Source organism: Pseudoalteromonas sp. MSK9-3 (assembly GCF_003590335.1).
Taxonomy (GTDB): domain Bacteria; phylum Pseudomonadota; class Gammaproteobacteria; order Enterobacterales; family Alteromonadaceae; genus Pseudoalteromonas.
Genome location: NZ_MIET01000009.1, coordinates 230,687 through 277,790, shown reverse-complemented (window position 1 = coordinate 277,790; position 47,104 = coordinate 230,687). Strand labels below are relative to the sequence as shown.

Here is a 47,104-nt window from a genome sequence, read left to right as displayed (position 1 = left end):
TGAGACTCTAATTTTTTTGCGTCACTTCAATCTAAGAAAGAAGGTTCGCTGTTAGAACTCAATCTGTACGAGTGCCCACACAGATGATTGCTTCATATTTTTAAAGAACGTTGCGATGATTAAGCGCTTTGCTTTATCTCGCTAGGGCTGCGCATGTTACGCTTTCCTATTTTTTTGTCAACACTTAATTTTTTAAAGTTAAGTTTTACTTGACGCTGACTTCGTTTTGCTTTGCTAAGTTAGCGTAGCGCTCCGTGTCAGTGGGGTCGCATTATAGGGAGATGGAGAAAAAGCGCAAGCGTTTATTTGAAGAAAAGTGATAAAAACAACGTGTTCGAGCAGTTTTCACTCGAAACGCCTATTATTAGGACAAAACACAGATAATATGTACATTAAAAGTACGAACCTAACTACATACAAAGGTACTTCGCTTAGTGCTACCTTTAGTCATCTATCTGAAATATACGTTTACTACGAATAGAAGTATAAGAGCCACTATTAATAGCGTCATAACCAGTACCCTAAAACGTAACCTAGTCAGGATATTTCAATCCCCCTAATACGCTTTAACTACTTTATTTAATCGCTGGGGGATAAGGGGTTCGCCGATGACATATTCTGCGCTCAAATAAAGGATGAACAATTTGCTTGAACTGACGACGCTCTTTGAATTTCCGCTCTTCAAGTAATGCTTCTAGTTGCTCTATAAAAATAATCGGTTTCATAAGCGCACCCTACAAAGTTCTGTAAAGATAAAAATAGCTCAGCCAAGCACTTTTGCAATATACGCAACTAATTTTTCATCCATATAACAGCAAGGCATTGTAATATCTAAACTTTTAAACCTGTGTAATCCTCATAATCACATTTATAAACTCTGTTCGTAAATCATACAATACAGTTGACTGAGTGTTTTTTAACCAATTATTTTACATTTTGTTTTCAAGTTTATATACATATAAGGAATACGTCAGAGAAAATAAGATAAGGATACAACATGAAATCAATACTATACCTGTCATTACTCACATTGCCCGTGACCAGTTTGGTCCAAGCTCAAGGACAACATCACTTAACTAAAGAGCTTAGTGCAGAACAGACCGCGTTAGTTAAAGCTAGCATTAACGCAGTCATAGCAATTGATGAGAATGAATTTGTGTTTAACAACACATTACAAACCCAAGATTGGGATGCTTTTTTCTATCGTAATGCACCCCACCTACTAGAATTTAAAGAAATCATCCTCCACTGGGCTGGGCACTCTAGCATTAACCCCAAACTTTTACTGGCATTAATGGAGTTACAAAGCAACGTATTAAGTGAACCGACGAAGTTAAATATAGTGTCGCCTTTTGGCACTTTAAGTGACAAGCTAGGGTTTGCTGAGCAAGTCCAAGATTTAGCAATCACACTGAATCAACGCTTTTATCAGTTTGCACAAAAAATTGAGGAAAAAACGCTACAAGGCCCAATTAATTCAGCCACGTCCAGTTTGGTAAGTGTACTCAGCAACACACAAGTCCACCCCTCTGACGCTTTACATCAGTTAATTGATATATATGACACTCTTAGCAATACCTCGCTTTTACTCTCACAAAACCACACGGTGACAATTACAGAGCAGCCAAGTAATAACTTTTATATGAGCTTTCCATGGCCATCGGGCTACGCATGGTATAGCGGCGGCGCGCATTCGAATACAGGCTCTGGATACCCTTACTCGTCATTAGATTTTAACAATGGTTCTGGTGGCTGGGGAAGCAATACCCCCTGGGTACAAGCGGCACATGGTGGCACCGTTACCCGATACTCTTCATGTAATATTCGCGTCACCCACTCCAGTGGTTACGCGACACAATATTATCATATGAGTAATTTGCGCTATCAAACAGGAGATGTAATTAATTCTGGTGCGTGGCTCGGTCGTTACGCCAATAATAAAAGCCAAGCCCTCTGCCAAGGCGGTCAATCCAGTGGACCCCATGTGCACTTTTCTTTGCTCAATAATGGCCGTTTTACGTCTCTACATAATTGGTATATCAGCAATTATAGAATAGATGTTGGTAATAGTAATTACGATGATAACTGTCGGAATTTTTATTTTGAAAAAAATGGCTACAGAACGTGTGCCTGGAGAGCGTTATATAAGTAACCTCAGCTCTGGATAAGCGAATTTGCCCAATAAAGCTATTTTTTCACTCTCGGCATTGCTTTCATTTGTAATAGCCCGCTATTACTGCATAAAAGCGCCTTGATATTGAACAAAATATCATCATTGGATGATACGTAAGTTTGCTTTCAAAACATTTTCTATTCCAAAATCTTTATCCAAACCTGAGGTTAAGTAGTATGTTATGTCAGTAAATTAGGGCTGAATTCACTCAGCCCTTATCGTATCGCACTGCTTAATTTAAAGCTCGCTCAACTTGATCAAAATGCGCGATCACTTCAACAATTTCTAGTTCAGCATCTTGGTATGCGCTTTCAGATTTAAAGCCTTGCTTCGCAATTGCTTGCACTGTCGCTGGGTGCACTAATAAATCTTTGGCATGGTAGCACACTGGATCATCAAATTTTGGTAACTTACCATCAGCATGATAGCCCGTTTCAATTTCTTCAAGAGGTAAAGTAGGGATGAGATCGGCTGCGGCATCAAGCGCCCCTAAATACGTTTGGCATTGAGGGTACTTAACAGTGAATTCTGATAAAAGCTTGCGCGATGTTTTAACTAAGTTTGCAGAGCTTTTCTCTAGCTCTTGCGCCGTATTTTGAGTACGAATATCGGCTAGTAATGATTTAGCCTGACTCTTATATGCCTGAAGCGTAGTTTCCGCTTTTTCAACAGGTGCTGTTTGCACTTGCGCTACTTCTTCCTTTTCTGAACATGCAGTCAAACTGGCTGCAGCTAGCAAAATTACCAACTGTTTATACATAAGAACCTCAAAGTATGATTGAAAACGATTCTCATTATACTCAAGTGTCATTTTATTGAAACAAAAAAAGCCACACTGAGTGTGGCTTTTTAAATACACTAATACACTTTACGGCATAGCGTCTAAATCAGCGCCTTCTTTTTCTACTTCAACAGGAATAAGATCTTCTTTACTTACCCCCATTGCAACTGCAACAGAACTGGCCACATATACTGAAGAATATGTACCAATGAACACACCGAACAGTAAGGCAGTCGCAAAACCATGAATTGTCTGACCGCCCCAAACAAATAGGGCAACAAGTACAAGAATCGTTGTAATAGACGTTACTAATGTACGGTTAAGTGTTTGCGTGAGTGAAATATTAATGATTTCGATGGTGTCATCAATACGCACTTTACGGAAGTTCTCTCGAATACGATCAGATACAACAATCGTGTCATTCAAGGAGTACCCTATCACCGCAAGTATTGCCGCTAAAATGGTAAGGTCAAATTCTAAATCTAGAATCGAAAACAATCCCATCGTGAGTATTACATCATGAAAGAGTGCCGCTACTGCACCAATTGCAAAGCGCCATTCAAAACGAAAAGCAACATACAATAGAATACAGATCAACGCAGTCAGCATAGCTAAACCACCTTGCTCTTTAAGGTCTTCACCTACACTAGGACCCACAAACTCAATACGGCGCATTTCTACGCTGCTGTCAGCTTGTTGTAAAGCTGCAACTAGCTGATTACCAATCTCCTCAGCTTTCACATCATCACCGCGCGGGGCTAAGCGAACGAGTACTTCTTGGCTAGTACCAAAGAGTTGCACTGATGCATCTGCGAAGCCATTTTCAGCCAACACTGAACGGATTTTTTTCAGGTCAGCCGGTTGTGAAAAACCAACTTCAACGGCTGTACCGCCTGTAAAATCCAAACCAAAATTTAGTCCGCGTATTGTCATAGACGCAATTGATGCAATGATCAGCAACGCTGAAAATGCCATCGTTAGTTTGCGAGCCGACATAAAACGAATCGTATCTTTCAATTTTAATAACTGCATAGTGTTCTCCTAAATTGAAAGCTTATCGATACGTTTACCACCGATGAAGAAGTTAATCACCGCACGTGTGCCAACAATGGCTGTAAACATAGATGTAATAATACCAATCGCTAATGTCACCGCGAAACCAGCTATAGGACCTGTGCCCACAGAGAACAAAATAACTGCTGCGATTAAGGTCGTAATGTTTGCATCAAAAATGGTACTGAATGCACTGTCATAGCCTTGATGTACTGCTTGTTGAGGACTACGCCCATCAGCCAACTCTTCACGTATACGTTCAAATATTAATACGTTCGCATCTACCGCCATACCAACAGTTAGTACAATACCCGCGATACCCGGTAAAGTCAGTGTGGCACCAGGAATCATCGACATAACACCAATGATTAACACTAAGTTTGCTGCCAACGCCAAGTTTGCAACTAAACCAAAGCCTTTGTAGTAAGCCAGCATGAACGCTAATACAAATGCAAAACCAAGCACAACCGCAGTCATACCCGCTTCGATGTTTTCTTGTCCGAGGCTTGGTCCTACTGTACGCTCTTCAACGATTTGAATTGGCGCAACCAAAGCTCCTGCACGTAGCAGTAAACTTAGGTTATGTGCTTCAGCAGGGCTATCGATCCCCGTAATACGGAATGAGTTATTTAAACGAGATTGAATCGTTGCTACGTTAATAACCTCTTCTACTTTTATAGGCGGTAACGCTTTACCATTTTCATCTTTCTTGCCAGATGGCTTATATTCAATGAAAACCGTTGCCATACGTTTACCAACAGCACGTTTGGTAAATGCACTCATTTTTGCACCGCCTTTACTATCAAGGCTAATACTTACTTGAGGACGCTGATATTCATCAACACCAGACTGCGCACCCGTAATATGTGTACCACCCAAGATCACACGCTTTTTCATCACGACTGGGTAACCATCTTTGTGGTTTATCACTTCAGTGCCTGGCGGTACTCTGCCTTGAGCAGCTGAACGCACATCAGCATTTTCGTCTACTTCACGAAACTCGAGTGTTGCGGTTGCACCTAGTATCTCTTTAGCACGCGCCGTATCTTGGACACCTGGTAGCTGCACAATAATACGCTCTGCGCCTTGACGCTGTACATTGGGTTCTGCTACACCTAATTGGTTAATACGGTTACGAATAATAGTTTCGTTTTGTTTGATAGCATATTCACGAATTTCTTTAAATTTTTGTGGTGACAAGCTGGCAAAGAACGCTAAACCATTACTGCTATCATTTATAAAGTTGTAAAGTGGGTAACGGGTTTTTAAAAAGCGCTCAGCTGCATCTCGATCCGCATCATTGCGCATCACAACTTGAATTCGTTCACTACCTGCAACTCGGCGAATACTGCGATAACGTAATTTTTCGCCTCGCAAATCACTCTTAAAATCTTGCTCCATGGTTTCTAATGCATTATCTAATGCCGTTACCATGTCAACTTCCATTGTAAAATGAACACCACCGCTTAAATCCAATCCTAGCTTCATTGGATTACCACCTAAGTTTTTTAACCACTCAGGTTGTGCAGGGCTCATATTAATCGCAGAGATATAGTCTTCACTTAACGTATCTCGCAAAATATCTTGTGCTTTTAACTGCTCTTCAACATTTTTAAAACGTACTAATACTTGATCATTTTCTAATACTGTTGATTTAACAGTAATATTATTACTTTTTAGTGTTCTATTTACCTGATCAAGTACGCTTAAGTCAGCACTGGCACCTTTGGTACCAGAGATCTGTATAGCCGGATCACGGCCATACAGATTCGGTGAGGCATATAAAATCCCTACCGCTAACACAGCGAGCACAAGTAAGTATTTCCACATTGGATACTTGTTTAACACTGGATTATCCCTTTTTTATTGTTATGTGTTATAGCGACTTCATCGTACCTTTTGGTAATACGGCTGAAATGGCTGATTTTTGAACTGTTACTTCGGCTTGATCATTTAAAGCAACAACAACAAAGTCTTTATCATCAGAGACTTTAGAAATTTTGCCCACTAAACCACCTTGCGTTAACACTTCATCCCCTTTACCTAAAGCACCCATCAAACTTTTATGCTCTTTAACACGCTTAGCTTGAGGGCGATAAATTAAGAAATAAAACACGAGGCCAAATACAGCCAACATGATCAACATTTCCATACCACCGCCTGCAGGCGCAGCACCTGCAGTGCTTGCATGCGCGCTTGACATAAATAAACTCATAATACTTCCTCTTTAATTTTAAAACTTTCTATTTAATTTGTTGCGGTATTAGCTTGTTGTATCAGCCAATGGCGGTACGGGTAAATCACGGCGCGCATAAAAATCAGCGACAAACTCATCTAATTTACCTTCGCCGATTGCGTTACGTAGCCCTTCCATCACACGCTGATAATAACGCAAGTTATGGATCGTATTTAAACGCGCACCTAAAATCTCATTACATTTATCTAAATGATGCAAATACGCGCGAGAGTAACCTGTACACGTATGGCAATCACATTCTGGGTCCAGTGGACCTGTATCAGTTTTATGTACTGCATTTCGAATTTTAATAACACCGCCAGTAATAAACAAATGCCCATTTCGTGCATTTCGTGTTGGCATTACACAATCAAACATGTCAATACCACGGCGAACCGCTTCAACTAAATCTTCTGGTTTACCAACACCCATTAAATATCTGGGCTTGTCTTCAGGCATTTTATACGCACAATGGTCTAAAATGCGGATCATATCTTCTTTAGGCTCACCAACTGACAAACCACCAAGCGCATAGCCATCAAAACCGATTTCTTCTAGGCCTTTTTGCGACACAGCACGTAATTCTGGATACATGCCACCTTGGATAATACCAAATAATGCCGACGGGTTATCACCGTGTCCTTCTTTAGAGCGCTTCGCCCAACGAAGAGATAGCTCCATAGAATCACGCGCCTCTTTTTCAGTCGCAGGGTATGGCGTACACTCATCAAAAATCATAACAATGTCAGAACCTAAATCACACTGCACTTGCATGGCTTTTTCAGGAGACAGCATGATTTTTTCACCGTTTACGGGTGATTGAAACAACACGCCTTCTTCAGAAATCTTGCGCATAGCACCTAAACTAAATACTTGGAAACCACCTGAATCAGTTAGAATAGGCTTATCCCAATTCATAAAGTCATGTAAATCACCATGCTGTTTGATGATCTCAGTACCAGGGCGAAGCATTAAGTGAAAGGTATTACCTAAACAAATTTCTGCCCCAGTGCCCTTCAACTCATCCGGGGTCATACCTTTTACAGTACCGTACGTGCCAACAGGCATAAATGCAGGTGTCTCAACAACACCACGGTCAAAAATCAAGCGTCCACGACGCGCTTTGCCGTCTGTACGATCTAATTCAAATTTCATCATTACCTCAAAGTCGGAAAAACAGTCCAACATAAACTGTTATCAACATGACATAGTTAATAATCAGGTTAAAAAATCTGCTCAATTCTACCTTGTTTGCCAGTGCAATTCTAATTATTGGGCCGAAAATTGGCTTTTAAAGCGAGTAGAAGAAGAAAACTGAAGGGTTTATGAATGAGCCCAGCGTGTTCTGGGCTCAAAAGTGGGTTACTTTTAGCTTTGTTTCGTTAAAAACATCGCGTCACCATAGCTAAAGAAACGGTATTGTTCTTCCACCGCGGTATGATAAGCCCCCATAATATGATCTTGTCCAGAAAACGCACTGACAAGCATGATCAATGTCGACTCAGGTAAATGAAAGTTTGTAACCATGGCGTCAACTACTTGAAACTCGTAACCTGGATAGATAAATATATCCGTGTCACCGTAAAATGCTTGTAAGTCCCCCGCACTCGCTTTGGCAGCTGATTCTAACGATCGAACTGACGTTGTGCCAACAGCTACGATTCGACCACCCTTTGCTTTAGTGCGGGCTATGGCATCAACAACTTCTGCGGGGACTTCAATGTACTCTGAGTGCATCACGTGATCATCAATTTCATCAACACGCACTGGTTGAAAAGTACCGGCTCCGACATGCAAGGTAATAAAAGCGGTCTCGACACCTTTACTCTGAATTTGTGCCAATAACGCTTCATCAAAATGTAATCCCGCAGTTGGCGCTGCAACCGCTCCCGGCTTTTCATTATAAACCGTTTGATAACGCTCTTTATCTTCTTCTTCGTCAGGTCTATCTATATAAGGCGGTAATGGCATATGACCAATGTCATCAAGTATCGTCAGTACCGTTTGCTCACCCGCAAACTTTAATTCAAATAACTCACCATGGCGCGCAACCATTGTTGCCTTGGCTTTGCCTTCCAAAATAAGCTCAGCCCCCGGCTTTGGGGATTTGCTGGCACGCACATGTGCCAATACGCTGTGCTCATCCAACACACGCTCAACCAAGACTTCGACTTTACCGCCCGACGCTTTTTGGCCAAACATTCGAGCTGGGATCACTTTAGTATTATTAAACACCATCAAGTCATTTGGCTCTAACATATCTATGATATCTGTAAAAGTTTTATGGCCCAGCTGACCACTATTCCCGTCTAAGGTCAGCAAGCGACTACTTGTACGCTCTTTTTTTGGATGACGAGCAATTAATTCATCGGGTAATTCAAAGCTAAAATCAGCAACGCGCATAACAACTTCTCTAAATATCTAAATTGGCGCCAAGTCTAGAGATCATAAAAGCCTAAATCAAGTGCTTGTAACCTTGCAAAAATAGCATTAACCTAGCCTGATTGCTGGCTGCTGATAAAAAAGCGCAATGCACCAAGGGAATTGGGTCTGCGAGTTACACTAGATAGCCAATTAGAAACAATTACTTGTGACATTATTATTACTCGGGGTACAAATTGTTACTAAAGACCGACATGGGATTAAAGCTGTAACCATGGCAAGACAACTTAAATTGTTAATCGTCAATGCGAGCAATGAAGAACGCAGTGCTATAAAGCAAACCTTGGCCAATTTAGACGTATTCAACTTTATTGAACGTTCAGATAGTCAAGAAGCTTTGCATGTTCTAAAACAGCACGCAGTCGACTTAATCATAACCGGCCTAGATGTCGGTAAAATAGATGGCTGGCGCTTTGCAAGAATGGTACGTTCAGGGTTACTGAATACGCCTAAGAATACCCCGATTGTTCTGATCCCCCCTATTTATTGTGAACGTATAGCAGAGACTACAGCACGCAGTTACAGCATAGATGCAGTGCTACCTTTTGAACGCCAAGAAATGCTGCCACAAGTACTCGCTAATGTCCTGTCCACGCACCTAGAAAAAAGTAGTCGCTTAGATTTATTATTACTTGAAACCGATACTCAGCGCGCAAATGAGATTTGCCAGCATTTAGCACTAAACTTTGCGTGTACACATGTCACCACAGCCAACGCAGCACTCTCGCAGTTTTTACAGCATCAATATGCCATTGTGTTACTAGATGCCACAGCCACACGTGCAGAAGCAGCAAAAGAACTCGTTGACAGTATTTTAGATCATAATCCCAACCAAGCCATAGTCACAATAATTGATAACAAAGACGCTGATTACGCTGAACAATTGCTGTTATTAGGGGTTACTGACTTTGTTCGTGCACCCTACGATATATCAATGCTCGGAAAAGTATGCGACCACGCAGCTCGGCGCGAAGACTTTATGGTCAGTTATGCTGAGTTTGCTGATAAAGTGTCCTTACTAAGCAGAAGTGAACATCGTTACAAAGAGCTTTTTTCTGCACACCAACGTATTTTGTTACACCTCAATACGGTTGTCATGGAGTTGGATACACAAGGCCAGATCCGCTTTATTAACCCAGCGTGGGAATCGTTAACTGGTTTTGGTATAAAAGCCAGTCTGGGTAAAAGCCTCAGTGGTTATTTTGATACTCAGTGTCGTACGACATTACAAACGACGCTCAATGATATTTTGGCAGGCAAGCAGCAACATGCAAAACTAGAATTGAAACTTGTCCATCAGCAAAACCATAACATCTGGACCGAGTGTCGCTTTCAGATGATCAAAAATAGCACCAATACAGCAACAATTACTGCCACGGTAGATAATATCCATGAGCGTAAGCAAGCTGAGCTGCAACTACGGCATCTAGCATTGCATGATACGTTAACAGGACTACATAACCGCTATTATTTTGATCAACAGTTGCAAGCGTTATGCTCTAAGGTGCAGCCCAATTCATCTACCGAACATGCTTTGCTGTATATAGACTTAGATCACTTTAAAATTATCAATGATAGTAAAGGGCATCAACAAGGCGATATTGTCCTCAAAGAAGTATCTCAGCTTTTTGGCCATAACATTGATGATGAACATTTGATCTTTCGGATCGGTGGAGATGAGTTCGCCGTGATCTTAAAGGATATTAACTTACTTGATGCGCACCTTGTCGCTGAAAGTATTTGTGTTGCCATTGAAAAGCATACATTCCATTCTGAAGAGCATAGCTACTCAATTAGTTGCTCCATTGGTTTAACCCAAATCACCTGTGATAATAACGACGCTAATGAGTGCCTTAAGCAGGCTGATATTGCGCTATACATAGCCAAAAGCTTGGGCCGAAACCTCGTACACTGTTATAACAAAGAAGACGCACAAAATAATACGCTACAAACAGGCCTTGAATGGGGGCATAGCGTCAGACAAGCATTACAAAATAATCATATTGAGCTGCACTACCAAGCAATATGGGACTTTAAAAAAGACACCGTTGCGTATTATGAAACCTTATTACGCTTAAAGATAAATGATGAATTAGTGTACCCAAATCATTTTATCCCCGCTTTAGAATTGCTCAATGACACCTTTTTAATGGATAAATGCGTTATCCAGCACGCGATACGAGATGTGGCACAACACTCAGAACTCAATCAAGTTGCCATTAATTTGTCGGCCCATTCCTTCTTAGATGAGCGCCTTTTACCACATATACAAGCATGTTTAATCGAACATCAAGTGCCAGCCGAACGCATTATTTTTGAGATCACCGAGTCTGCCAGTATTAACAATTTGAGTGCAACACAAGCGATGATAGCAAAGCTCAACCAGCTAGGGTGTCACTTTTCCATTGATGATTTTGGTACTGGTTTCAGTACCTTTAGTTACTTAAAACAACTACCAGCACAGCACGTTAAGATAGATGGATCCTTTGTGAGAGACATGCTCAATGATCCCATTGACCTTGCATTAGTGAAAGCTGTTCACGATATAAGTCACTCTCTAGACAAGCGTTCAGTAGCAGAGTATGTTGAAAACGTTGATATTTTCAATGCCTTAAAAGACATTGGCGTAGATTATGGGCAAGGCTACTTCATTGCTAAACCGATGCCCATAGCCTCCTTAAAAAGTAATTTAACAACTATTTTAGCCAGTAAAACAAGTTGATAAAAAATAATTGCCGCCCCACCCTTTTGCTTGTCAAAAAATCACCTATAATTACCTAAAGTGAAGATGTCCACCTAAGTTATTGATTTATTCTTTTCTGGTGGACATTCAATGGATTGAGTTACATCACGTTGTAGATGTTGAGGAGTACTATTATGCTACTTTTAATTTCGTTCTTATTGGCGGTCCACTTTGCTGTTGCACAACAATGTTATCGGCTTTCTCTAAACAAAGGTTATCCGAGCAAGATCTTCGTTGCTCTGGGTCTAATACCTTATTTTAATTTAGTGGTGTGGGTCTATTTATTGTTTTTGCCCGATCTGAGCAATGCACGTAAATTTGAACAACCCTTATGATATTGATCTAATAAAACCAAAAAGAGACTTTAATGGGTGCACACTGCACCCATTTTTATGATTATGATGCGTTATTGGCATTGCTCACTTACAAATGATCCTACCTTTTCGCTGAATAATCTAAAGTCTCTGATCCGTCCTGTTGTTTTGCGCCACAATAGCCCTATTTCACGATAAGCATCAGCTTGTGAGGCTTTCGTTGTCATATTCTTTCCATCAAGGATCCCTGCATTAATGGCCATTTTAGGTAAGAAAGTGACCCCGTTTTGGTACTCCACCATACTGAGCAGCGTATGTAGATTTGCGGCTTCAAAAGGGTTAATACACGCACTACGATTTAAATGACACGCACTTAATGCGTGGCCTGTCATACAGTGCTCTTTTTCAAGGAGAAAAACACTCTGCTCTGGGAGCAAGTTAAAATCTTCCACTCCCTGCGCAACGGTGTAGTCTGTATGATGTACTAACGAAAAGTGGTCCTGAGCCAATACCTGCGTGTGAAACTTTTCCGTTCTATATGGTAAAGCCAACATCGCCATGTCGATATGACCATGCTCTAGCTTATCAAGCAATCTATCACTGGTATCTTCAACTAAGATCAATTGCAGGTGGGGGAAGTGCTGCTTACAAAACTGATATAAAGGTGCAGCAATAAAGCTGGCAATAGTCGGGATCACTCCGAGCGTCAACTTGCCTGACAAAGGATGCTTATAACTCTTTGTGAGTTCTTTCACACTCATTGTGTCGGCGATAATTTTCTTCGCTCGTACAACAACCTCTTCGCCAATGTCAGTGAACATTAAACTGCGATTTTCTCGCTCAATAAGCTGACAGCCGAGGGTTTCTTCTAGCGTTTGAATTGCACTGCTTAAAGTCGATTGGCCAATAAAGCACGCTTCTGCGGCTCTACCAAAGTGCTGATGTTGATGTACTGCAATTAAATACTGAAGCTGTTTAATACTAGGTAAGTTATTCACTATATAAAACTTTGCTTTAAGCTTTGGAGATCAATACGTCCAGTATAACCTTGATATATTATGAGGAAAACTATTTGCTGACACCAATCGAACAGATCACACAGTGCTCAATATCTATAGCCTGTATTTTAGAGACAAGTAAAGTCAGTGAGTTGATAGCTTACGGTACGATCGTACTCTGGATGATTCTGTCGCCCAAAAATAAAAAGACCCCAATACCTAGGGTATTGAGATCTTTTCAAGCTAAAAGTCTGTTCGATTAATTACACGCCAAATGCGGTTCTTAATACGTAGAATATAACAATAGCAAGGGCTGCGCCAACTGGCAATGTGATCACCCAAGAAACTACAATGTTTCTTATCACACCCATGTTTAATGCGGCAATACCGCGCGCCATACCAACACCCAATACCGCACCAACCAATGTTTGTGTAGTAGAGATTGGTAAACCAGTACCTGAGGCGATAACTACTGTAGAAGCCGCTGCAAGCTCAGCCGCAAAGCCACGACTTGGTGTTAAGTGTGTGATGCCTTCACCAATGGTTTTGATCACTTTCTTACCTAAAATAGCAAGACCCGCAACGATACCAAAACCACCTAGTGGTAATATCCACCACGCAATCGCTGCTTTCTTAGCAATTTCGCCATTATTTTCAACGATATTTACTACCGCAGCAAGTGGACCAATTGCATTTGCAACATCGTTTGAACCATGTGCGAACGCCATACAACATGCTGTTAATACCATCAAGATAGCAAATACTTTCTCAACATTATTGAACTGCATCTGCTTGTCAGCTTGTGGGTCCATCTTCATACGATCAATAACAAACTTACCGATCACACCAATGATAACCGCAAAGCCAATCGCTAGCGCATAGCCTTCAACGGTACCAAGATTAATACCAATATGCTTCAAGCCTTTTTTAATGGTCACTAGAGACATTACAAAGCCTGCTAGACCCATATAAATAGGCACAAAACGCTTCGCATTCTTTAATGGCTGATCAGTATCAAAAATCAGTTTTTGCGCACTCATAAAAATAAGGTATGCAATAAAGCCAGATATAGCAGGGGTCACAATCCAACTACCAACAATACCAGCTACTTTGCCCCACTGGATTGCTTCGCTACCAACAGCAACTAACGCAAAACCAATGATTGCACCAATAATTGAATGCGTTGTTGATACAGGCCAACCCAACATTGAAGCCAATAATAACCATGTACCAGCAGCAAACAGTGCTGAGATCATCCCCAATACCATCAGTTCAGGAATGTCTGCAAAGGGGGCTGCGTCAATGATCCCTTTACGAATTGTTGACGTTACTTCTCCGCCGGCAAGATATGCACCAGCGAATTCAAAGATCATAGCAATAATAATTGCTTGTTTAATAGTTAGCGCTTTAGAACCAACCGATGTACCCATCGCATTGGCAACGTCGTTCGCACCAATACCATAAGCCATGAAAAAACCCACTGCGGCTGCTAAAAGCACCAGCATGGTCCCGTAGGATTCAATGATATCCATTGTAAAACCTTACTTTTTTAAAACAATTGTCTTTAGATTAACGCGCAAGCATTACTTCTAATCTTGAGCCAACACGCTCGGCAATATCGGCAAGTCCGCCAACCCACTCGATGATTTTGTATAAGAACATTACATCTATTGGATTAAGCTCACCTTCGATTGCTCGTAGTTCTTGGCGAATTTTAATTTGCATATCATCCGTGTCTTGCTCGATTGCATCCAATTCAACCAACATCTCTTCAACCAAGGTCACTTCTCGACCTCTAAATCCGGTTTCCAATAGTTCGTCAAGTTCGTTGATTGCCTTCGATGCTTGTTTTGTGGCATCCACACAACGTTGCAAATAGGTAAGGAAGTAGACTTGGATAGACTCTGGGATCTCCATTTCACGACCGACAACGCGACCTGCGATGTCTTTCGCTTTATTGGCGATTTTGTCTTGGTGGGTAATTAACTCCAGTAGATCAGTTCGTTCTACTGGCATAAATAGACCACGAGGCAGCTGTAAACGTACTTCACGCTTTAATACATCAGCTTCACGCTCTAAGTTACGGATCTGAACTCGTAGCGCTTCCGCTTCGGTCCATTCCCCTTTGAAGACATGCTCAAAAAACGGCACTAAAGCTTTGCTCGCTTTATGTACGATTTTGATATGTTCTTCCACTGGCTTAATAGGAGATTTTGCAAATACTCCTAAAAACGCATTTGTAGGCATAATTGACCCTTAAATCATATTTATATGCTTTGCAGATCGAATTTTACAGCATTGAGCGCCATTGTGAATGGATTTTTATCGTAAAGATGATTAAGTAGTCACATAATTCATTTTTATATGACTACTCTTTACTGAAGTGGTTAGAGTGATTTCTCTATATCTTCTTGAGATGTATGGCGAATATCTTTACCATTAACAAAATAAATTACATACTCTGCAATGTTTTGGCAACGATCGCCAATACGCTCTAATGAGCGAACTGACCAAATTAAATCCATTATTTTAGGGATTGAACGCGGGTCTTCCATCATATATGTCATTATTTGACGTGTTAATGCTTCATACTCACGGTCTACTTTTGCATCTTCTTTGTGTACTTCAAATGCTTTTTGCACATCCATACGTGCAAATGCATCAAGTACGTCATGCAACATACGAGACACTTGGCGTCCCATATTATCAATGTTTAATAATAAATCTTGCTGATCTTTAGTAAATGAGTCTAACGCCACTCTTGCAATGCGCTCAGCCTCATCACCAATACGCTCTAAATCAGCAATGGTTTTTGCTATCGCAACGACCAAGCGTAAATCACTCGCAGCAGGCTGACGTTTGGCAATAATACGTGTACATTCCTCGTCAATATTGACTTCCATCGCATTAACTTTATAGTCATTTTCGCTGACTTTACGTGCTTTATCAGCATCTGCACTGTTGACCGCATCGAGTGCTAAGTTGAGTTGCTGTTCAACTAACCCACCCATACTCAAAACATGATTTCGCACGTTTTCGAGTTCTTCGTTAAAACGACCCGAAATGTGCTTATTTAAATTGTGTTCCATAATTCTTCTCCTACAAACTTAAAGCGCTTAACCGTAACGGCCCGTAATATAATCTTCGGTTTTCTTCTTTAAGGGTGTCGTAAACAAGGTATTCGTATCTGCATATTCAATCAATTCACCCATGTACATAAAGGCTGTCTGATCAGATACGCGCGCGGCTTGTTGCATGTTATGCGTTACGATAACAACGGTGTATTTGTTCTTTAAGTCATTAATGAGTTCTTCGATAACTAACGTCGAAATAGGGTCTAGTGCTGATGTAGGTTCATCTAGCAATAATACCTCAGGTTCAATCGCAATAGAACGCGCAATCACCAAACGTTGCTGCTGACCACCCGATAAACCAAATGCGCTATCATGAAGTCTATCTTTTACTTCATCCCATAGTGCAGCACCACGTAATGACTTTTCAACGACTTCATCGAGTTTGCGTTTATCTTTGATCCCTTGCAAACGCAAACCATACACCACATTTTCATAAATTGATTTAGGAAAGGGGTTCGGGCGCTGAAATACCATACCGACATTTCTGCGCAATGCGGCAACATCGACACGTTTATCGTAAATATTTTGCCCATGTAGAATGATTTCGCCTTCAATACGGCATATATCTACTAAATCATTCATGCGGTTTATACATCGTAATAATGTTGATTTACCACACCCTGACGGGCCGATGAACGCAGTCACTTGCCCTTTAGGGATCAACATGTTGACGTTGCTAAGCGCTTGCTTGTCTGCATAGTAAAGATCGAGGTTCTTGATCTCAAGCGCCGTTTGCTCTGGCGACAAGTTTGCTAAATCTAATTTATTTTGGCCATTGGCCTGATTAACTTCTGGAGCTACTGTAATCATTATTTTTACCTACTTAAAATCTTTACTATTAATGCTCAAGTGATCTGAACTTTTCACGTAAATGGTTACGAATACCAATCGCTGTGATATTGAGTGCGATGATCACCGACACCAACAAAAATGCAGTCGCATATACCAACGGTCTCGCGGCTTCAACATTCGGGCTTTGGAAACCGACATCATATATATGGAAACCTAAGTGCATAAACTTACGATCTAAATGAATATACGGGAAGTTGCCATCCAGCGGTAACGTTGGTGCCATTTTCACAACACCCACCAGCATCAGTGGCGCAACCTCACCCGCAGCACGTGCAACGGCTAAAATCAGTCCGGTCATAATCGCAGGGCTTGCCATTGGTACAATAATACGCCAAAGCGTTTCAGCTTGCGTGGCACCTAAGGCTAACGACCCGTGGCGCACTGTACTCGGAATACGAGATAAGCCTTCTTCTGTCGAAACAATCACCACTGGCAATGTTAAGATTGCAAGGGTTAGTGCAGACCAAATCACACCTGGCGTACCAAACACAGGGCTTGGAGCAGCTTCAGGATAAAACAACTGATCTAGAGAGCCACCTAACATGTACACAAAGAACCCTAAGCCAAATACACCGTATACAATAGAAGGAACACCCGCCAAATTAATAACAGCAATACGGATCATCTTAGTCACTGCATTTTTCGCGGCATATTCATGTAAGTATATTGCCGCAATCACGCCAAATGGCGTCACAATAACGGCCATTAGCATCACCATGAACACAGTACCAAATATAGCAGGGAATACGCCGCCTTCGGTGTTTGCTTCACGCGGATCATCGCTAACGAACTTACCAATTTGAGACAAGTAATGGCCAATTTTTGCCAAGGTACCCATATCGTTCGGAAACCAAACATCAAGCACCTGATAAATAGGTAAAATTACGAGTTCGCCACGCATATCACGGACAACAACTTGGTCTCGCTTGGCTTGCTTGCGCAACTTAAATAAACGCTCTTCAAAGACTTTATATTCATCTCTCAGTGCAGTGCGTTGCGCTTGTAAATCAGCTACTCGTTCTTTGGTCAATGCGTTATCAAGCACATAGCCCTTTTCTTTTAAACGAAGTCGTTCAAGTTCATAGTTGATGTGGCCAATTTCACCATTTTGTAAATCGAGTGCCTCATCATTTAAATCAACCGCACGTTCTACTAACTCGTATAAACGCGCAACAGATTGCTCATTGATCACTTTGCCATCTTCAACGACATGATCGACATAACCATAAAAGTTACCATTTTTACTGCGTTCAAACACCGCTAATGCTTCAGGTGCCGATTGCTTTTGTATATCAGTCGATAATACCCATCTGAAGTCTAACTCTACATATTCACGGTTACCTGTTTTAACCAAAATACGTTCAATAAACTCCGAATCAAAAGCGGATAAATCATACCCTGCAGCTTCTAATCGTGTTTTTGGTACCATCTCACGATCATAAATTTCACCTATGACCGTTTGTTGAGGTACCGAGCCATTTAACTCTAATTCAACGACTTCTGATGGCCAGAAAAAACTCAAGCCTTTCCATGCGATCATTGCCAATAACCCAAGTACCGATATCAAGCTGATACTAACGGCACCACCTGTCATCCAGATCCACGGAGAACCTGACTTAAACCACTGCTTTACCATGTCATGAGCTCCAGTAATTACATTGAACTGTATTTTTCACGCAACTGCTGACGTACAAATTCAGCAATGGTGTTAAATACGAAAGTAAAAATAAACAATACAAACGCTGCGAGGAAAAGAATTCGATAATGCGAACTCCCTACTTCTGATTCTGGCATCTCAACAGCAATATTAGCGGCAAGCGTACGCATACCTTGGAAAATACTCCAATCCATAATAGGGGTGTTACCTGTGGCCATTAAGACAATCATGGTTTCACCTACTGCACGGCCTAATCCCATCATAACCGCAGAGAATATACCTGGACTTGCAGTTAACAACACGACTCTGACGAGTGTTTGCCACTGCGTCGCACCCAATGCTAATGACCCATTTGATAAATGCTTTGGTACACTAAATACCGCATCTTCCGCGATAGAGAAAATCGTCGGGATAACCGCAAACCCCATAGCAATACCCACTACCAAAGAGTTACGTTGGTCAAATGTCATGCCGAGCTCATTGGTTAAGTACTGGCGTACATTACCGTCAAACATAAACTCTTCTACACCGCCACTGATCGTAAATGACAACCAACCAACTAAGAGCACAACAGGGATCAATACGATTGAATGCCAACCATCAGGTAATAAATGACGAATACGCTCTGGAAGTTTTGTCCATAAAAAGGCCGTTCCTATCATAGAAAGAGGCAGTAAAATCAACAATGCGACGATAGCGGGTAAATGTGTTTCGATTAAAGGCGCTAACCATAAACCAGCCAAAAAGCCTAAAATTACGGTGGGTAACGCTTCCATTATTTCAACGGTTGGTTTAACCACCCTACGCAGCTCACTCGACATAAAATACGCTGTATATATCGCCGCAGAAAGCGCAATCGGGACTGCGAATAACATCGCATACATAGCAGCTTTGATGGTACCGAATGAAATAGGCACCAATGAAAACTTGGATTCAAAATCATCTGACGCAGAAGTAGATTGCCAAGTGTAAGCAGGCTCGGGATAACCTTCGTACCATACTTCTTGCCATAAGGCCGACCATGTCACTTCTGGGTGCTCATTGTGAATATCAAATACAGAGATTTTATTATCTGTAATGATCAATGCAGCATCAGAGCGCGGCGATACGGCAAATGCTTCAATGGCACTGTCGCTAACTTTGCCTTGCCATAAATGGGCTTGGCTCGTTGTATAATATAGACCTAGATCACCCGTATCTGTCGTAGTAAAGAACGTACGGCGATAAAATTCACTATGGATATCTACATTGCTATTTTTACTGGTTTCAAATGCACGAATTTTATTAAACTTGCGACCGTCGTCCGTATTTATTTCAAACCACTGTGATACCTCACCATTATCGTTGGCAAGCATTAAAGAGTTCGCGCCTGCTAATAACGTGGTACCCACTAAGTTAGCATTTTCTTCATTAGCAGCAAGTATTTGAATTTGCGTAACCTCGCTCGCATCTCGGGTATCAAAGATATAAATTTGATTTGCTGAGCGAATAAAAGTACGTGTCGTGTCTGGTGACATTAATAGCTCATCAATCCTGCTATCGATTCCCAGTTCACTTCTTTCTACCACCCACTCGACTTCACCACTGAACATATTTTCTTCAGCAGTGAATGAGGCAAAAATGACGCGCTTGTCAGCGGTTAATGCCACAACGGCGGTTTTTTCTTCATAGTGACTGAATGCTAGGCGTTCAATGGCAGCACCTTGTTCATCAACTAATAACTGCTGGCCATCTAACGGATAACTTAAACGCGGTGTGATCACACGCTGATTACCCGGGAACGTTACTAAGAATGAAGGACGTACCAATTGCACTTGACCGTTATCTAAACCGTATGCGTACTGGCCTAAAAATGGCGCACTTTTCGCAAAACTGGTTACTTGGCCATTCAGGTCAGTCACCAAGCTCTTTAGTTTTTTACCTGTGTCAGCTCCTTTCAATTGAAAAAAGTCGACAGCACCGGTGCTATTTAATAAGTAAGCAATTTCAGTTTGTTCCTCAACACCAATCCCCACATATTGTTCAGAGTTTTGCAGCGTAATATCAACACGCTTCTCAACTTTAGCCGACTCTAAAATTGGTTGAACAACATATAACAGGTAAAAGAAGATCATCAACAAAGCGATCAAAACCATTACCCCACCGGCGGTAATGCCATATTGTGCAAACCGATCTTTAAATAGACGGCTTCTATCCGTTTTAAAAGACGGTTGCTGCGGATTTGAAGACATCAAAACACCCTTTTATCTTAAAGTTGCGCGCATTATATTTCATCAAGATGACAGTTATGTTACATGCGGCATGTTACATGAAGAGATAACGAACATCATGTTTTTAGGTACATATTTTCAAGGCGATCGTGCAAGTTGATATTGCGCAAAACAGTTTGCATTTGTTTACATTACAACGATGATTTTATTGGACAAGCCAAAACACTGAACTAATCTATAAAAGCACTATCTACCTTAGTAGGCTATGTATAAGGATCATACCCACTTTGTTGTAGCCGTTTTTTTCATGCCTTGTCATATTCACAAGGCTACAATAATAAGAGATTCACATTATGAAGCAGTTAGTATTAACCATTATCGGAAAAGACCGACCAGGTTTAGTCGAAGAAATTTCTTCTACTTTACTGAAGCACCACGGAAACTGGCTTACCAGTAACCTAAGTCATTTAGCAGGTCAGTTCGCTGGCATAGTACAGATCGAAATAGCTGAAGAGCACTTACAAGAAATACAAGATGCGCTGCAAGCCTTACCTGGTTTAGAAGTAAAACTTGAACTAGGAGAACTAGAACTTGCCCCTCAAACCCCAGAAACATTGAACCTCGTTATCACAGGTAATGATAGACCTGGGATAGTACAAGAGTTAGCTGCTGTTATTCGTCATAAAGGAGCAAACATCACGCATTTAAACTCAAGGCAGCAAAGTGCGCCTAATTGGGGAGTTCCTATATTCAGTGCTTTTGCCACTGTCACTCTCCCTACGGGTATGCATAAAGATAATGTCATTGAGGCACTAGAATCTATCACCAGTGATCTCATTGTCGATATTGAGCCCGAATAAATAAATACTATAAAACAGTTTGTATTGAATAACTTTCATACATGACAAGCGCTTAGTCGTTTGTCATGAAAGTGTCATTATTTGGACCTATATTATCTTTAGCGTCTTCCTAAAGAATTTAATAATGCAGGCAATATCTAACCCTCCTGAGACCATAAGCTACTTTTCGAAAGAACTGAGCTGGCTGTCATTTAATGAGCGTGTTCTACAAGAAGCCAAAGACAAAAATAACCCAATTATTGAACGCATGCGCTTTCTCGGGATTTTCTCTAACAACCTTGATGAATTCTTTCGAGTCAGAGTGGCCGATGTAAAAAGGCGAGTATTACTAAACAACCTGTCTGATGCTAACTTTGATGCTGATGAGGCGCTATTAGCTAACATCAATAAAAAAGTACTCGAATTAGGCAAGAAGTTTAATGTAGTACATCAGCATATATTAAAAGATCTCGCGCAGCATAACATTTATGTCGCGCAACCAAATGAATTATCCGATTTCCATTTGACATGGCTACAACAGTTCTTTCAAGATCAAGTGCTGCCACAGATGTCACCCATGTTATTGACTGAAAATAAAGATTACTCAGACAATATCAATGACACAATGACCTACTTTTTTGTGCAAATGCTCGGAGAAAAACAGCATCATGCATTACTCGAGATCCCAACAGATCGAGTAGAGCGCTTTGTCCAAATGCCCCCAGAAAAGTCGAAGCGACATAAAACCATCGTTATGCTTGATGATGTCGTCCAATACTTTATCGCTGATGTATTTAAAAGCTTTTTTAATTTCGACAGTATCGAAGGCTATGCCATAAAGCTCACTCGTGATGCTGAATATAATCTCGATAATGAAATTGAAGAAGGTTTGCTCGACAAAATGTCTAAAGGCTTAAAACAGCGCCTTTATGCAGAGCCCGTTAGATTAGTCTACGATCAAACCATGCCTGAAGAGATGTTAAAGGTGATGAAGAAGCGCCTCGGTGTAACACATCAAGATGCCTTGATCCCAGGAGGGCGCTATCGCAATTTTCGCGACTTTATTTCGTTTCCTAACGTTGGCAGAAAAAATTTAGAAAATGCCCCGCTTCAGCCATTGCAAAGCAGTGCGTTCAACGCCCACTCGAGTGTTTTTAAGGCCATCAGTGAGAGAGATATTCTGCTGTACTATCCTTATCATACCTTTAATCACATGTTGGAATATGTGCGCCAAGCCGCCTTTGATCCTAAAGTAACGCAGATCAAAATTAATATCTACCGAGTTGCCAACCGTTCGCGGCTAATTTCATCACTGCTCAGTGCTGTAAAAAATGGTAAAAAAATTACCGTTATGGTGGAGCTCAAAGCCCGCTTTGACGAACAAAACAACATCGAATGGGCTAAGTTACTGTCTGAAGCTGGGATCAAAGTCATGGTTGGGATCCCGGCACTGAAAGTTCACAGTAAATTATGTGTGATCCACCGAAAAGAAAAGGGAAAAATCGTCAAATATGCCCACATCGGCACAGGTAACTTTCATGAAAAAACCGCCCGTATATACACCGATTTTAGCTTATTCACAAAGCACAACGAAATCTGTAATGAATGCGACAGCGTATTCAAATTTATAGAAAGTAGCTATCGCCCTTTTCATTTTGAGCACCTAATGATCTCTCCTGTTAACGCACGAGATCGTATTTTAGACCTCATTGACAAAGAAGTACGCAATGCAGAACAAGGAAAAATTGCTAGGATCACCATTAAGGTCAATAACCTAGTTGATAAGCAATTAATTGATAAACTGTATTTCGCAGCGCGACATGGAGTCAAGATCAGAATAATCCTCAGAGGTATGTGCTCTTTGGTTCCGGGCTTACCGCGCTTTAGTGATAATATTAAAGTGATCAGTATCGTTGACCGGTTTTTAGAGCACCCTCGGGTTATGGTATTTGAGAACAACGGCGATCCGCAAGTCTTCATCTCGTCTGCAGATTGGATGACACGTAACCTAGATCATCGTGTTGAAGTGGCCGTACCTATTTATGATGAATCGCTTAAACGCATAATTTTAGATATTCTTGAGCTACAGTTTCGTGATCGAAGTAAAGCGAGGCTGATTGATGCAGAGCAAAAGAACCTGTATGTCCGCAGAGGGAATAGAAAAAAAATTCGTTCACAAATAGCCATATATGACTACCTAAAAAAATATGAAAATCACAAGACCGTATGAAAACAGATTACCCTTCAATTGCCGCCGTTGATTTAGGCTCCAATAGTTTTCACTTGCTGGTTGCCAGGCATGTCGATGGTCGCTTTCAAATATTACATAAAGAAAAGCAACGCGTATACTTGGCAGCTGGGTTAGATGATGATTATTACCTATCTCAAGACGCCATTGCACGCGCATTACATGTATTACAGCAATTTGCGACTACACTCGAAAGCTTTCCTCATAGCCATGTTCAAGTTGTTGCTACGTATACCTTGCGCAATAGTAAAAATATTCATTACTTTTTACGTAAAGCACAACGTTGCTTCCCATTCAAAATTAACGTGATTTCAGGTCAAGAAGAGGCACGGCTAATTTATCAAGGTGTCGCTAATTATATACATAGCGACCATAATCGCTTGGTTATTGATATTGGTGGAGGAAGCACTGAACTCGTGATTGGCCGGCACTTTGAGCACCAGCACTTAGCAAGTAGAAATATGGGTTGTGAGACTATCACTAAACAGTTTTTTGCTGATGGAAAACTCAGTGTTCAACGTTTTAATCACGCACAAATAAAGGCTGAACAAGATTTAGAGCCCATCACGGCGACTTACCTAAATACGGGCTGGAAAACATGCTTAGGCACATCAGGTACCATTAAAACATTAGTCGCAATAAACCAAGCTAACTTTGCTCAAAGCCTGTTAACACTGCACTCTTTAGAGCAAATAAAAGCGCTTCTTCTTGCACAAAACCACATTGAACAAATAAATATCAAAGGGCTACCTACAGAACGACATTCTAATATTGTCGGCGGGTTAGTCATTCTTATTGCCGTGTTTAAACAACTAGGTATCACCACGCTTGACTACTGTGACCACTCGCTCAGAGAGGGGTTACTTAATGAAATACAGCGTAATGAAGTACGGGATATTCGCTCTCGAACCATTCAAACCTTGAGTGAGCACTATACCGTCGATACTGTGCACAGTGCCAACATCTGTAAAACCTTACAACAACTCTTTAAAGCGGTGAAAAATACCTGGCAACTCACGTCATTTGACCTGCAAATGTTGCACTGGGCAGCACAATTGCACGAAGTGGGCTTAACGATAAACTCTTCAGGATTACATAAACATAGTGCTTACATCGTCATGCACAGCCAGCTCCCTGGGTTCACACAAGAGCAGCAGCTGATGCTGAGTGGTCTGATCCGTTTTCACCGAAAAAAGATTAAACTAACCGAACTTAATGCGCTTAACGATGAACAGCAGCAGACATTAAGCAAACTGCTTCCTTTACTTCGTCTGGCTGTTATATTTAATCAAAAACGCCAACATCAACCGCTCCCAGTTATTGCATTACAAGCACAAGACGAGCAGCTAAGCATTACAATTGATCAAAACTGGCTTAATAAACACACCATCCTACTCGCTGATTTACAGCAAGAGCAACATTATTTAAAACCATTGAATATCATTTTATTGATACGCTAGCGAGGCGCAGCGTATCAATAAAATAAGTTTATCCCGTATGCACAACAGCAAAAATCTCATCTGCATAGGCACGGCTTTGCATCGCTAAGTCAAATAAGTGTTCTTTGCCAGTTGCAGGTCGAATAGCGTTTAAAATGGCTTCGGCTTCTACCCAGTTATTATGTTCGACTTCTATTGCCAAACGCAATGCACCACCTAATAAGCCTTGGTAATCCAGTAAAGCACTGCTTAAAGAGCTATTTAATGAGAACTCAGAAATAACGGTCGCGAGCTCGATTTCTAATACCGCATCGAGAATAGACATCAAGCCAATCAAATAGCCCTGCTCGGCCATTTCATCTCCACCAGGGTTCAAAAAAAGCTCAATAAACCGCGCTCGCATTAAGCCCATTTTGGTTAATTCAGCAGGTTTGTCTAAACCCAATTCACTCAAGGCTAACACTCTGACAAACTGTCGTATTGCATCTTCCCCTAAATATACAACAGCTTGCGCTATCGACTTCATTTCAACTTTATTCTCACCGGCTTTGGCATTCGCCAGCTTTAATACCCTAGCCGTCAAACTCAAATCTTTTGCTACACGTTGTTGTACTTCTTTGAAGCATAAATTTTTCTTCGCCGTACACCGCAATAAATCAAACACAGCAAATTTTGACGGTTCAATATTGCCGTGATTCAACATCTCGGGACGCGCAAAAAAATACCCTTGAAAATAATCAGCTCCTGCCGCATGGATAAAATTATACTCTTCTTGAGTCTCTATACGCTCAACAACAATCTTTACATCCGGATACGCACGTTTTAGCTTTTTCAGCATCATTGTCGTTTTTATAATTGGCTGCTCAACTTCTAACTTGATGTAATGCATATGCGCTAGCAAAGGTTGCCAACGCTCATCCCCATCATAATCATCAAGTGCAAAATGATAGCCTTGCTGTTTCAAACGCAAAACCGTCTTTAATAACTCTGGTATATTCTGAGAACGTTCAACAATTTCAATCACTAAGTTCTCAGGGTTCAGTAACTTGGGGAGCTCTTGAAGTAAAGATTCATCTGATAAATTAATAAAAGCGCGATGCCCTGCTGCCAAGCGCTCTAGCCCAACAAGCATCAGTGAATTAAAAAACATTCGACCTGTGGCCTGCCCATCAGTGACGCCGGATGGAAATGCGTTATGGTCTGAATCTCGATATAATAATTCATACGCAAACATATTTTGCGCTTTATCAAGGATAACTTGGCGTGCAATATATTGTACTGAGGAATTTTTTACATTCGCAGCTGTCCCACTCATCAACATTCATACCCTTTATTTTACTGAATTAAACTTAGCCACGTTGGTAGTTCAGAATACGATATGCACGTATGCTGAGCAATTAAAAACTGGCTTGGTTCATCATTTATTACTAATACCTGCATAGGCTTACATCTAGTAAAGTACGCTAAAATCTATAAAAATAGCACCCAGGTCACTTATACACAGTCAAGCACCCTCTATGACGTATTAATAAATAGCACTGCGTTATATCAAACACCAGTGATGACCTATGCCATCCAACATGACGCTACAAAACCATTCACTGAAATTAAGTATGGCACCATAATCTTAGAGACTGCTGAACTTTGCTGCTCTATTTCTTCTCTTGAAGCCTGCTTTATCCCCGCGCTTAATGCGTAGCCTAGTGATCTAAGCGATTATTAAGCAACAAAGAAAAAAGAGCGCTCAAAAGTTCAACACCTCCTAATATTTTGACACTTTTTTTGCACCGTTCCAAATCATATTGCTGAGTATATATAAAGCCTAAAGTCATTTAGTTCGTTAGAGACTATAGACCCTATAAAAAGTATGGTTAAGTGCTTTGCGCCTCTAGCGGCATACTCAATGAATAAAGTATAATCACACTTTCAGCCGTATTTTTAGGAAAAAATTATGAGTATTGCCGCCACTTTAGCTGAGCGCAGTAATGGACAATGTGAACTCTGTAGCAGTCACCTAGACCTCAGTGTATTTGAAGTACCGCCGGTCAATGAGGCTCACTCAGATAAATGTGTCTATTTATGTGCAATCTGCAAAAGCCAAATTGAAGGCGAAGAAGCCCTGCAAGCAAATCACTGGCACTGCTTAAATGACAGTATGTGGAGCCAAACACCTGCTGTACAAGTTGTTGCTTTTAGATTATTGAGCCAATTAGCGGCAGATCATGGGTGGGCACAAGACGCGCTTGATATGCTGTATTTAGAAGATGATACCCGTACATGGGCAGAGCAAGCACTTGCTGAAGAGGATGATATAGTTCATGTAGATAGCAATGGCGTAAGACTCAGCGCCGGTGACACAGTAGTGCTTATCAAAGATTTAGATGTCAAAGGCAGTAGCCTTGTTGCAAAGCGAGGCACAGCCGTTCGAAATATTGGCCTCACCTCAAACCCTGAACACATTGAAGGGCGTGTTGACGGGCAACGCATCGTTATTTTGACTAAATTTGTCAAAAAATAGAGAGCTATTAGCCCCGTATTTTACGGGGCTAATAGGGTTTAGTTTTATTTACTCTGCAACCAATTGCTCGCTGCGATAAAACCCAGTCTCGTCACTCAACATTTCAACGAACTCAGGTAACACCGAATCCATAGTGGCTTTCAATGTCCAAGGTGCATTAATAACAATCATGCCCGATGCTGTCATACCATGCTCTTGCGTATCTGCACTGGTCGCTAACTCAAACAGTTGAACATTACGCACACCAGATTCAACTAAAGTTTGCTCAAGTAAATCAATACGCGCCCTATCGACAACCGGATACCAAATCATATAAGTACCCGAATTAAACTTTTTATACGCTTTAATAATCATTTTTGCTGCTTGCTGATAATCTGTTTTGATCTCATATGGCGGATCCATTAACACACAAGCACGTCTTGATGATGGGGGAACTAATCCTAATAACCCTTTAAAACCATCTTCACTTCGCACTCTAAGTGACTTTTTGTGCGCTAAATTATCGGTTAGCAATTCCGAATCTTTTGGGTGTAATTCAAAGAACCACCCTTTATCTTGGCGCCTTAGAAACTGTTCAGCTACTTTAGGTGAACCTGGATAAAACGCCAATGCATCGTCATTAAATGATTTAACTAAATCAACAAACGCTTTAATCGCGTCGTTGTCACCACTGTAATGCCAAAGCTTCGCTATACCGTCTAAGTATTCTTGTGTTTTTTGCGCGTCACTACTGCTCAATTCAAAAAAACCAGCCCCGGAATGCGTATCAATATAATCTAAAGGCTTATCTTTACGCGTCATGTATTCCAGTACATTTGCAAGCACGAGGTGTTTAATAATATCCGCAGGGTTTCCTGCATGGAATGAATGTCTATAACTGAGCATGTGGTAACCTTGCTGGGCAATTGAGCAATTTTGCTGAACCGCGTGTGAATAAAATAGGGTTTAACCTCTATTATCGCGCAAAGCGCGAGAAAAATCAGTATAAAGCCACGTATTTACTAGCATCCTAAGTCACTTTGTTTTACATTTGCATGACAAAATACAGTGATAAGAGCGCATTTATGAATAACGAGACACTCCCCCAACTCGAACAACTGATTGATCAATTAATTGCTCAAAATGAACGACTAAATAATGAAGTTTCTGGCCTTAAAGAGCAAAACAGTAAGCTGATTGATGAAAATGAAACTTTACAACTTGAAGTGCTTGAAAGTGAAGAAAAGCAAAAAGAGACAAGTAGCACTTTAACTAACTTACTTGATAAATTACAAAGCGCAACTCAGGCGAGCTAATGCCTGAGAAGACCAATCAAGTTGAAGTAACTTTACTCGGTAAAACTCATCAATTTGCCTGCACCGAGGGGCAAGAGAATTTGCTCCTTGATGCCGCGAACTTGCTCAATGAACGTGTTGATACAATGAAGCAACGCTCTACCGTGCGTAATGAACAAAATGCACTGCTGCTAGCAGCCTTGCACTTATGCCATGATCTACAAGCATTAGAACTTCAGCAAAGTTCACAGCAACAAGCGCAAAAAACCCTGGTAGAAAAGCTTTCTCTTTACTTGGAAGTGGATTGAGCCCTTTATAAAAAACGTATTTTCGGTTAAATTATCATCATGAATATTTCATGATTTTTCAGATGATGCGTTTTTTAACTTTACTAATTTTAACCTTTCTGTCTCTCTCTTGTTTTGCACAACAGTGGCACCAAGTCGATACGCATACATTTATCATCGCACCGCATAAAAGCATAGCTCAGCTTCAAGCAAATCAAGCAGTGATAACTGGAACTGACTGTGCTGCAATTATTAATGCCCATGGTGACTTCACGGTATTAGAACAAACAATCAATCAAATTAAAAAGCGCCTATCGGTCCCTGTGTGTTACCTCATAAGCACCGGCAGTTTACACGACGAAATATTAGGTATTGCGCTTTTGCAACATGCTTTTCCAGCAGCTAAATGGATAGCGCCTGACTATGTAAAAGAGAATATTCGAGTATATCAAAGTGCTTATAGGCAAAAAATCGACGACTACTCACTCAGCTATTCCGTGAGCGCTCAGCGAACAAAAACCTTGAGTGAGCACGAAACAGCACACTGGCAAAAAAGGTTACACACCGCCAAGCAACGAATTGCCTATTGGCAATCTTTAGACATCCCCTTACCACAGGGTAAAGTCACGTCAGTACAATTAGGTCAAAATACGCTTGAAATTACACCCACAGTCGCTGCCAGCGCCGGGGATTTGTTCATATTCAATCAAAAAAATGGCGGACTATTTGGCGGAGCCAATTTAGACCCTATTCCATACGTGACCCATAACTCCATCTCCCAGTGGCACAATACACTGGTATTATTAAAACAACGTAACGAAGTCGTCTGGTTATTACCCAGCCATGGTAAACCATATAAACGAGATGAGCTCACCAAGCCAGTTGCTTTCTTGCACGCAATTATGGCATTCGATCTAGAACAACAGCCCTCTGTACCGGCAGCATTACGAACAATGTATAAAAACGATGTTGCTGAACAGCAAAAGTTACAGCTGCTCTTTAATCTTGCCTTAAAACATACCCAATCAATGCCAACGGGTACTATTTCAACCTATAAACATGAACACCGTAACACGCTTGCTCTGCATGAATAACATAATATCAACTGTGTGCTTATGCTGTATAAGTGCATTCATATTAGTCGGGTGTAAACTAACCACCCCAACAAGCAACGACACTGATGCAGTACTCAGTGCGTTAGCCACTGAAAATAAAACGCAGTTATCAGATAAGCAGCCTGCTTTAGTGCTTCAGCCCAATATAGAAACACCCAATGTCGCAATTCCCGCACCTCCAGAAACGAACTTATGGCAAGTCATTGCTGATAACTTAGCATTTGATGTTGTACCAACTCCCCGGCTGCATAAACGCATTGACTGGTACTTAGCTCAACCAACTTATTTAGTACAAGTAAATAAGCGTGCTGCGCCCTATTTATTTCATATAATACAACGCATTTCACAACGAAATATGCCTATGGAACTGGCGTTGCTGCCATTTGTTGAGAGTGACTTTCGGCCCACGGTGATCTCAGCCCAACAAGCTGTAGGAGTATGGCAATTAGTCGATGCAACCGCCTACCATTTTGGTGTTACGTCCGATCCTTGGTACGACGGACGCAAAGATGTGTTAGCAGCGACAGATGCTGCGCTGAATTATTTAAGTTATTTACATAAACGGTTTAACGGCAATTGGCTCCATGCAATTGCAGCTTATAACAGTGGCGAGGGTCGTGTAAAAAAAGCCATCGAGCGAAATAAAAAGTTAGGGATCAGTACGCATTTTTGGCATTTAACACTGCCAAAAGAAACCTCTGAATACGTACCAAAGCTCTTAGCTTTAAGTTATTTACTACAAAAAAACCACCCTAAGTTTACACTGCCTAATGTGGTCAATTACGCCTACACGACCCAATTAGATGTTGGACAACAGTTTGATTTTGGTCTGTTATCTAGTTTAGTGAATATCCCAAAACAACAGATCCATCAACTCAATCCCGGTTATCTGCGCCATCAAAGCTCACCACAAGGGCCCCATAAAGTCTTATTACCAATGACCGAAAAACAACTACTGCAAAGCCGCTTTTTTAAACGTCATTTTAGCCAGACTTACACGGTAAAAAAAGGCGACACTTTATACGGTATCGCCAAACGTTTTAATACCAAAATAAACACCATTAAACTACTCAATAATAAGTCTTCCTCATTGCTCGGTATCGGGGAGGTGTTAATTCTAAACAAAGCACAAAAAACTGATAGCCTGTTAGTTAGCTATGAAATAAGTCCATACTTGGTAGAAAAGAAACGACCTAAGCCTGCCACAATTGAACACTATCATATTATCAAAACGGGGGATTCATTATGGGATATCAGTCAACTGTATGATGTGGCACTTAAAGATTTACTCACGTGGAACAGCTTGAAGACACACAGCATACTCAACCCAGGTAAAACACTGGTTTTACACTTGCCCAAACCACAACAGGCTACCAAGCCACAAAAAGCCAAACAGTACTTGTCAGAATTAGAGCAATTGGTAAAGCCAGAAAACGGCCCGAAGCCCTAGCTTACTCTTACTTGCTAACGTAAAATGGCCCCGTAATTAAATTAAAGAGACTGTTATGCAAATCATTAAAGACACCGCTGTTGAGTTTCACTACACCTTGAGTGAAGGCGATCAACAAATTGAAACCAGTAAGACAGACGAGCCTCTAAGCTATATCCATGGTAATGATAGTATGTTGCCTGGCCTAGAAAAAGCGTTAGACAACAAAGCCGCTGGTGACAAATTCAGTGTAACGCTTGCCCCTGAAGACTCATACGGTGAATTTAAAGAAGGCCTCATACAACGTATCCCTATTAAGCATTTACAAGGCTTAGGCGATAACAAGGTATGGAAAAAAGGAATGTCTGCCATTGTTGAGTCGAATCAGGGGAGACATCAAGTTACCGTGGTCAAAGTCGGCCGTTTTAATGTAGATTGCGACCTTAACCACCCATTTGCCGGTAAAACGCTGACTTTTGATGTAGAAGTGGTTTCTGTGCGCGAAGCAACAACTGAAGAACTTAGCCATGGCCATGTGCATGGCGCTGGCGGTTGTGGCCACTAAGAGAGAAAAGATTATGACAAAAGTTGCCATTGTAACAGGTGGCAGCTTTGGCATTGGCTTGGCCATTGTCGAAAAGCTGCTATCACAAGGTTATCAAGTATTTAATTTAGATATAAAACAGAGCGAAACAGGCCATTTTGTAGAATGTGATGTAAGTAACGTAGCTGACGTTACACACGCTATTGACGCTATTACCCAGCGTACTGGGCGTGTTGATGTACTGGTATCAAACGCCGGCAAACACCTTAGTGCAACGATTGAAGCAACAGATGAAGAAACGTTAGATCAGCTCTTCGCACTTAATGTAAAAGGTGCGTATGCGGCCACTAAAGCGGTATTACCGTGTATGAAAGCACAACAACATGGGGCGATCATCTTTATTTCATCTGATCAAGCATTGATAGCAAAACCAAATTCATTTGCCTATAACTTAACAAAGTCTGCACTAGCATCAATGGCTAAAACCACCGCGCTCGACTACGCAGCAGATAACATCCGAGCAAATGCAGTATGCCCAGGTACAATCGAGACGCCCCTCTTTCATACAGCAATCGACCAATACTGTGAAAAGAGTGGAGCAAATAAAGCGGATATAGTGGCTGAAGAAGCGGCTTTGCAACCACTAGGCCGATTAGGTAAAGCCGAAGAAGTTGCAGCATTAGTGGCTTTTTTAGCCAGTGAAGATGCGAGCTTTATAACGGGTAGCTTGCAGTCAATTGATGGTGGGTATACTGCACAATGATCCCAATAATTGACCCGCACATTCACTTTTTCGATCTAGAAAAGGGTCAATACCATTGGCTAACCGGCACTAACCCGCCCCCTTGGCCAAATCTATCCTTGATAAAAGCAAACCACCATAAAGCACAGCTTAATAATCCAACTTTTTTAGTCAAAGCAATTGTTCATATTGAAGCTGGATTCAATAACGATCATCCTTATAAAGAGCTTGAATGGCTTGAGCAAACAGTGCCTCCACTGCAATATGGTGCTATCGCCTATCTCGATATTACACTCACACCATGCTTATTTTCTCAGCAGCTTAAGACATTAGCACAAAGTAAATGTTTACGTGGGATCCGTGATATTACTGAGGGTAACGATGCAGAACGATTACTCCATAAACATGTTCGGCAAAACCTCGCAACACTGAGCCAATATCAGCTACATTTTGAAGCACAGTTTGAATTACACCAACATAATATTGCTAACCAAGTTGCACAGTACTGTATCCATTTACCTAATTTGCAAATCATACTTAACCATGCCGGATTAATTGAAAGTGATAAGCCTTATAAAAAAGGCTTAAACACGCTCTCGAAGTGCCCCAACATTGCGATTAAGTTTTCAGGCATAGAACATGTAATAAGCCCTTTAGAGCCACACGCGTGTTTAACATTGTTATTGTCATATTTTGGCGAAGACAGGGTGATGTTTGCATCAAACTATCCGGTTTGTTTGATGCGTCAAAATTATGAAACCGTATGGCTTGGCTATTATGGGCTCGTAGAAAATGAATTATTATGGCAAAAGCTCAGTCACCATAATGCAAAGCGATTATATCGGCTAAAATAAACTAAGAGCGAATTTGTACTAGGTCATATGCAGCTAAACGCGGCACAATGGCCTGAAGACGTGCTTCGGTCTCATCAAGTGTATTTAAGCACTCACAATATTCATCTGCTTTACTTTCTAGTTGTTGCGCTTTTTTCTGGAGTGATTTGTCTATTTCTTTAGTAATGATGTCCATACGCTGCCCCATGTCAGTAATACGGTCTTCAATATTACCTTCCCTAGATTTAAAGGCATCACCCAAAGACATTAAAATAGCCCCTAAAGAGCCATGAACGGCGGAGTGAATTTTTTGACTTATTTCTTTTGTGAAAAAATCATCAATCTTAGACAAAGACTGCGGAGCAATAAAAAAGAAGTCATCTCCCCGTTTAAACTTATCCATCAGTGCGCGTTCAACATACTGTAATTGAGTTTGTAAAACTTCAGGCTTTTTATCAGACATCCCTTCAACAACTTGCTCAATTGCACTGAGTCCTAAATTAACCCCATCCGTTGCGAGGCTCACTAGCTCTGGAACTGTATCTCTGATGCCTTTTGAGTACTCATGTAAGACTTGAGTTTCTCGTTCTGATAAGTCTATCCAGTACCCTTGGATCAGTAGCTGATTGTCATTATTAATTTGCACTCGGGTTTGTCCGTTATCAACAATTCGTATCACTGAATCGGTAATAATTAAACCGTGGCCTAGCTCAACATCACATTTGCTTTGCGCCACACTAAACAAAGGCAATATAGCAAGCAACAACGACACACCACAACGCGTAACAAATGACATAGGCTACCCCTTAAAATACATCAGCCAAGGGTAGCAAATTTTTATGCATTGCCAAAGTTATTTGCTATACCTGACTAACCGTAAAAAAATGTCTGAAGTTTTGGCTTTAATGTTGTTTTTCCCATCAGCGAACTGATATGCCCACGCATGATCGATTTGCTTAATCGCAGTAGTACTACTCCAATAATTTTCGTCAAGCGTCTCCGTAAATACACTTGTATTGGCTGCAGGCTCAACACATTGGTGCTCTACAATGCTTGCAAGCTCTTTTACACTCGGCACATGCCAATCTTTAAAATCAGCGAATTCATCATTTTCTGCTACCATTAGCGCCTGCTGCCAATTAAGCTGCTGTGCAGTTCCCGCGCAGCTTTGGCTTGCAGAGCTAAAGGTTTGACCGTAACTACAGCGTTGCCACATTAAACCTGTCGCAGTATCCGTCACCGTGTCGTCTGCGTTAGCCGAAAAACGTGCAGTCGGCGTTGTACTCACCACACTAGAAACACAAGTCTGTGCAGCCCATAATGACGTTGAAACCAAACTTAATACAATACCTAGTACTTTCACTTCATACTCCTAAGGCGTTCTAACTAAGCGAACATACGCTGTATTATTTTTAGGGTAAGCCAAATCATTGCCAGTTAACATATCAAGGATAAACGCTTGCGTTAAGCTACGCCCATCAACGCTGGTTTGAGTTGTCCAATAATAAATATGGTTTAAAAATGATTCACTGGGTGTATTAGGAAAAAATACCGGATCAAGCAACTGCAAACCATCACTTCGACCGAAGTCTATGATGCTCAGGAGCTCCATGTAGGTTGGTAACCGCCAATTGCTCCCTCCGCAAAAGTTGCTCGCATTTACATCATCAATGAGTGACTGAATGCCGCAATGCAAATTGCTAGGGCAGGTTGTATTCGCAGAACCCGTAATAGAGCCATCCTGCGCAGTGCCATCGGTGGTTAGATACCAAGTATAGTGATTCTTCCCTTCACGTACTGATGTATTTGGAAGCGTGCCCGTATTCGCTTCTTTCACTTCCCAAATTAGCCCTGAAACATTGTCTCGCACACAACTAAAAGTGGTTTCAGTGTCTGGTAGTTCATCAGCAAACTCATTTAATTTAGTAAAATCAAAAGCGACACGCCCAGTGCCTGTTTTATCTAGGTAGCTCGCAACACTATCGCGGCCCATATCACCATCCTGAGCAATAAACGTATCATCGTTACAAGAGATCAGCGCCGTATTACTAAAGCAGCTTTCCATTCCAGAATCGTTTAACAAGCCGAGTGCTTTAGGGTTAATGTTAATTGTCACCTCATCGTCATTCACCAGATTTAACGGGTCTTTCACGGTGACTTTAAATTTGGTTTCAATGCTGCTGTCGACATCCGGGGCTAAAAACGTGGTTTTACAGGATGTGGGATCAGATATCGAAAGTGTTACGCTACCGCTGTCTTCTTGGTTCCATACACAAGTATAGTTACCAGACACACTTACACTTTTGGATGCATCGAGCGTCACCGTATCAAACTCAACAACGCTTTGTTCATCTCCCGCTTCAGCAATAACAGGCGTATCGGTAGACTCTAATGTCATTGAGAATTCAGTCCCAGCTTCACCTCCTTCATCGTCCACTAACGTCAAACTAAATCGCGCCGTTTGACTTTGTAATAGGAGTGGATGAGTAAAGCTTATTTCACTTTGCGTTAGATCACTGAGCGTTAATGTCGGGCCTGACAACTGCTGCCATTGATATGACACAATGGCGCCATTGCTGTCTGGATCAGTTGAATCTTTTGCACTAAGTTTAACCGTGTCTGGATATTTGGCAGGTAATGCGGCTGGTTCTGTTTGCGTGACAACGGCAACAGGTAGTTGATTCTCAGACGTCACATTGATGACCACGGTGTCTGATGCCGTTTTATCATTAGGTGCTCGGTAATTAACTTGTAAGGTGATCACACTGTCCGTTTTTACATCAGGTGCAGTAATAGTGACTTCGTTAGTCTGCTGCGGAAACCCTTCCAATGCAGGGCCACTGATCACTTGCCAATTGAATGTTCCATCGGCTGGTGAAGCTGATGCCGTTATGGTTACGCTGGCTTTTTCTACCACTGTAACACTGTTACTTACATTAATACTGGCGTTAACTTCTGTCGGCTCAGAGGAAGATGAACCGCCTCCACAGCCTATTAAAACACTGCTAAAAAGGGCTATACAGGATAAACGGTTCAACATACTTCGGCTCCTAGCCTGCTACATGTAGCTATCTTGATGAATTCTCACAAATAATTTTGTGCCTATTTTACTATAATCGACTTTATATTCTCTGCCATCCAGCGACTGAATAAACAATAACCGCTTCACTTCGCCAAATATATCGGCACTGCCAATATTTACAATCTCTAAATAACGCTCTTTGGCTTCTCTACGATTGCGAGGAAGCTCATCTTTAAACGGGATCAGTCCATTCGCTGTGACTTGGATCTTCGGGTGGTTTTCCCCGTTAACAATAACCAAATCGAGCTTTTTCTCTTTGTGAATGATCGTATTACGACCGCTTTTAATATAGGCTCTATCATCGCTCATGGACTATTCCTGTTACATCTGTTCATTGGTGACTTGCTCTTCTCGCAAGTTTTTAACCACCTGTTCTGGACTTAATTTCCAGCGGTTTAATAAAGTAGAAAAACGCCAAATGTCTCGGTCCAACACATTTGCTGGTAATAGCAAATCGTAACCGGTTAGCGTTTTCAGATTGTGCATTCGGTTAGCAAACATCGCAATTAAGCCCGTATATGTTTGCCCTGAATCAGATTTAAATTCATCTGGTTCAATTAACCATTCTGATGGGCAGTTGCCATTTTTGCAATGCATTTTAACAGCTTGTAAAAATATATGCCGCTGTTCAATCAACAATTTACCCGCTAATCTTGGGCTCAACGCCTGTAAGAACTCATCTATACTAATAAGTTTAATGCCAACTGCGTTTAATTCCAGTAATTCCAAGGTTTCCCCTGCCTGTGGGATCCCGCAAGAATGCAAATTGTGTATCCCAATTTGCCACTGACCGAACTTGTGCACATATGTGATCTGCAGTGCATCAAGTAATATACTATAATATGGCTGCTGACTTTTCAAAAAGCCTATGAATATCGCTACGATAGCGCTACTTGTTAAAGCGATTTCAAAGATACTAATTGCGCTGCTACGCAAAGATACAAAAATCATAATAACCGCCAGCGAAATACCACCGACTATCATAAACTCGATACTATGCCGATTTGCCTGCGCTCTTAGTTTTGCCTGCATTTGTTACGCCACCTTTACGTATAAAAACCAAAATAAAATACAAACATAATGATCGCCCATACCAGCAATTGCCGTATTCTCCTACACGTCTGACACTTTTGTTGTTTAGTCATATTATATAATTCAAACATTTAGGTACAAATATAAAATATTTAGGCGTTTTTTCGGTCAACGCACAAATTAACGAGACATCCAACCACCTTTTCTCGCTACATATTTTGTACACTAGGGTTATCAATAGCAGTGGTAAAATAACATGTATGCACAACAATCGGGTAAAGCCCTCTTTCCGTTTATTATTTTAGTCTTGATTTGTATATCAGGCTATTTGTATTTCCCCGCATCACAAGGCAAAGCAACAAATACTAAGCGTGGCGCAACAGCCGTTACAACAGTTGCAGCACAAGAACAATCTCGGACCATTACAGTTGCCGCAATAGGCAACGCCAGAGCAAACCAAGCTATCGATATCGTGAGTTCGCAAAGTGACTATGTGAGTGATGTCTATTTTGCCGACGGCGATCTGGTTTTACAAAATGATAAATTAATACAACTGCAAGATATAGAAGAAAAGCTGGCAGTGAAAGAATTAACTATCCGATTAAAAGAACAACAACGACAACTCGCACGTCTCACTGAATTGGCCAAGACGCAATCGGCGGCACAGTCAGCCCTAGAAGAGCAACGCTCAGTGGCTGACGCCTTGCTCACACAACTTCAAAGTGCCAAAGTAGAGCTGGCACAAATGACTGTCACAGCTCCATTTAAAGGCGTACTCGGAAAACGACTTATCTCTGTAGGTAGCTTTGTTGATAACAATACACGGATCACCACTTTAGATGACATCAGCGTGATAAAAGTCGACTTCCAAGTACCTGAAAAGTATTTAGGCCAGTTGAAAAAAGGTATGACCGTCACAGCCTTAAGTGATGCATATGGAGCCACCCCTTTTGACGGCGTGATCTCTCACATCGACCCACGCATTGATGAAACAACGCGCACGGTGCAAGTCACCGCCGATTTTACAAACGAGCATATGCAACTTAAACCAGGCATGTTGTTACACATTACCGTAGAACTGCGCTCTCTTACCGCCATTATGGTCCCAGAGAAAAGCATTATACCAAGGAAAGGGCAACATTATGTGTTTGTCATTAATAATGAAAACAAAGCACAGCTCACAGAGGTTGAATTGCACACTCGATTTAGTGGCTGGGTCGCCATTAAAAATGGCCTCGCGACAGGCCAAAAAATTGTTACAGAGGGTACAACAAAAATACGCTCTGGTTCTGCAGTCACAGAAAAGGGGTAGACTGTGAAAATAACTGATACAGCGGTTAAAAGACCCGTTTTCGCCATTGTTATTAATTTGCTACTGCTAACCTTCGGTATCGTGGCATTTAGTATGCTGCCATTGCGCGAGTATCCCGACATCGAAACTCCCATTGTCAGTGTCAGCACTGACTATACAGGTGCATCAAGTGAAGTCGTTGAAGCAAAAATAACACAGGTGCTTGAAAATCGAATCTCAGGTATTGAAGGCATTAAAAGTATTAACTCTTCGAGTCGAAATGGTCGCTCTAATATCACAATCGAATTTAATATTGATAGGAATATAGATGCGGCGGCAAATGACGTGAGGGAGCGAGTATCGCGTGCATTAGATAGGTTACCCGAACAAGTAAGACCACCTGAGGTATCTAAGTCAAATTCAGATGAAAGTCCAATCGCATGGTTTGTACTTAACAGCGACAGTATGAACACATTACAGCTATCTGACTACGCTCAGCGTTTTATTGTCGATAGACTGGCTGTGGTAGACGGCGTGTCTAATGTCCGGATCGGTGGCGAGCGACAATACGCCATGAAGGTATGGCTAAACCGACAGGCAATGGCTGCCAGAGGCGTTACCACAAGCGATATAGAACAAGTATTACGTCGAGAAAACGTAGAGCTTCCCGCTGGGGAAATTGAATCACTTGATCGAGATTTTGCAGTGCGTATTGCGCGTAGCTATAAAACCCAAAATGATTTTAAAAACCTCGTTATTAAACGCGGTGATCAAGGCTACTTAATTAAGCTCGCGGAAGTCGCGGATGTTGTATTAGAAGCCGCAGATGATGAAAGTACCTTTCGCGGCAATGGTAAAAATATGATTGGCCTTGGCATTGTCAAACAAGCAAAAGCCAATACCTTAGATGTGGTTGATAACGCACGCCAAGAACTAGAAAAGATAAAACGCAACCTGCCTGAAGGCACCACGATACAAGACAGCTACGATTCTTCAATTTTTATTAGAGAATCAATTACTGAAGTGTACCGTACATTAGCGATAGCAATGGCCCTTGTCGTTGCCGTCATATTTTTATTTTTAGGCACTATTCGCGCCACTCTAATTCCCGCAATTACAGTACCGGTGGCATTAATTGCCACCTTTATGTTCTTATTGGCGATGGGGTATTCGATTAACCTTCTCACCCTACTCGCACTTGTACTGGCTATAGGATTAGTCGTTGATGATGCCATCGTCATGCTAGAGAACATTCATCGACGCATAGAACTGGGAGAGCCCCCGCTCCTCGCCGCTTATCGTGGCGCAAAAGAGGTTGGATTTGCCATTATCGCGACGACATTGGTACTCATCTCAGTCTTTGTGCCATTGGTATTTATGGATGGTCGAATTGGCGCGTTGTTTACAGAGTTCGCCATGGCTGTCAGTGCCGCGGTGTTATTTTCTAGTATTACATCGTTAACCCTTGCCCCCGCTTTATGCTCAAAAGTTCTCAAGCCAAGCAGTTCAAATAATAAATTCAGTCAATGGATGGACCGCCAATTTGCGCGTTTGGAGCAAGGCTATCGCAACACCTTATTAGCTAACTTAAAACGTCGCAACAGTCTTATAGTAGTCTTGATATTGGCAGGTTTCACCAGCTTTAGCCTATATAAACAGATCCCCTCAGAGCTAACCCCTAAAGAAGACAGAGGTACATTCTTTGTTATGATGAATGGCCCTGAAGGAGCAAGCTATGAAAATAACGAACAAAATATGTCGCAAATTGAGCAGCGCTTATTACCTTATGTCGATGCAGGCGAGCTTAGTAGAGTATTAGTCCGTGTACCGGGCTGGGGTGGTCAAGGTGGCGTAGCCATCATCGGTATGCCTGACTGGGATGAGCGAAAGCGCTCAACTTGGGAAGTTATGGGTGAGATCAGCACAAAAATGCGTGAGGTCACTGATATTAGAGCCTTTGCCATAATGCGCCGTGGTATCGGTGGCGGTGGGCAATCTCGTCCTATAGAATTTGTACTTCAGGGCAATGATTACGCCGAACTATCCCAGTGGAGAGACCGGATCATAAAACGCGCACAAGAAAATAAAGGCCTAGTGCGCCTTGATCATGATTATAAAGAAACCTTTCCACAATTTCTTATCCACATAGATAAAACCAAAGCCGCAGATTTAGGTGTATCTATAAGTGATATAGGTAATACGTTAGAAACAATGCTAGGACAACGCCGCATCACCACCTTTATCGACCGTGGTGAAGAGTATGACGTTATCTTAAAAGGCACTAAAGCTGATTTTAGTGGGCCTAATGATATCGCCAACATTTTTGTTAAATCACGCACCGAACAACTGATCCCGCTAGACAGTTTGATTAATATTAAAGAAGAAGCGACCGCTTCTAGGCTTAATAGATACAACAGAATGCGTGCTATCACTATCACAGCCAACCTCGCCAATGGCTATACACTAGCTGAGGCGCTCGCATTTTTAAATACCATCGCGGCAGAAGAGAATGACATCGATGGGGCTGTTGATTATAAAGGCGAGTCACAGCTGTTCTATGAAGGCGCTTCAGCAATGACCTATGTGTTTATTCTCGCCCTAACCGTTACGTTTTTAGTACTTGCAGCCCAGTTTGAAAGCTTTGTTCATCCACTTGTGATCATGCTCACAGTGCCACTAGGCCTAGTGGGTGCTATGTATGGCTTGTACTTAACCGATAGTTCACTCAACATTTATAGCCAAATCGGGATTGTCATGCTGATTGGCCTAAGTGCTAAAAATGGCATTCTCATTGTTGAATTTGCAAATCAATTACGTGATAAAGGCGTCGCGTTCGAACAAGCAATTGTTGATGCATCTGTGCAACGCTTAAGACCAATTATCATGACATCACTCACCACAGTAATGAGTTCAATCCCGCTAGTAATGGCTGTCGGTCCTGGTTCTGAAAGCAGAATGGTGATTGGTGTGGTTGTGTTTGCTGGAGTCAGTATTGCCACATTGTTAACGCTGTTTGTGATCCCGTGTGCTTACAACTTATTCTGTAAAAATACCCAGTCGCCTGAGTTTTTAGCACAAAAGCTAGAACAGCAGGCCTCAACAACTAAAGAGATACAACATGACTAATCTACACATTGCGACCTTCGGTGGAGGGTGTTTTTGGTGTATTGACGCGGCGTTTCGCCGTGTCAAAGGCGTCACCTTAGTAAGCTCAGGTTATACAGGTGGTCATTTAGAAGCACCGACATACCAAGCAATATGTCAAGGTGACAGCGGCCATGCTGAAGTGGTCAAAATATCTTTTGATCCAACAGTCATTGATTACGACACATTATTAGAGATATTTTTTACATTACATGATCCAACGCAGTTAAATCGTCAAGGGAATGATGTGGGCACACAGTACCGCAGCGTCATCTATTTTCATGACGAAGCGCAGCAGCTAAAAGCACATGCAATGATCTCTACACAGCAAGCGCATCATAACGCACCGATTGTGACAGAGATAAGCCCCTCAACAACCTTTTATCCCGCTGAGGACTATCACCAAGATTACTTCAACGAAAACCCTCAACAAGGGTATTGCAGCATCTTAATTGCACCAAAAATAGCCAAATTTGAACTGGCATTTAAAAACTGGATCGTCGACTAACCTATAAATGTGTACTTGAGGATCATCTTGAGGATCATTACAACGTTCTCACTTTGCAGAATAAACACCCTCTGAGCAACGTCAGAGATATCTTTGAACAGAAAAAAGGCGAGTAGTCACTCGCCTTTTTATCACACTATTAATTACTCAAGGTGCCCGTTAAAAACGTACTGTTGCACCTACATAAGCTTGTCGGCCCAATGCGGTATACCCCAATACATTGCCATTACTCGCATATCCGGTGGCTGCGGTAATATAATCTTTACCGGCAATATTTTCTAATCTCGCATTCAAAGTCAGTCCATCAAAAAGCCTATAGTTAGCGCCTAAGTTAAACACTGTATACCCTGCAAGCGTTGTCGCCACAGACTGGCCTAAATTCGAATCATATAAATTAATTGAAGGGCGTGATGAGCGATACTGCATCGCAAGATTTACATCAAGCTTGTCCCATGAACGTGCCACAGTGTAATTAAATGACTCAGAAGGACGACGAGCAAGTTTTTCACCCGTTGAACTGTCTTTGGCATCTAGGAATGTAACATTAATACTATGTTCAAAACCGAACGCACTTACGTTTGCAGACAATTCAACCCCTTTCATCGTGGCATTATCCACATTGTAAGGAATATACTTTCCAGAATCTGCATCATATTGGTTGCTGATCAAGTTATCTATTTTGTTCTGAAAAACAGCAACATCATATCGGCCCCAACGCGTTGATAATGACATGCCAACTTCATTATTGGTTGCTTCTTCAGGTTTAATATTGACGTTCGGTAAATACCATGGGCTTTGCGTTACAAAGGTATTGGTCAGTGAAGGTGCTCTAAAGGCAGTGCCATGATTTACTCTAAACGTCACATCTCTATGAGGCTTGACACCAAAAGCGGTTGTATAAGTGTTTGCTCTACCATGGTAATCATAGTCATCAGAGCGCACAACCACATTTGCTAGCCATTTATTATCATCATAAAATCCACCCAAAAATACCGCTTGATTATCTCGCTGTGTTTCACTGAAAGTGGCTGTAGAACCACCAAGGTCTTCAGTCAAATAATTAACACCACCGGTAAATTGCGTTGTTTCATTTAACCTATACAAAGTACGATATTCGACTTCTGCGCGGTCAGTACTATAAATATCATGCTTAGGTGTACCCGTTTGAATGTTCTCTTCTTGCGATGTACTTACTGAGGCAGAGTGTTCAAATTGACCTAACTTTTTCTGCCACGCGATTCTGCCGCTATAGTTTTCAAAATCATAGGCGTCATTACCCCATGCATTGTCATACTCAGCATCGCCTTCACTGTATTGAACAATGGCGTTAAATTGGCCTAACTCTTCCGTATTTACCGTAAGATTAAATCCAATATTTTGGTTATTGTAACCATCTGAATCATGATCTTTCCCAATAGATGCTACAGAGTCTTTTGCTATGACGTCATAGCCTTTTGTATCTTCATACCCTAAGTTATAACCAAGGGTAATATTATCTTGGCTAAATTCACCCGCTTGCTGATAATTCACATAGTTGTGACTACCACTCGTTAGTGTAATTTCATGCTGCGTAGCTTGGCGTGTAATAATATTGATCACCCCAGCCATTGCATCAGAACCATAAATCGCAGCACGTGCCCCTTTAACTACTTCGATTTTCTCGATGCTGTTTACGGGAATATTGGTAAATGACACACTGCCTGAATTGGCATCACTAATACGCACCCCATCAACCAATACTAAGGTATGTTTTGTCGCTGCGCCTCGAACAAACACACTGGCCTTTTGACCAAAGCCACCGTTACGTACTACATCAATGCCAGCTACCGTGTTCAATAATGAAGGCAAATCACGGATGTTGCTGCTTTCTATTTCTGCACGCTCAATCACATTGACCGTAGCTAGCGTGTTATTAATTGATTGTTCGAACTTATTTGCTGTCACCGTAATACGTTCAATGTTTTCAGTTGATGTACTTTTTGCTGACACAGAAAAAGAGAGCGCAGTCAAAATTGCAGCGCTTAGTGCGGATTTAGCTAACATTGTTTCCCCTTACTCATACCCACCGTACAAGTAATAATTAGTAAATGAATATCAAGGCCGGTCTCCGGACTTTGCTTATAAAGCATTACCGTTGCGGGGGCAGTGTTGGACTTAAACCAGTACATGCATTTGCACCAACTTCCCGATTATCTTAGCAAGTTTATTCACATTAACTGCGTAATATGAAAGTCATAAAAACTTGTTAAGCACCTTGAAAAGAGCTGTTATTGTGCGAATTTTGAGGGGAAATGTCAATGGACGTCTAGAAATCTAAAAATTAACAGTTCACACGTAGAGTCGATCATTTGATGGATCAGCATAAACTTTGTAAATAAAAGTGGTACAGCTTGGTACCACTCAATATTCATTAATCGCGGAAGTTTTTAAACTGGAAAGGCTGTCCTAAATCAGCGGTACGCACAACTTGCATCGCCTCTTGTAAGTCATCGCGCTTTTTACCTGTTACACGCACTTCTTCACCTTGAATCGCCGCTTGCACTTTAATTTTGGCATCTTTAATCGCTTTAACGATTTTTTTCGCCATCTCTTTTTCAATACCTTGCTTTAAAGCCACCTTACGTGAAACATGCTTACCAGCGCGTTCAATGTCTTTTAACTCTAGGCTAGCTACGTCTAAGCCACGTTTTGATGCTTTACTTGCTAAAATATCAAACAATTGCATAACTTGTGGATCGGCTTCTGCTTTCAAAGTAATGGTTTCATTTGTCAGCTCAATAGAGGCATCAACACCACGAAAGTCATAACGAGTTTCTAATTCACGCTTCGCATTATCTACTGCATTTTGCGCTTCTGTAATTTCAATTTCTGACACAATGTCAAATGATGGCATAGTAAATCTCCTAATATTTATGCTGCAATTATATCAACCTAAAATAAATTTTGGACAACTTTTTATATTCACCCAACAGCCAGTTTTCAGTGATATACTGACTTCACTCTTTTACACACGAACAACCCAGGAAGTTTTGTGACCAGACGTATTTATCAAATTGTTTTGCTTATTACCTTGGCTATCTGTACTGCGCTTTTTGCGAAAGAAATCCAACATTCAGGCATACGGATAGAACACCTTGATAAAATTGCTCACTTTGGCATATTTTTTATACTTGCTTTTATTATGCACCACGCCTTTAAATGGCCAATGTGGTTACAAATAACCTTGCTCGCCAGTTATGGCGTGGGTATTGAGTTAATGCAAGGTATGCTGCCACACCGTCAAGCCTCATTTGCAGACTTTATTGCCGATGTCCTTGGAGCTGTTAGCTATTACGCCAGCTATATTTTATGGCGTACTTGGCGTGGTAACAAATATGGCTAATCTACATATTGTGGGGGCAGGCGCGATTGGTTTATCACTTGCTAAAGCATTCGCTTATGACCACTCAGTGACTTTATTAGTAAGACGACGCTATACAGCCCCTTTTGCGTTTTCAAGCGGTCAACAGCTGCATCACTTACCTGTAAAGCACATCGACTTGAGCGATCCCACCCAAAATCAACCACTCATCCAGCATGGTTTTATTTGTGTTAAATCATATCAATTAAACAAGGCAATTCAATCAATTGCCCCCTATTTAGCAGAGCATGCTAATCTATTTATTAGCCACAATGGCATGAGCGACCTGAAAGAAATAGAACAATACTTAGGTGCAAAACAGGCACTTTTTTTCTTCAGTACATCAATGGGTGGATTAAAGATAAATGACACCACCGTAAAAGCCACTGGAGCTGGAGAAACCTACCTTGGTGCATGTAATGATATCGCTTTAGAGCGCCTAAAGCTCAGCTTTAACCAGTTCTTCTGCTCGCAAATCCCACACAGTAAAATTCACCATAATATCGCGCAACTGCGATGGCAAAAACTACTCGTAAATGTCGCGATAAACCCTTTATCTGCCATTCACCAGGTAAAGAATGGTCAACTACGTCAGCCACGCTATGCCAGCATGATCTTACAGTTATTAAATGAAGCATGTGTCGTGGCAAATGCAGATAATATAGACATAAAACTCAACGAAGCACTCACCAGTGCTTATCAAGTTATGACTGGAACTCAACATAACTCATCGTCTATGGCACAAGACATACTGAACGGTAGGCACACTGAAATCGATGCTATTTG

At 41.4% G+C, this 47,104-nt stretch carries 42 protein-coding genes and 1 riboswitch (1 of these 43 only partly in view); of the genes, 19 read left to right on the top strand and 23 right to left on the bottom strand.

Features of this window, described 5'->3' with window-relative positions; all coding sequences use genetic code 11:
* Positions 1-575 precede the first annotated feature (575 nt).
* Positions 576-725: a hypothetical protein gene (locus BGP78_RS22590; protein WP_182912208.1), complete on the bottom strand. Its 150-nt coding sequence runs from the start codon at positions 723-725 to the stop codon at positions 576-578.
* A 272-nt stretch (positions 726-997) separates the two neighbouring features.
* Here BGP78_RS22590 and BGP78_RS03365 point away from each other — a divergent pair, with 272 nt between their 5' ends.
* The gene (locus BGP78_RS03365; RefSeq protein ID WP_119860069.1) at positions 998-2,152 is read left to right on the top strand and encodes a M23 family metallopeptidase; all 1,155 of its coding nucleotides are present in this window, start codon (positions 998-1,000) and stop codon (positions 2,150-2,152) included.
* Positions 2,153-2,405: 253 nt separating this feature from the next.
* Here BGP78_RS03365 and BGP78_RS03360 read toward each other — a convergent pair whose 3' ends face one another.
* The 6 genes from BGP78_RS03360 to queA form a co-directional block, all read right to left on the bottom strand.
* Positions 2,406-2,933, bottom strand: a complete 528-nt coding sequence (locus tag BGP78_RS03360) for a hypothetical protein (RefSeq protein WP_119860087.1) — start codon at positions 2,931-2,933, stop codon at positions 2,406-2,408.
* A gap of 108 nt (positions 2,934-3,041) precedes the next feature.
* Positions 3,042-3,986: a protein translocase subunit SecF gene (gene secF / locus BGP78_RS03355; RefSeq protein WP_119860068.1), complete on the bottom strand. Its 945-nt coding sequence runs from the start codon at positions 3,984-3,986 to the stop codon at positions 3,042-3,044.
* A 9-nt stretch (positions 3,987-3,995) separates the two neighbouring features.
* Positions 3,996-5,855, bottom strand: a complete 1,860-nt coding sequence (secD, locus tag BGP78_RS03350; RefSeq protein ID WP_119860067.1) for a protein translocase subunit SecD — start codon at positions 5,853-5,855, stop codon at positions 3,996-3,998.
* A 28-nt stretch (positions 5,856-5,883) separates the two neighbouring features.
* On the bottom strand, positions 5,884-6,222 hold the full coding sequence (yajC, locus tag BGP78_RS03345) for a preprotein translocase subunit YajC (RefSeq protein ID WP_010364031.1): 339 nt from the start codon (positions 6,220-6,222) through the stop codon (positions 5,884-5,886).
* A 48-nt stretch (positions 6,223-6,270) separates the two neighbouring features.
* On the bottom strand, positions 6,271-7,398 hold the full coding sequence (gene tgt, locus BGP78_RS03340) for a tRNA guanosine(34) transglycosylase Tgt (protein ID WP_119860066.1): 1,128 nt from the start codon (positions 7,396-7,398) through the stop codon (positions 6,271-6,273).
* A 213-nt stretch (positions 7,399-7,611) separates the two neighbouring features.
* Complete coding sequence (gene queA, locus BGP78_RS03335; RefSeq protein ID WP_119860065.1) at positions 7,612-8,646, bottom strand: tRNA preQ1(34) S-adenosylmethionine ribosyltransferase-isomerase QueA; 1,035 nt, start codon at positions 8,644-8,646, stop codon at positions 7,612-7,614.
* Positions 8,647-8,899: 253 nt separating this feature from the next.
* Here queA and BGP78_RS03330 point away from each other — a divergent pair, with 253 nt between their 5' ends.
* Together BGP78_RS03330 and BGP78_RS03325 are read left to right on the top strand one after the other, a co-directional pair.
* Positions 8,900-11,407 (top strand): EAL domain-containing protein, encoded by a 2,508-nt coding sequence (locus tag BGP78_RS03330; RefSeq protein ID WP_119860086.1) that lies wholly within the window; start codon positions 8,900-8,902, stop codon positions 11,405-11,407.
* A 155-nt stretch (positions 11,408-11,562) separates the two neighbouring features.
* On the top strand, positions 11,563-11,763 hold the full coding sequence (locus BGP78_RS03325) for a hypothetical protein (protein WP_119860064.1): 201 nt from the start codon (positions 11,563-11,565) through the stop codon (positions 11,761-11,763).
* Positions 11,764-11,834: 71 nt separating this feature from the next.
* Here the strand turns inward: BGP78_RS03325 and BGP78_RS03320 are convergent, their stop codons facing one another.
* The 7 genes from BGP78_RS03320 to BGP78_RS03290 all read right to left on the bottom strand — a co-directional run bounded on the left by BGP78_RS03320 (position 11,835) and on the right by BGP78_RS03290 (position 20,614).
* A complete protein-coding gene (locus BGP78_RS03320; RefSeq protein ID WP_119860063.1) occupies positions 11,835-12,740 on the bottom strand; it encodes a hydrogen peroxide-inducible genes activator in 906 nt (301 codons plus the stop codon).
* A 263-nt stretch (positions 12,741-13,003) separates the two neighbouring features.
* The gene (locus BGP78_RS03315) at positions 13,004-14,272 is read right to left on the bottom strand and encodes an inorganic phosphate transporter (protein ID WP_119860062.1); all 1,269 of its coding nucleotides are present in this window, start codon (positions 14,270-14,272) and stop codon (positions 13,004-13,006) included.
* 37 nt (positions 14,273-14,309) lie between these two features.
* Entirely contained in the window at positions 14,310-14,987 is a 678-nt protein-coding gene (locus tag BGP78_RS03310) for a TIGR00153 family protein (RefSeq protein WP_119860061.1), read from the bottom strand.
* Between the two features lie 140 nt (positions 14,988-15,127).
* On the bottom strand, positions 15,128-15,829 hold the full coding sequence (phoU, locus tag BGP78_RS03305) for a phosphate signaling complex protein PhoU (protein ID WP_010364047.1): 702 nt from the start codon (positions 15,827-15,829) through the stop codon (positions 15,128-15,130).
* Positions 15,830-15,856: 27 nt separating this feature from the next.
* Entirely contained in the window at positions 15,857-16,684 is an 828-nt protein-coding gene (pstB, locus tag BGP78_RS03300; RefSeq protein WP_119860060.1) for a phosphate ABC transporter ATP-binding protein PstB, read from the bottom strand.
* A gap of 28 nt (positions 16,685-16,712) precedes the next feature.
* Entirely contained in the window at positions 16,713-18,362 is a 1,650-nt protein-coding gene (gene pstA / locus BGP78_RS03295; RefSeq protein WP_119860059.1) for a phosphate ABC transporter permease PstA, read from the bottom strand.
* A gap of 17 nt (positions 18,363-18,379) precedes the next feature.
* Positions 18,380-20,614, bottom strand: coding sequence for an ABC transporter permease subunit (locus BGP78_RS03290; protein ID WP_119860058.1), 2,235 nt, complete (start codon positions 20,612-20,614; stop codon positions 18,380-18,382).
* A gap of 332 nt (positions 20,615-20,946) precedes the next feature.
* Between BGP78_RS03290 and BGP78_RS03285 the strand changes: the two genes are divergently transcribed.
* The 3 genes from BGP78_RS03285 to BGP78_RS03275 all read left to right on the top strand — a co-directional run bounded on the left by BGP78_RS03285 (position 20,947) and on the right by BGP78_RS03275 (position 25,140).
* Positions 20,947-21,453 (top strand): glycine cleavage system protein R, encoded by a 507-nt coding sequence (locus tag BGP78_RS03285; RefSeq protein ID WP_119860057.1) that lies wholly within the window; start codon positions 20,947-20,949, stop codon positions 21,451-21,453.
* Between the two features lie 124 nt (positions 21,454-21,577).
* A complete protein-coding gene (ppk1, locus tag BGP78_RS03280; RefSeq protein ID WP_119860056.1) occupies positions 21,578-23,662 on the top strand; it encodes a polyphosphate kinase 1 in 2,085 nt (694 codons plus the stop codon).
* Positions 23,659-25,140, top strand: a complete 1,482-nt coding sequence (locus tag BGP78_RS03275; RefSeq protein WP_119860055.1) for an exopolyphosphatase — start codon at positions 23,659-23,661, stop codon at positions 25,138-25,140. The genes ppk1 and BGP78_RS03275 overlap by 4 nt, the downstream gene beginning before the upstream one ends.
* A 28-nt stretch (positions 25,141-25,168) precedes the next feature.
* Here BGP78_RS03275 and BGP78_RS03270 read toward each other — a convergent pair whose 3' ends face one another.
* Positions 25,169-26,440, bottom strand: a complete 1,272-nt coding sequence (locus tag BGP78_RS03270) for an EAL and HDOD domain-containing protein (RefSeq protein ID WP_119860054.1) — start codon at positions 26,438-26,440, stop codon at positions 25,169-25,171.
* Positions 26,441-27,070: 630 nt separating this feature from the next.
* Here BGP78_RS03270 and BGP78_RS03265 point away from each other — a divergent pair.
* Positions 27,071-27,637: an alkylphosphonate utilization protein gene (locus BGP78_RS03265; RefSeq protein ID WP_119860053.1), complete on the top strand. Its 567-nt coding sequence runs from the start codon at positions 27,071-27,073 to the stop codon at positions 27,635-27,637.
* A gap of 48 nt (positions 27,638-27,685) precedes the next feature.
* On the opposite strand, the gene BGP78_RS03260 is transcribed toward BGP78_RS03265, so the two are convergent.
* Positions 27,686-28,522 carry a 23S rRNA (adenine(2030)-N(6))-methyltransferase RlmJ gene (locus BGP78_RS03260; protein WP_119860052.1) on the bottom strand — a complete coding sequence of 279 codons (837 nt, stop codon included), beginning with the start codon at positions 28,520-28,522 and terminating at the stop codon, positions 27,686-27,688.
* Positions 28,523-28,701: 179 nt separating this feature from the next.
* Here BGP78_RS03260 and zapB point away from each other — a divergent pair, with 179 nt between their 5' ends.
* The 7 genes from zapB (at position 28,702) to BGP78_RS03225 (ending at position 33,882) form a co-directional block, all read left to right on the top strand.
* Positions 28,702-28,932 (top strand): cell division protein ZapB, encoded by a 231-nt coding sequence (zapB, locus tag BGP78_RS03255; RefSeq protein ID WP_119860051.1) that lies wholly within the window; start codon positions 28,702-28,704, stop codon positions 28,930-28,932.
* Positions 28,932-29,219, top strand: coding sequence for a cell division protein ZapA (zapA, locus tag BGP78_RS03250; protein WP_119860050.1), 288 nt, complete (start codon positions 28,932-28,934; stop codon positions 29,217-29,219). The genes zapB and zapA overlap by 1 nt, the downstream gene beginning before the upstream one ends.
* 62 nt (positions 29,220-29,281) lie before the next feature.
* Positions 29,282-30,292, top strand: a complete 1,011-nt coding sequence (locus BGP78_RS03245; RefSeq protein ID WP_147386057.1) for a hypothetical protein — start codon at positions 29,282-29,284, stop codon at positions 30,290-30,292.
* The gene (locus tag BGP78_RS03240) at positions 30,285-31,763 is read left to right on the top strand and encodes a transglycosylase SLT domain-containing protein (RefSeq protein WP_119860048.1); all 1,479 of its coding nucleotides are present in this window, start codon (positions 30,285-30,287) and stop codon (positions 31,761-31,763) included. The genes BGP78_RS03245 and BGP78_RS03240 overlap by 8 nt, the downstream gene beginning before the upstream one ends.
* Positions 31,764-31,818: 55 nt before the next feature.
* On the top strand, positions 31,819-32,307 hold the full coding sequence (locus BGP78_RS03235; protein ID WP_119860047.1) for a peptidylprolyl isomerase: 489 nt from the start codon (positions 31,819-31,821) through the stop codon (positions 32,305-32,307).
* Between the two features lie 13 nt (positions 32,308-32,320).
* The gene (locus tag BGP78_RS03230; protein WP_119860046.1) at positions 32,321-33,049 is read left to right on the top strand and encodes an SDR family NAD(P)-dependent oxidoreductase; all 729 of its coding nucleotides are present in this window, start codon (positions 32,321-32,323) and stop codon (positions 33,047-33,049) included.
* Positions 33,046-33,882 carry an amidohydrolase gene (locus BGP78_RS03225; RefSeq protein ID WP_119860045.1) on the top strand — a complete coding sequence of 279 codons (837 nt, stop codon included), beginning with the start codon at positions 33,046-33,048 and terminating at the stop codon, positions 33,880-33,882. Before BGP78_RS03230 ends, BGP78_RS03225 begins: the two co-directional genes overlap by 4 nt.
* A 1-nt stretch (position 33,883) precedes the next feature.
* Here the strand turns inward: BGP78_RS03225 and BGP78_RS03220 are convergent, their stop codons facing one another.
* The 5 genes from BGP78_RS03220 to BGP78_RS03200 are packed head-to-tail and all read right to left on the bottom strand — an operon-like array spanning position 33,884 to position 37,975.
* Positions 33,884-34,657 carry a YggN family protein gene (locus BGP78_RS03220; RefSeq protein ID WP_119860044.1) on the bottom strand — a complete coding sequence of 258 codons (774 nt, stop codon included), beginning with the start codon at positions 34,655-34,657 and terminating at the stop codon, positions 33,884-33,886.
* A 57-nt stretch (positions 34,658-34,714) separates the two neighbouring features.
* On the bottom strand, positions 34,715-35,224 hold the full coding sequence (locus BGP78_RS03215; RefSeq protein WP_119860043.1) for a DUF1566 domain-containing protein: 510 nt from the start codon (positions 35,222-35,224) through the stop codon (positions 34,715-34,717).
* A 9-nt stretch (positions 35,225-35,233) separates the two neighbouring features.
* Positions 35,234-36,901, bottom strand: coding sequence for a DUF1566 domain-containing protein (locus BGP78_RS03210; protein WP_119860042.1), 1,668 nt, complete (start codon positions 36,899-36,901; stop codon positions 35,234-35,236).
* Between the two features lie 18 nt (positions 36,902-36,919).
* Positions 36,920-37,252, bottom strand: a complete 333-nt coding sequence (locus tag BGP78_RS03205; RefSeq protein ID WP_119860041.1) for a hypothetical protein — start codon at positions 37,250-37,252, stop codon at positions 36,920-36,922.
* A 12-nt stretch (positions 37,253-37,264) separates the two neighbouring features.
* On the bottom strand, positions 37,265-37,975 hold the full coding sequence (locus BGP78_RS03200) for a DUF2982 domain-containing protein (protein ID WP_119860040.1): 711 nt from the start codon (positions 37,973-37,975) through the stop codon (positions 37,265-37,267).
* A 256-nt stretch (positions 37,976-38,231) separates the two neighbouring features.
* On the opposite strand from BGP78_RS03200, the gene BGP78_RS03195 reads away from it, so the two are divergent.
* Genes BGP78_RS03195 through msrA form a run of 3 tightly spaced genes read left to right on the top strand, consistent with a single transcriptional unit; the run spans position 38,232 to position 42,918 of the window.
* A complete protein-coding gene (locus BGP78_RS03195; protein ID WP_119860039.1) occupies positions 38,232-39,287 on the top strand; it encodes an efflux RND transporter periplasmic adaptor subunit in 1,056 nt (351 codons plus the stop codon).
* Positions 39,288-39,290: 3 nt separating this feature from the next.
* Positions 39,291-42,392, top strand: a complete 3,102-nt coding sequence (locus tag BGP78_RS03190) for an efflux RND transporter permease subunit (RefSeq protein ID WP_119860038.1) — start codon at positions 39,291-39,293, stop codon at positions 42,390-42,392.
* Entirely contained in the window at positions 42,385-42,918 is a 534-nt protein-coding gene (msrA, locus tag BGP78_RS03185) for a peptide-methionine (S)-S-oxide reductase MsrA (protein ID WP_119860037.1), read from the top strand. The genes BGP78_RS03190 and msrA overlap by 8 nt, the downstream gene beginning before the upstream one ends.
* Positions 42,919-43,077: 159 nt before the next feature.
* Here msrA and BGP78_RS03180 read toward each other — a convergent pair whose 3' ends face one another.
* Complete coding sequence (locus BGP78_RS03180; protein ID WP_119860036.1) at positions 43,078-44,961, bottom strand: TonB-dependent receptor domain-containing protein; 1,884 nt, start codon at positions 44,959-44,961, stop codon at positions 43,078-43,080.
* 37 nt (positions 44,962-44,998) lie between these two features.
* A riboswitch (cobalamin riboswitch) is annotated at positions 44,999-45,148 on the bottom strand.
* A gap of 180 nt (positions 45,149-45,328) precedes the next feature.
* A complete protein-coding gene (locus BGP78_RS03175; RefSeq protein WP_010364095.1) occupies positions 45,329-45,811 on the bottom strand; it encodes a YajQ family cyclic di-GMP-binding protein in 483 nt (160 codons plus the stop codon).
* Positions 45,812-45,949: 138 nt separating this feature from the next.
* On the opposite strand from BGP78_RS03175, the gene BGP78_RS03170 reads away from it, so the two are divergent.
* Both BGP78_RS03170 and BGP78_RS03165 read left to right on the top strand, forming a co-directional pair.
* Positions 45,950-46,300: a VanZ family protein gene (locus BGP78_RS03170; RefSeq protein WP_119860035.1), complete on the top strand. Its 351-nt coding sequence runs from the start codon at positions 45,950-45,952 to the stop codon at positions 46,298-46,300.
* Positions 46,293-47,104, top strand: partial view of a ketopantoate reductase family protein gene (locus BGP78_RS03165; protein ID WP_182912207.1) — the 5' portion only. Its footprint extends 91 nt past the window's final position; the window shows 812 of its 903 coding nt (coding positions 1-812); it begins with the start codon at positions 46,293-46,295; its stop codon lies beyond the right edge, outside the window. Before BGP78_RS03170 ends, BGP78_RS03165 begins: the two co-directional genes overlap by 8 nt.

Excerpts from the sequence above, each read along its gene's own strand:
- BGP78_RS22590 (WP_182912208.1), bottom strand. The coding sequence starts at position 725 with ATGAAACCGATTATTTTTATAGAGCAACTAGAAGCATTACTTGAAGAG.
- BGP78_RS03365 (WP_119860069.1), top strand. The coding sequence starts at position 998 with ATGAAATCAATACTATACCTGTCATTACTCACATTGCCCGTGACCAGT.
- BGP78_RS03360 (WP_119860087.1), bottom strand. The coding sequence starts at position 2,933 with ATGTATAAACAGTTGGTAATTTTGCTAGCTGCAGCCAGTTTGACTGCA.
- secF (WP_119860068.1), bottom strand. The coding sequence starts at position 3,986 with ATGCAGTTATTAAAATTGAAAGATACGATTCGTTTTATGTCGGCTCGC.
- yajC (WP_010364031.1), bottom strand. The coding sequence starts at position 6,222 with ATGAGTTTATTTATGTCAAGCGCGCATGCAAGCACTGCAGGTGCTGCG.
- tgt (WP_119860066.1), bottom strand. The coding sequence starts at position 7,398 with ATGAAATTTGAATTAGATCGTACAGACGGCAAAGCGCGTCGTGGACGC.
- queA (WP_119860065.1), bottom strand. The coding sequence starts at position 8,646 with ATGCGCGTTGCTGATTTTAGCTTTGAATTACCCGATGAATTAATTGCT.
- BGP78_RS03330 (WP_119860086.1), top strand. The coding sequence starts at position 8,900 with ATGGCAAGACAACTTAAATTGTTAATCGTCAATGCGAGCAATGAAGAA.
- BGP78_RS03325 (WP_119860064.1), top strand. The coding sequence starts at position 11,563 with ATGCTACTTTTAATTTCGTTCTTATTGGCGGTCCACTTTGCTGTTGCA.
- BGP78_RS03315 (WP_119860062.1), bottom strand. The coding sequence starts at position 14,272 with ATGGATATCATTGAATCCTACGGGACCATGCTGGTGCTTTTAGCAGCC.
- BGP78_RS03310 (WP_119860061.1), bottom strand. The coding sequence starts at position 14,987 with ATGCCTACAAATGCGTTTTTAGGAGTATTTGCAAAATCTCCTATTAAG.
- phoU (WP_010364047.1), bottom strand. The coding sequence starts at position 15,829 with ATGGAACACAATTTAAATAAGCACATTTCGGGTCGTTTTAACGAAGAA.
- pstB (WP_119860060.1), bottom strand. The coding sequence starts at position 16,684 with ATGATTACAGTAGCTCCAGAAGTTAATCAGGCCAATGGCCAAAATAAA.
- pstA (WP_119860059.1), bottom strand. The coding sequence starts at position 18,362 with ATGGTAAAGCAGTGGTTTAAGTCAGGTTCTCCGTGGATCTGGATGACA.
- BGP78_RS03290 (WP_119860058.1), bottom strand. The coding sequence starts at position 20,614 with ATGTCTTCAAATCCGCAGCAACCGTCTTTTAAAACGGATAGAAGCCGT.
- BGP78_RS03285 (WP_119860057.1), top strand. The coding sequence starts at position 20,947 with ATGAAGCAGTTAGTATTAACCATTATCGGAAAAGACCGACCAGGTTTA.
- ppk1 (WP_119860056.1), top strand. The coding sequence starts at position 21,578 with ATGCAGGCAATATCTAACCCTCCTGAGACCATAAGCTACTTTTCGAAA.
- BGP78_RS03275 (WP_119860055.1), top strand. The coding sequence starts at position 23,659 with ATGAAAACAGATTACCCTTCAATTGCCGCCGTTGATTTAGGCTCCAAT.
- BGP78_RS03270 (WP_119860054.1), bottom strand. The coding sequence starts at position 26,440 with ATGTTGATGAGTGGGACAGCTGCGAATGTAAAAAATTCCTCAGTACAA.
- BGP78_RS03265 (WP_119860053.1), top strand. The coding sequence starts at position 27,071 with ATGAGTATTGCCGCCACTTTAGCTGAGCGCAGTAATGGACAATGTGAA.
- BGP78_RS03260 (WP_119860052.1), bottom strand. The coding sequence starts at position 28,522 with ATGCTCAGTTATAGACATTCATTCCATGCAGGAAACCCTGCGGATATT.
- zapB (WP_119860051.1), top strand. The coding sequence starts at position 28,702 with ATGAATAACGAGACACTCCCCCAACTCGAACAACTGATTGATCAATTA.
- zapA (WP_119860050.1), top strand. The coding sequence starts at position 28,932 with ATGCCTGAGAAGACCAATCAAGTTGAAGTAACTTTACTCGGTAAAACT.
- BGP78_RS03245 (WP_147386057.1), top strand. The coding sequence starts at position 29,282 with ATGATGCGTTTTTTAACTTTACTAATTTTAACCTTTCTGTCTCTCTCT.
- BGP78_RS03240 (WP_119860048.1), top strand. The coding sequence starts at position 30,285 with ATGAATAACATAATATCAACTGTGTGCTTATGCTGTATAAGTGCATTC.
- BGP78_RS03235 (WP_119860047.1), top strand. The coding sequence starts at position 31,819 with ATGCAAATCATTAAAGACACCGCTGTTGAGTTTCACTACACCTTGAGT.
- BGP78_RS03230 (WP_119860046.1), top strand. The coding sequence starts at position 32,321 with ATGACAAAAGTTGCCATTGTAACAGGTGGCAGCTTTGGCATTGGCTTG.
- BGP78_RS03225 (WP_119860045.1), top strand. The coding sequence starts at position 33,046 with ATGATCCCAATAATTGACCCGCACATTCACTTTTTCGATCTAGAAAAG.
- BGP78_RS03220 (WP_119860044.1), bottom strand. The coding sequence starts at position 34,657 with ATGTCATTTGTTACGCGTTGTGGTGTGTCGTTGTTGCTTGCTATATTG.
- BGP78_RS03210 (WP_119860042.1), bottom strand. The coding sequence starts at position 36,901 with ATGTTGAACCGTTTATCCTGTATAGCCCTTTTTAGCAGTGTTTTAATA.
- BGP78_RS03205 (WP_119860041.1), bottom strand. The coding sequence starts at position 37,252 with ATGAGCGATGATAGAGCCTATATTAAAAGCGGTCGTAATACGATCATT.
- BGP78_RS03200 (WP_119860040.1), bottom strand. The coding sequence starts at position 37,975 with ATGCAGGCAAAACTAAGAGCGCAGGCAAATCGGCATAGTATCGAGTTT.
- BGP78_RS03195 (WP_119860039.1), top strand. The coding sequence starts at position 38,232 with ATGTATGCACAACAATCGGGTAAAGCCCTCTTTCCGTTTATTATTTTA.
- msrA (WP_119860037.1), top strand. The coding sequence starts at position 42,385 with ATGACTAATCTACACATTGCGACCTTCGGTGGAGGGTGTTTTTGGTGT.
- BGP78_RS03180 (WP_119860036.1), bottom strand. The coding sequence starts at position 44,961 with ATGTTAGCTAAATCCGCACTAAGCGCTGCAATTTTGACTGCGCTCTCT.
- BGP78_RS03175 (WP_010364095.1), bottom strand. The coding sequence starts at position 45,811 with ATGCCATCATTTGACATTGTGTCAGAAATTGAAATTACAGAAGCGCAA.